The organism is Plantibacter sp. Mn2098, assembly GCF_049319745.1.
Classification (GTDB): Bacteria; Actinomycetota; Actinomycetes; order Actinomycetales; family Microbacteriaceae; genus Plantibacter.
Genome location: NZ_JBMOUH010000006.1, coordinates 229047 through 286717 on the forward strand (window position 1 = coordinate 229047; position 57671 = coordinate 286717).

Here is a 57671-nt window from a genome sequence, read left to right on the forward strand (position 1 = left end):
TCCACGCCTTCGCGCTCGGACTGAAATCGGTCACGTTGCTCATCGACCCGGCGGTCATCGTGCTCGCGGGCGGCGTCTCCCGAGCCGGTGCGAAGCTCCTCGACCCGCTCCGCGCCGAACTGAGCGAATCGCTCGTGTGGCGCGACGCCCCGGAGATCCGGCTCTCCGAGCTCGGAACCTCCGGCGGCCGCATCGGGGCAGCGGTCCTGGCGTTCCGCGCCGGCGGCTTCGGCCATGTGATCGACTCCTGGTCGATCACGGATGTCCTCTCGGACGCGCCGGAGGACCTCCGCACGATCTGAGCCGATGCCCCGCCCGGGCATCCTGCGACCGTAGGAGCACTCGGGCGGGGCATCCGTGCCGATGTCGAGCTGGCTCCCGGCGAATCCAACACTCGTCGAATCAAACTCATCACATCGTACGATACTTTAGATGGGCGCCTGCAGGTGTGCCGGCGTAGATCTGGAGATCCTTCCGATGGCCGATTTCACCATGAACCCTGACGCGGTGATCAACACTGCGGATGGGCTGTCCGCCACCGCCGATGTGCTGATCGACGGCGTCGAAGCCGCCCCCGGCGAGGGCTGCCGATCGAACAGCGTCCTCCAGGCAGCAACGGACGCCGCCGCGTGGTTCGGCATGTCGACCACGCGGACGCATGGCGATCTCACGCGATTGAGCGTCGCCGCCCGGTCTGCAGCGAACGCCCAGCGCGCCGCCGACGAGACGGTCGCCCGCGGGGCGACCCAGCGCGGGGCGTGGTTGCCGTGAGTCCCCCACGACGCCAGGCCGGGTCACGATGACGGGCAACTGGACCGAGGACGATCCCTCGGCCGGCGACCTCGACGGGCTCAGGACCATGTCGGAACGGATACGCACCCGCGGCCGGTCCGAGCTCGAGTACGCAGCAAACGTTCGCGGCACCACCACAGCGACGTTGACGGTGTGGTCCGGTGAGAGCGCTGATGCTTGGGCCGGCATGTCGGAGCGCACAGTGGCGCACATGGAGTCGTTCGGCACGGCGTGTGTGACAGGATCCGCGGCGATCGACGTCTACACCGGAGAGGTGGAGCAACTGCAGACCGTGTATCGCTCCAAGCGTCGGATGTTCGACGACGCGGTCGAGTATGCAGAACGTGTCGGACTGGTGTGCACGCCATATCCATTGGACGGCGAATTGCACACGATGGTGTGCGCGCTGGCGCCGCCGGACGCGAACGGGCGCCCGACCCTCGGCGACCTCGACATCGCGCAGAACGACATCGATACGGCCGCGAGAGGGCTCCAAGCGCTGGTCGAGCATCGCAGAACTCTTGATTCAACACTGGCGAACGCGTTGCAGGCGATGACTGGTGATTGGCCGGCTCAGTCAGCGGCGTTGCGCACGGCCGGAGTCGCCGATCCCGGTCTACTCGGGGTCGACGCGATGATCGAACGACTCAAGAAGCTGTCTGCGCAGGAGATCGCCGAGCTCTGGCCCCGTCTCCCGCGCGATGTCGTCGATCAACTCATCGCGGCAGACCCCACGCTGATCGGCAATCTCGAAGGCGCAGCGTACGCCGACCGCAGCACGGCGAACATCAACCGGTTGGAGGGTCTCCGGACGCAAGCGCGGCGCGAGGTCGAGGAGGCGACACAGCTGGACGGGCTCCCCGGGCCGAACTTCGCGCTGGAACTGGCTCAGCAGCGACTGCGTGCCGCCGAATTCCTCTACGAGAACTACGCCGACGGCAAAGGCCTCGACCGGCAGCCGCCGCAGTATCTGATCAGCCTCGATACGAGCGTCACCGGTGTCCCGCTGGCTGCGATCTCCGTCGGAAACCTCGACACGGCCACGAGTGCCAACTTCTTCGTTCCCGGTATGGGTAGCGACCTCAACCAGGCGAAGGATTACCTTCGCGGCACGAAACGATTGCAGTCGGCGGATCCTTCCGGCGCGGCAATCTTGTGGCTCGGGTACAGGAGCCCGGACGCCCTCGAGGTGCTTTCGACCGGACGGGCAGAGGCCGGTGGGAAGCGACTCGGCACTGCCCTCGACGGGTTCAACGCGATTCGCTCGGCAACCGGGGTCCAGTCGACGTTGAACATCGTCGCCCATTCCTACGGCACGACAACGACTGCGTTCGCTCTCAACGGTGGAGACTACGGCGTCGACACCTTCACGATGATCGGGTCTGCTGGGATCCCGTACGACATCCGGATCGACGACCTCAACATGTCGAAGAACGACGTGTACGTCACCCGTGCAGACCTGGACATGCTCGGCGACATCGGACAGAACGCGAGCTTCCGACACGATCCAGAGGAGTGGTGGTGGGGCGCCAACACCTTCGGGTCAGACGGCACCGACGCTCTCGACCCCGTTACAGAACACAACGCCGTCGGAAGCAACGAAGCCGACGATCGCTACAAGTACCTCGGCGACGGTACCGAGAGTCTGGCGAACATCAAACTCATCCTGCAAGGCAACGGTGATCAAATCACCGCCGGACGACGCCCGACTCTTCCCGACGGGACGCCGAACTTCGGTGATCGTGCCAAGAATCCGCTGCCCGAAGCTTCAGATTTCTCGGAGACGTTCGAGCGTCTCAAGGACGGCAATCATCTGCCACTCGCGCCTTCGCCGATCATTCCGCCCGTCAAAGAGAGGTAGACAGCCAGATGCGCACACGTCTTGTCAGAGCCGCCGGCGTCTGTCTCGCACTCCTCGCCGTCACGACCGGCTGTAGCGATCTGGATCAACTCATCGAACCGAAAACGACCGGAGCCACCGTCATGACCCCAGACGAAGCCAAACACGACCTCTGGGGCCGCCTCGACCTCGCCCAAGCCGCCATCGGCGGCACCTGGGCAGAAGAAGACAGCGAAGTCGCCGAACAATGCGACGGCGGCTTCTACTACTACGCCGTCCGACGCCGCAACGAACTCGCCACCGACCTCGACATCCCGACCAACGCCCTGAAAGCATTCTGGGAAGCAGACGACGACTACACCGTCAGAGCCAACAGCTTCCGCCCCACCCAACGACAACTCATCACCCGATCCACCAACGGCACCGCCCTCGCCTACTACGCCGAAGAAGGCAAGCTCTACATCACCGCAGAAGGCCCATGCATCCCCGGAGACTTCGCCGCGGTCAGCGACGAAGACGTCCGCCAATTACGACAACGACGCGCCACCGAGACGCCCGCACCATAGGCAGCCCCTTCTCGAGCGGCAACGCCCAACGGCAGCCATCGCAACGCACCGCGATATTCTCGACGTATGACGACGCGCGAAATCACCCAGGACAACCTCGAGCAGACGATCAACGGCGGCGGCACCGTCCTGCTGGACTTCTGGGCTGAATGGTGCGGGCCGTGCCGTGCGTTCGCGCCCGTGTTCGAGCAGGCGTCCGACACGCACACCGACATCGTGTTCGGGAAGATCGACACCGAGGCGCAGCAGCAGCTAGCCGCCGACTTCCAGATCACCTCCATCCCGACGCTGATGGCTTTCCGCGACGGAATCCTCGTGTTCGCGCAACCAGGCGCGCTCCCCGCACCGCAGCTGGAACAGCTCATCGGCGCCGTGAACGACCTCGACATGGACGAGGTCCGGGCTCAGGTCGAAGCGGAAGAGGCAGCAGGCGCTGACACGCTCTAACCGGACATTCACCCCTTGGCCTTGACCCTGCCACTGTGTCATGGTCGAGCGTGGTCGCTGTGATGTACACCATTGGAGAGTTCGCCGCCCTGGGGCGTGTGAGCGTGCGGATGCTGCGGCACTACGACGCGATCGGGCTCCTGCGTCCGGCGAGCGTCGACGCATCGAGCGGGTATCGGCACTACGAGGTGACGCAGTTGCGCACACTGTTGCGGATCGTCGAACTGCGTGATCTCGGATGCTCGCTCGACGACGCAGCGGATGTGCTCGCTGCGCCCAGGCGGTGGTCGACGACGGAGGAGAGCCGTTCGGCAGCTGCCGCGAGATCTACCTGGAGAGCGAGCCGCTCCCGCAGTCGGACTGGGTGACCGAGCTCGTGCAGCCGCTGCGCTGACCGGGCAGGTCGGGCAGGTCGGGCCGCTCGGTCCGGTCGCGGATGCCGCCGTGACTGCGCCCGCCGGAGGACCTCCGGCGGGCGTCGTCACTTATGCGCTGGTTCCACTTCGTCGGGCACCGAACCGACCGAAGCCGAGCATCGCGACACCCGCGACGAGCAGTCGAGCCAGTGCGAGCAGCGCACCCTCGGCGCCGAACCCGGTGTCGGGCAGTCGGGCGGCGGCGTTCGTCACGACTGCCGCCGGCACGATCGGTGCAGCCTGCACCTCGACCGAACCGATGTCGACCGAACCGCCTGAGACGCGGGGCGCGGAACGCTGGTCCAAGGTGATGCCGTCGAGCGTGGAGGCGTCGCCGGCGTTCACCGCTGGGCTGGTCGCAGCGGGCAGGTGGGTGAGGGTGTTCCCGCCGTTGTCCGCGAGCGGGCCGAGCTGGGCGTCGACGCCGAAGATCGATTCGGCCGACAGCGTCCACAGAGCCGGGTCGAACGCATCGCGCGACTGACCGATGAGCGAGTGGGAGACCGTGCCGGAGTCGGGAGCCACGGGCTCAGCGGCCGCAGCCTCGATCAGCGGGGCGATCGGTTCGCCGTCGGTATCCCCTTGGACCGGGACCTCGGCAGAGGTGTCGGCGGCCCGCAGCCCGATCTGCGACTGGCGCGAGAGATCGGGGACCGACGTCTCAGGTCCCGTGTTGCCGCTGACGATCGAGGAGTCGACCGTCAAGCCGTTCCCCACGACGGTGACCGCCGAACCCTCAGTGCCGTTGTCCACGTTGCCGGTGATGGTCGAATGCGCGATCGAGGCATCCGCGACGTCGGCGATGAACAGCGCGGCGCCGGTCTGTCCCGATTCATTCTGCGAGAACGTGGACTGCACGACTGCGAGCGACGGGGTGCTGATCACCGCCACTGCTCCGCCGAAGTCCGGCGCGGAGTTGTGGGAGAACGTCGATCCGCTGATGGTCGTCGCCTCGGTGTACAGCAGCAGGAGCGCGCCGGAGATCTGGCCGGACTGGTTGTTGTCGAAGGTGCTGTCTTCGATCGTGACCTGGCCGGCTCCGACGATCTGAGCCGCCCCTGCGGACCGCGACCCGATGGGGAAGTTCTTGATCGTCGAGTCCGACACGAGGACGCTCGCACGGTTGAGCCCAGCGTCCACGAGGAGGCCGGGCCGGTTCACCTCGGTCGTCGCTCCGTCGATGACGACGTCGACGATCTCGATTCCGGCGTCGCCCTCCTCTGGGAGATTGAAGAAGTTGCCGACGATCGACGCACCTCCACCGGTGAGCGTCAGTCCGCTGATCCGCGCGGTCCCGGCGACCGTCGGGGCGTACGTCAACCCTGGCTCGTCCAGATCGCCAAAGGGCGTCACGATGACGAGCCGATCGCTGCCCGGCCCTTGGACGTCGATACCGCCGTTCGTGATGGTGGGGAGCGGGGTGGCGAGTGCGATCGTGCCGGTGACGTCGATGCGGATCACGTCGTCGCCCGATGAGTTCTCTGCCGCTTCGAAGGCCGAACGGAGGGTTCCCGCATCCGAGGTGTCCGCGAGTGAGGTGACGACGATCGTGCCGCCGACCGGATCGGCGGCCGCCGGGGCGGCCATCGCGACTCCCCCGCAGACGAGCGCAGCGGCAGCGGTGAAGGCCGCGTAGCTGGCGACGGTGAGCGATGGTCTCGGCATTGATGTCCCGTTCAGTGTGCGCGGAGCACTGCTGTGTGTCCGCAACGAGGAGTGGATCGAGGCCCCGTGCGGCTCACACGTTCATCGTTCACCACGGTGTCGGCACGGCCGACCGATCGATGGGCTCCCGAGCCCACGTCGTGGATCTGCGCCCAGTTTGCCCGAGCTGGACCGAGTTGTCCACCAGTCGATGGACAAAGTTCCGCCATGTTGCCGACTGCGCTGGCATACTCGAACGATGCCCCGCTCCCAACGCCTCCGAGCAACGCTCGTGTGGGAGGCGACGGAGGACGGTGCGGCAGAGCTCTTCCTGCCGGCGGTGCGCATGCGGATGGCGGCGCTCGTCACCGCCATCGTGCTGATCGTGCTCGTCCTCGGGGCCACTGCGGTCGCCTTCCTGATCACGATGGATCTGTCCGGGGTGTCCGTCGGGAGAAGCCTCGTGATCCTCGTGGGCGGCTCTCTCGGCATCATCGCATCGATCTGCCTCCTCCTCGCCATGCGGGCCAGGCGACGGCTGTGGCGGATCCGGATCGACGCGCAGACGCTGTCGATCAGCTCTGACCAGTCGCGTTGGGAGTGGCCACTGTCCGAACTGCAACTGGTCCGGCTGCGGCGCCACACGGACTACGCGCGACTCGTCGTCGTGAGCCGGACGGACCGGGTGAGCCTCCTTGCGAGCATCGGACTCGCCGCAGACCCGCGCGACACGAAGGCGGCGTTCCTCCCCGAGTTCTCGCCGGACGTCCAGCAGCGATTGAGGGCCGCCGGCCTGGTGGAGCATCGCTCCCCCAGGTCGCCCGATCTCACGGATTGGCGGCGCTGAGCCGGCCCCACGACTCTGCAGGGCCGACTCCAGCTGCGCTATGCGCCCACGTTGCCCCGACGACGCGCTGCGACCCGCTGCAGGCCGAGCAGCACAACGCCGCCCAGCAGCAGTCCGCCGAGCGCGACGAGCGGCATCTCGACTCCGGCACCGGTGTCAGGCAGGCGAGCAGCCGCACCGTTCGGCGTGCTGACGGCCGGAGACGACCCAGCCGCCTGCACCTCGACCGATCCGATGTCGACCGAGTTGCCGACGACACGCGGCGCGAGGCGCTGATCCACAACCAGTCCGTCGAGCGTCGCGACATCGCCGGCGTCGATCGCCGGACTCGTCGTCGCCGGCAGGTGGGTGAGGGTGCGTCCGCCGTTGTCGGCAAGCGGACCGAGCTGCGCATCGGCCTCGAAGATCGAACCGGGTGAAAGCGTCCACAGGCTCGCGTCGAACGCGGATCGAGGCTGACCGATCAGGGAGGATGACACCGTGCCGAGGGTTTGTTCGACCGGTGCGGCTTCCTCCTGCTCGGCCGCGGCGATGAGCGGCGCGATCGACTTGCCGACGACGCTACCGTCCTCAGCCGCCACCTCCGGAAGCTCTGCGGCAAGACGTTCGGCGATCGCACGGTCCTGGAACACCGGGATCAACAGGTCAGGCACCGAGGTCGAAGCCCCAGCGTTGCCGCTGATGATCGACGAATCGACACTCACGGGCGCACTGGCAGCAACAACGGCAGAACCGTCGATCCCGTCATCGGTGTTGCCCGTGACGGTGGAGTGGTTCACCGAGAGCCTGTTGGACCCCGAGACGACGATGGCGGCACCGGTCTCCCCGGCATGGTTGCCGGAGAAGGTGGACTGCGTCACCGTGACCGCATCGGAGCCGATCGCGACAAGCCCGCCACCGACGCTGACCGCCGAGTTGTGGGAGAACGTCGAGCCGCTGATCTGCACGTCCGTGACGTCAACCAGCAGGACGCCGCCGCCGAACGAACCGGAGGTGTTACCGTCGACAGTCGAGTCGTCGATGGAGACGCTCTTCGCCTCCGCGATCTGCACCGCTCCGGCAGTTTCCCCACCCTGGGAGTAGCCCTGGATCCGCGAACCGGACACCAGGACGTCCGGACGGGTCGAGCCGCCGGCCACGAACAGCGCCGGTGCGGGGATGCCGTGGGCCGAACCGTCGAAGACGACGTCGTCGAGCGAGAACCGGCCCTGGGCATCGCTCTCACTCTCACCCTCACCGAAGTCCGCCACGACGGTCGCCGCGCCACCGGTGATGGTGAAGCCGCTGAAGGATGCGTCTCCGCCCGACTGCGGCACGAAGATGAACGCCGGGACGGTGTCAGGAGCCGGCGGGGTCGCGATGGTCAGCTGACCGCTGCCAGGACCCGTGATCGTGATGCCGCCGTTGGTGATGATCGGGAGCTGCTGGGTGATGTTGATCGTCCCGGTCACCTCGAAGGTGATGACGTCGTCGCCGGAGCTCTCCTCGGCCGCTTCGAGCGCCGAGCGCAGCGTCCCTGGGTCCGAGGTGTCGGCGAGGGAGGTGACGACGAATGCGCCGCCCACCGGTTCCGCCACGGCTGGCGAAGCCATCGCGACGCCTCCGCAGACGAGTGCTGCGACCGCGGTGAACGCGGCCGGGCGCGCGAGGGTGAGTGGTGTTCTCGACATGGACATCCGTTCGGGTTGTGCAGGCACGACTTCGTGTCCTGGGAGGGTCGGCCGATGATCCGTGCGATCGGCGCGGTCATCGTTCTCCGCGGTGTCGATTCGGTCGAGCTGTCCGGGGCGCCCCTCAGCCCCGTCGCGGATCTGCGATCATTCTGGCGGAATCAACACTTGTTGTCTATCGCGTGACGACGTACGACGACCGGGAACCCAGGGCTGACGATCCTCACAGCCCCAGCTGATCGAGACGGGTCTCGAACCGGACCTGCACGTCCTCCGGCTCGGCATCGGGGACCTCGGTCCAGATGGCGTCCAGCTCGCGCTGCACGGCCTCGGGCAGGGCATGGTACTTCGAGTCCCAATCGGCGATGGGCGTCCAGTAGCCCACGACCTTGAATCGGGTGGCCGGCAGCCCCAGCTCACGGCGCAGGTACTTGCGCACGTCGCGAAGCGCAACGGTCTCCCCCGCGACCCAGATGTAGCCGACATCCAACGGCAGACGATCGTCGACGATGCTCCGGACGATCTGGCCGAGAGTGCTCGGACCGTGCCCGTTGCCGCCCGTCACCCAGGTGACCTCGACGTTGTCGCCGATGTCCAGGGCGATCCGGTCGGCGTCCTCCGCGACTTCGAGGACCACTCGCACGCGAAAGGTCGACGGGATCGACGAGACGATCCGCGCAACGGCCGGCAGACCGGTGAGGTCGGCGACGAGCACCTGCCAGGTGGTGCCGGCCGGCGGGTCGTACAGCCCGGTGGGCGAGTTCAACCCGAGCACATGCCCCGGCTCCGCAGCCATCGCCCACGGCCCGGCGATACCCGAGCGGTGTGTCACGAAGTCGATATCGACCTCGCCAGCCTCCGGCCGGACACCACTGATCGTGTACGTGCGCATCGGCGCCTCAGGGGCGCCGTCCGGCGTGGACCACCAATCGTCGTCCGGGACCGGCAGCGAGACGTCGGTCGGGTCCTCGCCGTGTGGGAAGAACACCCGCACGTACTCGTCGCCGATCCCGGTGGTCAAGAAATCCGTCACCCCCGGTCCACCGAGCGTCACACGGATGAGCGACGGGCTGAGCTGGGCGGTGGCGCTGACGATGCCGCGATGGATCTTCACGGAGTCTCCGTCTCTGGGGTGTGGTGGTGAAGGGTAGAAGGCTGTGACGGAGAGGTGCGTGGGGCGCGGACCTGCGGCTGGTGGGCACGCGCCACATGCTGCGGACCACTCGTCTGCGCACGCCAGAACCGTTGGTACGGCCCGTCCTCCGCCACGAGCTGATGGTGGGTTCCGCGCTGCGCGACCTCTCCGTCGGCGAAGACGAGGATCTCATCGGCCGTGGCCGCCTGTTGCAGGCGGTGCGCGATGACGACCGCGGTGCGCCCGTGACGCAGCGCGGTGATCGCGGTCTCGACGGCGTCGCGATGCTGCAGCCCGACGTCCGCTGTCGCCTCGTCGAGGATGACGACCATCGGGTCGGCGAGGAGCGCGCGGGCGACGGCGAGCTGTTGGATGCGGCCCTCGTCCAGCGGCGACTCGCCTGGACGGTTGGCGATGCCGATGCCGGTGCTTTCGTGTTCAGCCGGCCCCGGCGTCACGAACGGCACGGCCCACTCGGCGCCGACGGCGTGCAGCACCCGGATGATCGCTTCATCGCTCGCATCCGGCGCGACGAGACGCATGCCGTCCGCGATGCTGCCGCGGAAGTGGTGCAGCTCCTGGGAGATGTAATAGGGCGTCGCCGCCGGATCGTCGAAGTCGAGACGGCCGGTGGTCGGCGGGTGATGACCGGCGATGACCCGGGCCAGCGTGCTCTTGCCCGACCCGGACGTCCCGACGAACGCAACCGTCCGGCCCGGTTCCACGCGCAGGTCGACGCCACTCACACCACGACCCGTCGTCGGATACCGGAAGCCGACATCGCGCAGGTCGATCCCGCTGGGCAACCGCCGCAGCGTCACCGCCGACGTGGCGTCACCGGGCGAAACGGCAGCGGGCGCCGGCGCGAGATCGATCACCCCGACCAGGCGCGAGAGCCCGATCGTCGCCCGCTGGATGTCGTCCAGTCCGAAGATCAGCTGACCGATCGGGTCGAACAGCCGGTGGAACACGAGCGCGGCGGCCGTGACCGTGCCCACGGTGACCGCCCCGTTCGCGTGCAGCACGAATCCGGTCGCGAGCACCGCCGCCAGCCCGAGCGCCTCTCCCCCGTTGATCCAGCGGAACAGGCGGTTGCGGAGCCGGACACCCTCGATCTGCACGGCGATCGATGCCTCGGCGCGCTGCCCGACGCGTTCGAGCGCGCGCGCCTGCTCGTTGAGGGCGGTCAGCGTCTCCATCCCGTCGACCGCTTCGAGCACCGCCTGGCTGCGCGCGGCCTCCCGTGCGCGCACCTCGCGGAACACGACCCTCGACCGGCGCAGGAACGCGCGCGAACCGATCACGTAGAGCGGAACGCAGACGATGCCGGCGAGCGCGAGCCACGGATCCAGCGCGGTGAGGGCGACGAGTGACACGGCGATGGCGAAGGCCGCGGACAGCAGCATCGGCACGACGTTGCCGCCGGCCTCCGCGACGGCGTCGACGTCTCCGGTCACCCGGGAGAGCAAGTCGGCGCTCTCGCCGTCGTCGACCGTGCTCACCGGCAGGCGCATCGCCGAGGCGAACGCGTCCTCGCGCAGGCTCGCAAGCGTGTCCTGGACGAGGGAGGTGAGCACACGCATCCCCCAGAGCGTCACGAGGACGGCGCCGATCGCTCCGGCGGCGACGACGCAGAGCCAGCCGGCGATGACCGGGAATCCGGCCCCGACGGACACGGCGTCGACGATGCGGCCGAGGCCGGCCGGCATCACGAGTCCGAGTGCGGAGGCGAGGAGGAACAGCGTCCCGACGACTGCCGTCCGCCACCGGTGTCGGCGCAACAGCGCGACGACGACGGTCCGTACCTCGGAGGCCGTGGCGATCGGCAGCGTCGTGCTGGTCGCGCTGGTACGGCTCGTTCCGCTGGTCGCCTGCTCAGCCACGTGCGCCCCCTGACTCCTGCAGGTCGCTCATCTGGTCTGCGATCGCACGTGGCTCGGCCTCGTCCGCGCGCAGATCGATGACGCGATCACACGCCGCGAGCAGCACCGGCGACGTCGTGATGACGACCGTCGTGCGGTCATACCGCGCAAGGGCCGCCGCGATGTGGGCCTCGGTGACCGCGTCGACGGCCGAGGTCGGCTCGTCGAGCACGATGACGTCCGCGTCGGTGTGCAACGCGCGGGCCAGGCCGATGCGCTGCCGCTGTCCGCCGGACAGTCGTCGTCCGGCCTCCCCCACCTCCGCCTCCCAGCCGCCGACCTGACCGATGGTGTCGTCGAGGGCGGCGATGTCGATGAGCTCCCGATTCGGAAGCCCGCCGCCGTGGTGCCCGCGGACCGCCTGACGCAGCGAGCCGGTGCCGATCGACTGCCGGTGCGGCATCGACACCACCCGTCGCCGGTAGTCCACGGGGTCGAGGTCGCGGATGTCGCGATGCACGCCGTCGATGAGGACCGACACCGCTCCCCGTTCCACCGGCGCCCGCCTCCCGAGGAGCCGCGCGACGCCTCGTGCGGCATCGCTGTCCGACGGTCGGAGGCCGAGGAGTTCACCGCGACGCACATCCACCGACCGGGCCGTCGGCGCCTCGCCGATGCGGAACGACAGCACAACACCGGCCGGTCGTTCGAGCGAGGCACCGGCGCCAGGCTCCGCGAGCAGGTCGTCGGCGTTGATGACGTCCGCGAGGCGCGAGGCCGACGCGAACTTGTGGATCCAGTTCGACGGGAACGAGCCGGCGTACGCGAGCGATCCGCTCACGAACTGGGCCAACCCCAGCACCGTGATGAGCTCGCCGATGCTGATCTGCCCCTCGGAGGCGAACCACGCCGACATCCCGGCGAGCACGGTCGTGACGATCGCGGCGAGCGTTGCGCTGACGGCTTCGTAGTCGGCGAGGGATCGCCCGGCGGCAGTCGCCGCAACACGCGAGGTGTCGCTCGCCGCCAGGTATCGTCGCACGGCTTCCCCACGAGCGCCCATCCCGACGAGCACCCGGAACCCGCTCATGAAGTCGGCTGCGACGGCTCCCGCCTCGGTTGCCGCCTCCTGTTCGGCGCGACCCCTGCGCTCCAGCGGACGGGAGACGGCCCGCATCACGAGCATCATCGCCACCGTCGCTCCGAAGACCACGATCGTCGCGATCGGTGAGATGACGAGCATCGCCAGAGCGGCCCCGGCGATGGCCGCGATCGTCGCGCACTGCTGCGCGACCGACCACGCGACTCCGGCCACCCGGTACGTGTCCGACGTCACGAACGTCAGCGCTTCACCCGGAGTGAGGGTGCGCCGGGACAGCCTCGGGCGGAGCAGCCGCGAGAGCGCGAGATGCCGCAGCGCCTGCTCGCCGTAGCCGTAGATCGTCACCATCAGTCGCGACGCGGACTGATAGCTGACCGTCAGTACGAGGAACACGCCGACGAGCGCGCCCAACCACACGGCGAGCGCGACGGGATCGGCCGGCAGCACCGCCCGGTCGATCGTGACGCCGATGATGACGGGGATCGCCGCCTCGGCGAGCGAGTGCACCATCAGCAGCACGGTCGCGCCGGCCAGCGCGAAGCCCCGGCCCTCGGTCGTCAGCGCGAGCTGGAACAGCCGGCGAGGGGTTGCGGCGGTCACGGTTTCCGTCGTCCGAGCGGGAGGACGAGCGGCGTGCCGGCGACCGGATCCGTGATGACCTTGCACGGCAAGTCATACACGGCCTCGACGAGTTCCGCCGTGATGATCTCCCGCGGATCGCCCTGCGCCACGATGACGCCCTCCCGCATCGCGACGAGGTGCGTCGCGTACCTGGCGGCGTGATTCAGGTCGTGGAGCACGGCGACGAGGGTCGTCCCACCGCGGTGCAGGTCCGCGAACAGTTCGAGCAGGTCGATCTGGTGCGCGATGTCGAGGAACGTCGTCGGCTCGTCCAACAGCAGGTGCCCTGTCTGCTGGGCGAGCGCCATCGCCACCCACACCCGTTGCCGCTGCCCGCCGGAGAGTTCGTCGACGAGGCGACGCGAGAGTTCCGTGGTCCCGGTGGCGGCCATCGCCGCTGCGACGGCCTGCTCGTTCTCTCGGCTCCAGGTGCGCATCGCGTTCTGGTGCGGGAACCGGCCCCGGCCGACGAGGTCGGCGACCGTGATCCCGTCGGGTGCGATCGAGGACTGCGGCAGCAGGCCCAGCCTGCGTGCAGCCTCCTTCGGCTTGAGGCTCCGCAGCTCGGCGCCGTCCAGCAGCACCGCGCCTGTGCTGGGCCGCAGCAGCCGCGCGAATCCGCGCAGGAGTGTCGACTTCCCGCAGGCGTTCGGTCCGATGATGATCGTGAACGAGTTGTCCGGGACCTCGAGGGACAGGTCGTGGATGATGCGGGTGTCGCCGTATCCCAGTGTGATGTCGCGGGCGAGCAGTGAAGCGGTCATACGTGTTCCTTCGTTGTGCGCACGGGGCGCGTGATGCTGCGCGGGAAGACCGGATGGATCGGACGGATAGCACGGACCGGACGGATCAGGCGGGTCCGGCTGGCTGCCAGCGTCATGCGCGCCGCGCGTACTGTGCGGCGAGCAGCCAGGCCAGATACAAGCCGCCGACGGAGACCGTGACGACGCCGACCGGCACCATCACGAACTGCGCGACCATGTCGGAGACGACCACGAGGGCCGCACCCGTCAACATGACCGGCACCGTCCCCATCGGCGTGTTCGACCGGATGAGCCGCTGGCAGATCTGCGGAGCGGCGAGCGCGATGAACGAGATCGGCCCGGCTGCCGCTGTGACGAGCGCCACGAGCGCGACGCCGAACACCATCGCCGCCAGTCTCGTGCGCCCCGGGCTGATGCCCAGGGCGGTCGCCGCGTCGTCGCCCATCTCCAGCACCGGGAGCGTGCGGTTCAACGGCAGCGCACCGAACATGACGATGGCGAACACGATCGTCGCCGGGATGAGCTGATCGAACCCGAGGGAGGCGAGCGAACCGGCGCCCCACGTGGCTGCCATCATCGCCTTCTCGACGCTGACGGTGATGAGGATCCACGACGTGAGCGAACCGAGTCCGGCGGAGACGCCGATGCCGACGATGATGAGGCGGAACGAGGACATGGTGTTCTTGTTCGCGAGCACGTAGACGAGCAACGCCGTGACGAGGCCGCCGATGAGCGCACCGGCCGCCTTGTACATGTAGGTGTTGAGTTCCAGCACGACCATCGTGAGCGTCACGCCGAACTGCGCCCCGATGCCGAACCCGATGATGTCCGGTGAGCCGAGCGGATTGCGGGTGAGCGACTGGAAGATGCCGCCGGCGAGTGCAAGTGCCGCGCCGCACAGCACCGCGAAGAGGACGCGCGGCAGCCGCCATTCGAACACGACCTGACGCAGATCCGGGTCGGAGGACGGGTCGACGATGGCCCGGAGGACCTCGGTGAAGCTCACCTCGTACGCGCCGAGCGTCATGGCGACGAGGCCGGCGACGACGATGACCACAACGAGCACGGCGCAGACGACGACGGATCTGACCGGGATGAGGGTGGCGATGCGCGCCGTGTCGATGCGGAGGAACCGCCGCCCGAAATCGACGGTCAGGTGCTCTGCCGCCGCGTGCGGCGCCGTGGGTCGTCCGGTGTCGTTCGTGGCGGAGCGCTTCGCCGCATCCGACCGTTCGTCGATGATCACAGTCCGCTCACCTGCTTCCGGCGTACGAGTGCGATCAGGACGGGGGCGCCGAGGAGTCCCGTGACGATGCCGACGCGGAGCTCGCTGTTCGGGAGGACGACGCGTCCGAGGATGTCGGCGAGCAGTAGGAAGATCGGCCCGATGACGATCGAGTAGCCGATCACCCAGCGTTGGTCGGGTCCCGTGAACCATCGGACCATGTGCGGGATCATGATGCCGACGAACGCGATGGGGCCCGCCGCCGCGACGCTTGTGCCGGCGAGGAGGGTGACGGCGACGATCACCACGACCCTCGTCACCCGGATGCGTGCGCCGAGGGACTGGGCGAGGTCGTCGCCGAGCGCGAGCGCGTTCAGCGAGCGGGCGCTCACCATGCCGAGCACCAGACCGGCCGCGATGAGCGGGAGCGCCCAAGCGAGCTGTTCGAGCGAGCGTCCGCCGATCGAGCCGACGCCCCAGAAGCGCATGATGTCGAGGGTGCTGTGGTTCTGCAACACGATCGCCGTGGTGAATCCAGTGAACGCCGCGCCGAGGGCGACCCCCGCGAGGGTGAGCTTCATCGGCGTCGCGCCCGATTGGCCGAAGGAGCCGAGGGCGTAGACGAGCACGGTCAGGACGAGCGCGCCGCCGAGCGCGAACGGGACGTACGAGCCAGGCGTAGTGAGCCCGAGGACCCCCACCGCGAAGGTCACCGCGAACGATGCGCCGGCATTGACGCCGAGGATCCCCGGGTCCGCGAGCGGGTTGCGGGTGAAAGCTTGGATGAGGGCGCCGCAGACGGCGAGCGCCGCCCCGACGGCGATGCCGAGGATCGTGCGGGGCAGTCGGAGCTGTTGCACCATGAGGTGGAGCGGGTTCGCGTCGTCGTAGGCCGTGAGCGCGTGCAGGACGGTCATCGGATCGATGGCGCGGTTCCCGATGGCGAGCGATGCGACGGCCACGAACACCAGGAGGATGCCAGCGACGATCAGCCCGGCCACCCGCGCTCCGGTGCGGCGCGGGGCGTCGCCGGAGATCCGACGACGCCCCGCACCGGCATCTGCTGCGCCGGTGTGCGGTGCACCGGTGTTCGAGGCGTCGGCGACGACACCGGTCACCGGCGTGGCCGGCGACGCGGTCCGTCCGGACACCTCGGGCGTCACTTGCCGGTGATGGTCGGCTTGCCCTGCAGCGCGGCTGCGAGGTCGTCGACGTACTTCGGGAGGATGTACTTGAGCGAGAGCACGGTCGGTGCGCTGATGGCTGAGGCTTCAGCATCGTCGCCGTAGATCACGTACGAGTTCGCGGCGATGGGCTCCCAGCGCGAGACGATCTTGTTCTCGACGGTGGAGGTGCCGTCCGCTGCGGTGCTGCCCCATGCCGCGAAGAGGTCCGCCTGCACGTCGTAGAGCTTCTCCAGGCTGACGCCGGTGTACCAGTTGTCGCCCTCTGCGGACTTCAGGAAGCCGTCCATCGCCGTGGTGGAGGTGAACCCGAGCGCCTCGGTGATGCGGACGCGTCCGTCGTATTTGAGGTAGACGCCGAGGTCGGTGCCGCCCTCGTCGAGGGTGAGGCCCCAGACGAACGACTTCCCCTTGAACTCGGGATGTGCTGCGGCGAGCGAGGAGACCATCCCCTCGGTCTCGCTGATGAGCTCCTCAGCCTTCTCGTCCTCCCACATCGCCTTGCCGATGGTGCGGGTCATGTTCTCCCAGGTGCTCGGGTTCCAGGGGCCCTCGATGTACGGAACGGTCGGTGCGATCTCGGTCAGGCGCTTGTACTCGATGTCCGTGATGCCGGAGTAGAGGCCGAGGATGAGGTCGGGCTTGAGCGCTTTGATGGCCTCGTAGTTCGGGCCTTCTTCCGCGTACGGGATGATCTCGGGGGTGTCGCCGTACTCCTTGGTCACGAAGTCCTTGAACCAGGGCTGGAAGCCGCTGTCATCCGCACCCCAGACCTTCTCGACGCCGACGGGGTTGACGCCGAGCGCTGCGACGACGTCAGGGGTCATCCAGCTGAGGGCGACGATGCGCTTGGGCTTGGCCGGGATGACGGTCTCACCGTGGGCGTGTTCGATGACCACGCCGTCGGTGGAGGTCTTGGCTGCGGTTTCGGCGCCGGTGGGGCTGCATCCGGTGATCGCGAGGACGGCGGCGAGGGCGACGGCGACGAGCGCTGAAACTCTGCCGGTCTGCTGGCGCGCATGGGCGTGCGGCATGGTGCTCCTTTGGAGGGTGGGGGAAGGTGCCGCAACCGTGCGGCGCAGAAGTTAGGTAAACCTCACCTAACAGAACGATGCTACGGGCGGACGTGCGTCGAAAGTGTCGCGGAATGGACGACTTGTGTCTCGATCCCGACACCGATCGGGTCGGTCAGCGCCAGTAGAGGTGATGCGCGGAGTCCGCCTGCACCCGCGCGACGTGCTGCCTGGGCGTGATGCCGAAGCGATCCTTGAACGCGGCGGAGAATGCGCTCGTCGTGGCGTATCCGCAGCGGTTCGCAGCGGCCCCGACCGGGGTGCCGTCGACGATGAGCCTCGCGGCGAGCGTCATCCGGACACCCGTCCGCCACTGGCCGAAGCTCATCCCGATGTCGCTGTTGAACACGCGCAGCACCGTGCGCTCGTGGAGACCGTGCGCGGCGAAGAGCTCACGCGCGGTCCGGGTGTCCCCCGGATCGGCGAGAACCGTCTGCACCAGGATGCGGACACGCTCGTCGGCCGGCAGCGGCACCTCTCCCCACCCCTCCAACGCCTCAGGCGCCGGTTGCTGGAGGAGTTCGATCAGGACCGATTGGATGCGGATGCGGAGGCCGTCCGGCATGTCGTTGATGCCGAGGTGCAGCAGCATCTCCTGTGCTGCGCGCGGCACGAGCACCCGGGTGATCTCCGACACCGCAGTGATCAACGCCTGGTCCGGGATGTAGGTGTAGCACCCGGTGGAGTCGCGTTCATGTCGTGTGGTGTGCGGGGTGCCCGCCGGGATCCAGACACCCTGTCCTGGCGCGAGGCGCCACATCGCGTCCTGCAGGTAGACCCACACGGTGCCCCGGTAACACCAGGCGAGCATCGCATCGGGATGGGTGTGCGGCGGCGAGAGCGGACGGGTGTGTCCGTCATCGCCGGTGACGACGCCCGTGCCCATCAGGTAGGGCGGTTTGACCGTCGAAGCGTACGCCTCACTGGCGTCCCAATCTGCCTGACGATACGAGTTCATGTCCGCTTCAGCCTATCCCCGGAGGACTCGGCGGCCGAGCGCCCGGCCGCCGAGGTCTCAGCTCAGCGCTGTGCGGCTGGTCCTGGCTCCGCGCTCCTTCGCGACGCTCCGGAAACCGCGCAGGCGCAGGCTGTTGCCGACGACGAAGACGCTGGAGACGGCCATCGCCGCACCGGCGAGCATGGGGTTGAGCAGACCGAGGGCCGCGATGGGGATCGCCGCGACGTTGTACGCGAAGGCCCAGAACAGGTTCGTCTTGATGGTGCCGAGCGTCGTGCGGGACAGGCGGATCGCATCGACGGCGCTCCGCAGGTCGCCTCGGACGAGCGTGATGTCGGACGCCTCGATCGCGACGTCGGCACCGGTCCCCATGGCGAGGCCCAGGTCGGCCTGAGCGAGCGCGGGGGCGTCGTTGACACCGTCGCCGACCATCGCGACGACCTTGCCGTCTCGCTGCAGGCGCTTGACGACATCCACCTTGTCCGTCGGCAGGACTTCCGCGATGACCTCGTCGATGCCCACCTCGGCGGCGATGCGACGAGCGACAGCCTCGTTGTCCCCCGTGAGGAGGATCGGCGTCAGACCGAGCGTCTTGAAGTGAGCGATCGCCTCTGCGCTCGTCGGTTTGACGGTGTCGGCGACGACGAGGATGCCGCGCGCTCGTCCGTCCCAGCCGACGGCGACGACGGTCTTGCCCTCGCCCTCCGCAGTGGCCTTCAGCGCGGACAGCTCTCGACTCAGTTGCAACGACCACTCCGCAAGCAAGGAGGCCCGCCCGACGAGGACGGCGTGGCCGTCGACGACGCCCTGCACACCCTTGCCCTCGATGTTCGCAAATCCGTCAACGGTCGGCAGCGCGCCCGTCTCCTGGGTCGCACCCTTCGCGATCGCCTGGGCGATCGGGTGCTCAGAGGCGTCTTCGAGCGCGCCCGCCAAACGGAGCAGTTCCGCGCGGTCGCCTTCCGCCTCGGGGATCACGTCGACGAGCGTCATCCTGCCGGTCGTGACGGTGCCGGTCTTGTCGAGCACAACGGTGTCGACCTTGCGCGTCGATTCGAGGACCTCGGGTCCCTTGATGAGCACACCCATCTGCGCGCCGCGGCCGGTGCCGACGAGCAGCGCCGTCGGCGTCGCGAGCCCCAGGGCACACGGGCACGCGATGACCAGGACGGCGACGGCAGCCGTGAACGCGGCGCTCACCGGGAATCCGGCGCCCAACCAGCCGCCGAGCGCCATGACCGCGATGACGATCACGATCGGGACGAAGACGCCGGAGATCCGGTCGGCGAGGCGCTGGACCTCGGCCTTGCCGGTCTGGGCGTCCTCCACGAGCTTCGCCATCTGCGCCAGCTGCGTGTCCGATCCAATGCGCGTGGCGCGGATCACCAGACGTCCGCCGGCATTCGTCGTGGCACCCGTGACGGCATCGCCGGCAGCGACCTCGACCGGCACGGCTTCACCGGTCAGCATCGACGCGTCGACGGCGGAGGTGCCGGAGACGACGACGCCGTCGGTGGCGATCTTCTCCCCCGGGCGCACGACGAACTCGTCCCCCACCCGCAGGTCCTCGACGGCGATCTTCGTCTCGACTCCCCCGCGCAGGACGGCGACGTCCTTCGCGCCGAGTTCGAGCAGCGCACGGAGTGCTGCCCCGGCCTGTTTCTTGGACCGTTTCTCGAAGTAGCGGCCGGCGAGGATGAACATCGTCACCCCTGCGCCGACTTCGAGGTAGATGTTGGACGCGCCGTCGGAGGGCGCGAGCGTGAATTCGAAGGGGTGGGTCATCCCCGGGACGCCGGCAGTGCCGAAGAACAGCGCGTACAACGACCAGAGGAAGGCGGCGGAGGTGCCGAGCGAGATGAGCGTGTCCATCGTGGCCGCGCCGTGCTTGAGGTTCGCCCACGCCGCCCGGTGGAACGGCCAGGCGCCCCACACGATGACCGGGGCCGCGAGCGCGAGCGACGCCCACTGCCAGTACGTGAACTGCAGGACCGGGATCATCGACATCAGGATCACGGGGACGGTCAGGACGATCGAACCGATCAGGCGGGTGCGCAGTGATTGCAGCTCCGGGTCCGTCGCAGACCCGTCGCCGGAAGCGTCGTCGCCGCGGGCCGTGCGCTTGGGCGACGGCAGCACGGCGGTGTAGCCGGTCTTCTCGACCTCGGCGATGAGCACGGCGGGGTCGTAGCCGTCCGGCACGGTGACCTTGGCCTTCTCGGTGGCGTAGTTGACGGTCGCCGTGACGCCGTCGAGCTTGTTGAGCTTCTTCTCGATCCGCATCGCGCAGGACGCGCAGGTCATCCCGCCGATCTCCAGTTCGACGCCGCTGTCGGCGTTCGCCGGGGCTGAGGTGCTCATCGGGTCCCTTCGCTTCCGTGGCCGTCCATCGATCCGTGGTCGGGGGCAGGCGTGTGGCCATCGGTCGTTGTGCTGTGCGTCCAGTCGGTGACGACGCTCTCGGGGACGACGACCCGCGCGATCCCGAATGCCGCGCCGAAGGCGACCACCAGGCCGAGTCCGTAGAGCACGAGGCGTGTGCTGGTCTTCATGGCCCTCTTTCCGCTCACCGGTACCCCTACCAGGTACCTGCACAACACAACGGTATACCCCTTGGGGGTATTCCGCGAACGTGACGGAGTTTCATCGAGTTGCGAGGCTCGCGCTCAGCCCGCATCGCCGGATCGCGCCGAGAACTCCTCCGCAAGGAGTTGGGCTGCTCCAGCGGGCTGAACTCGAGGACCGGTCGCTCTGCGACCCAGCCGACGCCCAACGCTCGAACGAGATTGCCAGTCGATGAGCTCCTCTGTCGTCGACAGCAGCAACTTAACGAACACCCGGTGACGAACACCCGGTGGTGGGACTGAATCTACGAGAAGTCGCCATGACACACCGTGCTCTTCGTGCACTGCGCCTGAAACTGCTTGTTCGCGGCCACGTTTCCCCACGGCACGCTCCCGGAAGTCCCGGCAGGGCCAGCATTTCCGATGCCGTACCACGCTGCCCATGTCCCAAACTCGCCTCCGTTGTAGCCTCGGTAGTAGCCGAGCCCGTTTCCGGCGGCGCGCTGGTCAAATCCCCAGGCCGTATTGAAGGAGTAGGTGGCACGGGCGCTGTCATCCCACCCGATGAACGAACCGCCCGTGAACGCGCGTGAAAAACCAGCGCTGGTCGAACTTCAGGCATACGAGCTGGTAGACGCCCCGAGTGGTTCCACGCCTCCGATCTCCTGCAGCGAACCGCTGTCCTCACCAGCGCGATGCTGAGCAATACGCTCCTGGAGTTCCTGCTCGGTCATACCCCCTGGCAAGCTCCCGTCCGCGTTCGCGATGACAACCAATGTCTCCGGAGCGATTGGCCCGGTGGGATAGAACATCCCACCTGCCCCAGGATCCGCATCCGACCCGTTCACGATGATGTAGCCGGCGTCATCCGCGGCACGAGCACCTTTCACTTCACTCCAACGAGTGATGCCCACATCGGACGACTCGGCGGAGGCCGCACCGCCCCCAAGACACACAACAACCCCTGCAGTGAAGGCAACGACACACAGTCCGATTACTCGACGCATCTCAATCTCCTTTGATCGGGCGTTCCCGAGCGGCAACGCTCAGCAACCGTCTGCGCTTTCACATTGTTTTAATCAATGATCAAAACTTCTGGAGTTTGAGTACCTCAAGCGGGTAACGTGAGCGGCCAGGAGGATGAGCATGGCAATCTATGCGGCACATCGATGGTGGTTATGGGGCGGGAGCGCCCTCGTCGCGTCGACCGTTCTCGAGTTCACCTTTCCCGCGTACTTGACCGATCGCGCGCTCCTGAGCGGCATTGTGTTGGGGCTCGGTCTCTTCTGCTTCAGCTTCGGCGGCGGCGTTGCGCAGAACGTCTTCGGTGGAGCGCTACCAGGCACGATCGCAACAGGACTCCTCGGCGGCTGGTCCATCGCGAATGGACTGCTCACGATGGGCGCGCCGGGATGGGTCACTGTGACGAATACTCCCGAGGCAGGAGTGATCACGGGCTTCGCCCGCATTGCGGTGCTGCTCGTCATCGTCCTGCAACTCGGACGCAACGAACGATTGAATCGAAGATGGCGGTGGACTCCGCTCTGGGCGGTCTGCATCGAAGCTGCTGGTTGGGTCGTCACGCAGGTCGTACTCGTGAACTCGTTCGGTACCACTGGCCCGGAGATCCTCGCCGTCACGGCTTGGGCCGGATTCATCAACGCGGCCGTTCCGATCTTCATCGGAGTCTTGGGAATCCTTGCGTCGCAGGTCGCCGCCCGGAACGAACACTGAGCAGACCCGACACGAGGCCGGACTCCTGCTGAGCGGTTCGTTCCAGCACCCCGGCGAGCGCCAGCGCCGCCACGAACATCCCCAACGCCATGACCGCACCGGCCAGCGAGATCCCCGTCACCAGGAGCACCAGCACGGCTCCGGCACCGGCGACCACCGCGAACGCGACTCGCACCCGCACTCGTGGGGACGTCCCGAGCGAGGACGGTGCGACCTTGCGCATCTCGAAACGTCCGAGGCAGGCAGCCACCGGGAGAACCGCGATTCCCACCGCGAGCAGCCAGATCGGTCGGGTCGCCCACCATCCTGCGCTCAGTGGTTCCGGAAGCGGCAGGTGCACAACGGCGTTCAGGACGAGCAGACCGGCAGCGAGCACGATGATGACCGGCATGTGCCACAGGTACACGGTCATAGAGCGGGCGCCCAGCGCATCGACGACGGCACCGATTCGCGGCCGTTCGGCAGCGAGCCGCAACCGGTCGCGCAGGAGTGTGAACAGCATCAGCTGAGCCGCTCCGAGCACGATGAGACAGATCGTCGGCGGATTGAGGTTGTTGAGCATATCGACGGAGTACGGCCCCAGCATCGTGAGCAACAGCAGCCCAAGCAACGAGCCGGCCATGATCGACACTCTGGACCGCATCGACAGTGCGTCGAAGCGCCCGTCTGCGAGCCAGAAACCGAGCTGCTGCACGGCAAGCCACACGAACACGAGGTTGAGGAATCCGATCCCCTCGATCCCGGTGCCGAAACGCAGGACGTCGACGGCGACGGCCGCAGCGATCAGCGAAGCGAGCGTCAGCACCGGCCGCTTGCCATGTGCAGCCACGAGCACCGGCACGAAGGCCGAACACAGCACGTACACACCCAGGAACCAGAGCGGTTGGCTGATGCGGAATCCCGCAACGGCGATGAGATCGGCAGGGACCCCGAGTGCGGTCATCGCAGCAAGCCCGATCGCCACTGCGACGATCACCACAACCGCCGGCACGAGCAGGCGATGCAACCGCGAGACCACGTAGTCGCTCGCGCTGTGCCCGCGCTCGCGCATCCGGGTCCACTGTGTGTGACTGGAGAATCCGCCGACGAGGAAGAACAGCGGCATCACCTGGAGCACCCAGGTGACGGGCGCGAACCAGTCCTGATGTTCGAGGGCGTTGCCGAGCGCGAATCCGCTCGGTCCGACGCTGATGCCGACCATCATCGAGTGCAGGCCCACCACAATGACGAGCAGAACCGCTCGCACGAGATCGATGCTGCGATCGCGATGCGGCGATGTCGCCCCGGCGCTGAACGTCATGATGGCCCTTCCGCACCGCGGCGCTTCCGGGGTGCGGAGGGAGCTTATGAACGCGGTTACGACCAGGGCACCACCCCCGAGAGCCATTCCGCGCTCCCTCCCCGGTAGGGGTCAGGACTGCAGGAGTCGGCGATAAGAAGGGCAGCCGAGCACCAGCAACGCAGCGGCAGCAGAGCAGCACAGCAGCACAGCAGCACAGCAGCACAGCCGCAGTTCAGCGAGCGGGCTCGACCAGCCCAGTGTCGTACGCGAGCACCACGGCCTGCACCCGGTCGCGGAGGTTCAGCTTGGTGAAGATCTTGCTCACGTGGGTCTTGACGGTCTGCTCGGCGATGAACAGCTCTCCCGCGATCTCGGAGTTCGACAGGCCACGGCCGATCAGGACGAGGACCTCCCGTTCTCGTTCGGTGAGCCCGTTGAGTTCGCTTGCGCGTCGGGCTGGCGCCTGCCGCGCGGTGGAGGCGGTGAAGGTCTCGATGAGCCGCTTCATCACACGAGGAGCGATCAGCGCGTCGCCGGACGCGACCACCCGCACCGCATGGATGAGGTCCTCCGGTGGCGCGTCCTTCAGGAGGAACCCGCTCGCGCCGGCCCGGAGGGCGTCGTGCACGTATTCGTCGATGTCGAACGTCGTCAGCACGAGGACGAGCGGCGTGTACGGGTCGCCCTTCGACGGTGTGGTGAGCTCGCGGGTGGCGTCGATGCCATTCATCACGGGCATCCGTACGTCCATCAGCACAACGTCGGGCCGCAGCGATCGGCCGAGTGCGACCGCCTCGGCCCCGTCGGAGGCCTGTCCGATGACGCGGAGGCCGTCCTGGGAGTCGAGGATCGCTGCGAAGCCGGCCCGCACCATCGCCTGATCGTCGACGATGAGGATGGTGGTGTCGCTCATGGAGCCTCCGATGTTGCGGGGACGGGCAGGTGCGCGGACACCAGAAAACCGCCGGCTTCCGTCGGTCCGTGTTCCAGTCTGCCGTTCACGAGCAGCACGCGCTCCCGCATCCCGACGAGTCCGTGCCCGCCGACACGCGCGGCAGCCTCCGTCGGCTTGGTCTGATCCCGCGACGCGTCGTTCTCGACGACGATGTCGACGGCCGCGGCGCTCCTCGTCACCACAACGAGCGCCGGAGCCCCTGGAGCATGGCGGACCGCGTTGCTCAGTGATTCCTGCACGATGCGATACGCCGCGAGCCCGACCGACGCCGGCGGCGGCGCGTCTCCATCGCTCACCGACCACTGCAACGACACGGAGACGCCAGAGGACGCCATCGATTCGACGAGGGCCGGGATGTCCGCCAACCCGGGTTGCGGTCCGAGGCCGGGGCTCGCGTCCTCGTTGCGCAGCACACCGAGCAGCTGACGCATCTCGGACAGCGCACCACGCGCGGTCGCTCCGATCCCGTCGAATTCGGCCGCGGCGGCCGCATCGAGCTCTGGCATCCGGTATTTCGCCGACGATGCCTGCACCTGGATGACGGAGAGCCCGTGGGCGACGACGTCGTGGAGTTCACGTGCGATGCGGTTGCGTTCCTCCATCAGCTCGCGACGGACCTGTTCCGCCGCGGTGACCCGTCGCTCGCGTTCCAGCTGGGCTCTGATGCGGGTCCGCTGCGCGAGCAGGAGCGCGATCGAGAGCAGTCCGGCCGAGATAGCGGTGAACGGGACGGCCGATGCGAGCGATTCCTCGAAGCGGCCGAACCGCTCCGGGGTGAAGCCGACGACGGCGATGACGCTCGCGACGGACAGGAACCAGGCACCGGTCGCGACCCGCCAGGTGGAGAAGAACGCGAGGACCACGATGACGGCGATCTGGCCGAGGATCGAGGTCACCGCGACGGGCCACGGTGCGCCGGTCACGCCGATGCTCAACACCGGGAGCGAGACGAATGACACCAGCGACGTCGCCACCGCGAGCTTCGGCCGCACTGCAGCCAGCGGGATCGATGCGGCTTGCAGGAGCCCGAAGACGAACGCGATGACGACGGGGACCCCGTAGATGACTGAATTGACCGGGATCGAAACCGATGCGAGGATCACGGCGAGCGCGGCGAGGACCGCCCATACGCGCACCGTCGGGCGGCGGTCGCTGGGTTCGGTCCGGGTGGATTCGCGCATGGTGTCCTCCCACTCTGGCACGGTCGTCGACGAAGCGTATGCCACCCCGAGCCCTCCGCACATCACTCCGCGGAGCTGTCCGCCCCCTACCGTGGAAGGACCCCATCGCCGGCAGCGTCTCCGAGGTCCCCGCCGCGGCCAGGTGACGACGGGCGCCGGATCAGCCCGCGCTACGCACGCGTCCCGCTTCCGCCGACCGGGTAGTGGCTCTGGATCGCGATGCGGTTCCAGGCGTTCATCAGGATCGCCAACCAGGTCAGCGCCGAGCGTTGCTCCGCGTTCAACACGGCACCGTACAACTCCTCCTGCGTACGCCGAGGCAATCCGGTGACGTCCTCGGCCAGGGCGAGACCGGCCTGTTCCTCCGGCGTGAAGTACTGCGACTCCCACCAGGCGGCCACAACAGCGAGCCGGTCCGTGCTCTCACCGAGGGCGAGCGCGTCCCGCGTGTGCATCCTGAGGCAGAACGCGCATCCGTTCAGCTGCGAGACGCGGATCTTCACGAGTTCCACGAGTTTCGCCTCCAGTCCGGCCGTCGTCACCGCCTCGTTCACGGCGGTGTCGAAATCGGTGATCTTCCGGTAGACGGCGGGGTGCTGCTTGCCGAGGTTGACGTGGGTCATGTGTGCTCCTTTGTGCGTTGAAGAATGGCCTTCACTGTGTAGACGACGGAGCGACTGCCGGTGTCAGGTCGGCATCGGAACTCGTTCTGCAGGGCGATCAAGACGGCATCGGAAATCAGCCATCATGGAACTCATGACGAATGGGACGCCGGTTGCAGGTCTGGATCGAGATCGTCTTGTGGGGCTGGCGTATCGGATGCTCGGCACCGTCGCGGATGCCGAGGACGCCGTGCAGGAGGCATTCGTGCGCTGGTACCGGCTCGACGAGGGATCGCGCGCGGCCATCGGCAATCCCATCGGATGGTTCGCGAAGACGACCAGCCGAATCTGCCTCGACGTGCTCAAGAGCGCGCCACGGCGTCACGGCCAGTACGTCGGCCCGTGGCTCCCCGAGCCCGTCCCGGATGCTCGATTTCGCGCCGGTTCCGCACTGGATGCGCAGGATCCGGCCGAGCGGGCGATCGTCTCCGAGTCGGTGAGCATGGCTCTCCTGGCGGTGATGGAGGTCATGACGCCGGCGGAGCGTGTGGCGTTTGTGCTGCGCGACGTGTTCGACTATTCAGCCGCTGACATCGCGGAGGTGCTCGATCGATCACCTGGCGCCGTCCGCCAGCTCGCGACCTCTGCTCGTGCCAGGATCGCGGATCGGGATCCTGTTCCGGGACCGGGGAACGCGCGGCTGTCGGCCGCCTTCCAGCGAGCGGCGACCTCCGGCGACGTGGCAGCGTTGGTGCAGCTCCTGCACCCGGAGGTCACACTCCGCTCCGATGGCGGAGGTGTCGTTCGTGCTGCGTTGAACACGATCTCCGGTGCGGCGAAGGTCGCCCGATTCATCGTCGGCGTCCTGGAGCGTCAGCCCAGCACCACACTCGTGGTGCGGCAAGCGGAAGCAGGAACGGTGCTGACCTTCAACCGGGACGGCCTCGTCAGCGGTGTTCTGGAATTGGTCGATGACGCCGATGAGGTGACGGAGGTCCTCATCCAGTGGAACCCGCACAAACTGCGGCTGTGGAACGAGGCGATCTGACCGTCCGCGCAACCGGTGTCGGATTCGCCTGGACTTTGTTGGATCAGCTCTCCAAATCGGTCCCCGAGCGCCACCAGAGCCTCTGAATCACGGCAGAATCCGAATTTCGCGGACTCGCGTCGGCGTGTGAAGCCGCTGTGAAGCTTGTGTTACGGCTCCGTTTCCCGGGCCGTCTCGACCCGTCGCGGGCGTGTTCTTTCACATAGTGTCGATATTGAGGAAGTTCACAGCTTTCTGCTTCCAACCCTGTCATCACCCGTGAGTGCGGCTTTTCCCGACCGACCGCGCTCGCGATTTCCCCTGCCATTTTCCAGCTAGGAGAACTATGCCCAAGCGCATATCGACAGCACGACGCATTGCGATTTCGGTCGCATTCTGCCTGACCCCCGCCATTTCCCTCGGGGTCGCGCCCGCAGCATTCGCGATCCCGATCCAAGCCGCGCCGGCTGCGGTCGCATCCGGCGACGACTGGTCCGTCGAGGAGGCGCCTGGCGGGTACCTCGTCACCCTGCGGCTCGACGAGCCGCTGCCGATGGTGAGCGATGCCCCGACGCTCATCGTGGACGGGAAGCCCATCGGCCTCGCCACGGAATCGGACGATCTGCTCTCCCTGTCGGTCGTCACCGCCGACTCGTCCGTGGTCAATGCGACCAGCGTCGAGAAGGGCTGGGCGAGCGGCGACACCGAGAAGGCGCAGGAAATCGATTCCGTCCCCGCGACTCCGGCAGAGCCTGAGAACACGACCCTGCAGAAGCAGATGCGGCTCCTCGCTCCTGCTGCGGCGGACGCACCGGACCCCGCTGATCTCGGACCGTTCAGTGTGACCGAGGCCGAGTACGACTTCGGCGATCAAGCGGTTCCATTGGCCGCGATCGGCGGGATCCGCGGTGAGGTCACCGGCAAGATGTACCTGAGCAGCGCAACCGGCACGAGGCCGGTCGTGGTGCTCCTGCACGGTCGACACACCTCCTGTTCCGGCGCGGGTGCGAACCCGCTGCGTTGGCCGTGTGGTCCGACGCAGATGAACATCCGCAGCTATCTCGGGTACGAGGGAACCGCGCGGGCGCTCGCCACCAACGGTTACAACGTGCTGTCGATCGCCGCGAACTCGGTCAACTCCAACGACAACCAGCTCGCCCTCGACTACGGCGCACAGGCGCGTGGTCAGCTCATCCTGGACACCCTGACGATGCTGCAGCAGGCGAACGCCGGCACTCCGGTCAGCTTTGATGACATCACCACCGCAACCGCGACGGTCCCGAGCACAACGACCACTCGCACGCTCGATGAAGCCCTCGTCCGCGCCACGACCCGCACGGATCAGCCCGCCGCCGCTTCAGGCGTGACGGCTGCATCGCTCGTCGGCCGGTTCGACGTCTCGCACGTCGGCATCATGGGCCACTCGCGTGGAGGTGAAGGCGTTGTGTCCGCTGCGACGCTGAACCAGGCGCTCGACAAGCCGTTCGGCATCGAAGCGGTGCTGCCGCTCGCGCCGGTCGACTTCGGTCGGATGACCCTGCCAGACGTTCCGACGTCGGTGTTCCTCCCCTACTGCGATGGCGACGTGTCGAACCAGCAGGGCCAGCACTTCATCGACGACTCGCGCAACGCCTTCGACGATGACGCCCTCCGTTCGGCTGTCTGGGTGATGGGCGCCAACCACAACTTCTTCAACACCGTGTGGACGCCTGGCATGTACCCGGCGGCGACCGGTGACGACTGGAGCGCGTCAGACCGCACCTCGACCTGTTCGACGTCCAACCCGACCAGGCTCACGGCGGCCCAGCAGTATCAGGTCGGTGTGTCGTACATGACCGGGTTCTTCCGCCTCACGATGGGTGGCGAGACGCAGTTCCAGTCGCTGTTCGACGGATCGGTCAAGCCGACGACCCCGCTCTCGACGTTCGCCGATGTCCGGGTCATGGCGTCGCAGCCGCAGAGCTCGACGTCGCTGATCGCGGACTTCACGAGCCAGAACTCACTCATCCGCACCTTCGGCGCAGCAACGGCGACGGTCTGCACGAACCTCACCGGCCGCACCGTGCCGCAGTCCCTCCCGTTCTGCGCGACGACCAAGGGGTCGGCGCAGGTGCCGCACTGGACGCCAGGCTCGTTCGCGCCGAACGTCCCCGAGTTCCCTGTGACCAGGCTGGTCTGGACCGGTGCGTCGACCACCAACCCGGCGACACCGAGCACCGGCGAACTGCGCGTCGGCCTGCCCACGAAGCAGCGCGATGTCTCCCGCTACTCCCAGCTCACGGTCAAGGCGGCGCCCGACGAGTCGGTTCCGACCGGGACTGACTTCACGATCACCGTCACCGACGGCGCCGGCGCCACCTCGTCCGTGCTCGCCTCCGCGGTCAATCCGCTCGCGGTCAACCGCATGCCCGGTGGGACGCACACGACGCTCAACAAGATCGTGCTGCAGCAGCTCACCATCCCCACAGCGAACCTGAGCGGAATCGACCTCACGGACGTCCGTGAGGTCTCGTTCAAGGCGGCGAACGGCGCCGATGGAACGGGGACCGGGGGCATCTACCTGTCCGATCTCGCCTTCGACTCCCCCGCAGTCGGAACCGCCGTCAACACCACCCGCACAACGGTCAACGTCGGTGCGACCTCGGTCGAGGAGGGCGATGGCCCCGGAACCGCCGACATCCCCGTCTTCCTCAGCCGCGCGGACAAGAATACCGTCACGGCGTACGTGAGTGTGCTCGGGTCGGCGACGGGCCGGGCCGGCATCGCGATGGAGAAGGTCGTCTTCGCACCGGGTGAGACGTGCAAGGCGGTGACCGTGCCGACGCTCGGCAACACGGTCGCATCGAACACGGCCAGCACGGCGTTCAAGGTCAGTGCGACGAACACGCAGCACGCCGTGATGGGTGCCGGCGCGTTCGCCAACCTCACCGTCCGTGAGGACGATGGGGTGACCGGCTCAGCGGTCGAGCTCCCGCCCGTCGGGGCACAGGGCGACGCGTGTACGGAACTCGCAGAGTCGCTCACCCCGCAGGAGCTGGCGACGACGGCGACCGATGTCGCCCCGTCCGCGTCGTTCACCGTCACGGCGAGCGGCTACCGCGCAGGCGAGTCCGTCGCGTTCGCGTTCGGCGGCGTCGACCAGGGCAGTGTCATCGCCGACAAGGACGGTGCAGCTGCGAAGGAGATCACCGTCGCGGAGGACGCAGCGCTCGGCACAACGGCTGCGACCGCGAAGGGTGCGGCAGCCGGTCGTCTCTCGACGGTCGACATCGCCGTGCTTGCACCGACCTCGACCACGGTGACGTTCTCGCCGGAGAAGCCAACGGCGGACGAGCCGGTGACCTTCGTCGCGACCGTGACCGGTACTGCCACCGGTACGATCACGTTCCTCGATGCGGCCGCTCCCCCGGCGTCCTCGGCGCGCGACGCCAAGGCTGCAGGTGACCCGATCGAGCTCGGCACGGCGGACCTCGTCGACGGGTCGGCGACGTTCTCGATCACGCTGCCGGCCGGATCGCACTCGGTCACGGCACGATTCGAGCGTTCCGAGACCGCCGGCTCATCGCTGTCGGATGCGTTGCTCTTCGATGTGACCGGTGACACCTCGACCGGTGGTCCAGGCACGCCGACCCCGACGGCGACCGCACCGGCCACGGCAGGCGGCACTACCTCCGGTGGCCCGCTCGCGAACACCGGTTTCGAGATCGCCGGCTGGATCATCGGCGCACTCGGTGTGCTCGCGATCGGCTCCGGACTCGTCTGGGGCGTTCGCCGCCGACGCGACGCCTAGCAGCACCATCCGCAATCCCCGCAGGGGTCGGTTCGCACATGCGAGCCGGCCCCTGCGGTCTGCGGCTGCCGGGCGAGCCGGACGCGAAGCACAGCCCTCAGCCCGGCGACGTCTGCGACAGCACCGCGCCCAACTCACGCCGCGAGCTGAGCCCGAGCTTGGCAAGCACCTTCCGCATGTGGAAGGCGACGGTCGGCGTTGCCAGGTAGAGCGACTCGGCGATCTCGGCGTTCGTCCGCCCAAGCGCAGCCAATTGGGCCACCTCGCGCTCCCGGGTGCTGAGGGCCTCGATCCCCGCGATCGTCGCCGGGTCGACGTCCTCGATGAGCGCCAGGGTGCGTCGCAACGCGGGCAGCGCACCGAGGTCGCTGAAGAGCTCGGCTGCCTGGCGGAGCAGACGTGTCCCTGCCGCGGTCTCCCCGAGGAGGATGTGGAGCCGTCCGGCGTCGTGGAGCGCCTGCGCCCTGGGCACGGGCGCGCCTTCCCGTGCGGCCAGACGATAGGCGCGCAACGCTCGGTCGTGGAGGCCGTACGCCTCCGCCACGCGTCCTTCGAGCCAGTTGAGGGAACCGTAGATGGGCGACCAGTCGCGCCCAGCGCGCTCGTGCAGCTCCGACAGCGACCGATCGGCCTCTTCCGCCCGGCCGAGCGCCGCCAGCGCTTCGACGCGGTAGGTGAAGATCCCGGCACCCGCCAGCCAACGCCCGCCGAGCGCGTCGGGCGAGAGCGCTTCGAGCACCTCGTCGGGCCGGTTCCGAGCACGCGCGCGCTGCACAACGGCGAGCAGTTCGAGTTCAGCGCCGAAGGTGTCGTAGTCGGTGACCGTCACCTCCCGGGCGATCCGCTGGTTCTCCGCGTAGGAATCCTCATCGCCGGCTTCAGCGGCCAGGACCGCGCGCAACAGGTAGACGAGCGGGCGAGACGCGACGTCGATGCTGTCGAGCGCCGCGACCACCGCGTCCTCGAGCATCGCTCTCGCATCCGCGACCCTGCCTTTCAGCCACCAGCAGTAGGCCAACAGCACACGAGCATGTCCGAGACTCCACCCCACCGTGCCGTCCGCGGCGAGCGCGAGCGATCGTTCGAGGTCGGCGGTTGCGGCCTCGATCGCGCCTGCGCCCGCCAAGACTCCGCCTCGACAGGTCAGCGCATCGCTCAGCGCCGGTGAAGCCCCTGCCGTATGGATCAGTCGCGACAGCGATTCCACTTCGGCGAGCATCCGTGGGGTTTCCGCGGTGCGGGCGGAGGCGACGACCGCCAAGCCGGTTGCACGGAGCAGGATCTCTTCGGCGGACGGCAGCGGCGCAAGTCGCTCGTCGTGCACCCCGGTGGCTCCCGCCTGCACCCCACGAGCGATCTCGCGTGCAGCATCGAGCAGGTCGAGCACCGGTGCGTAGTCGTCGGTCGTCAGCTGGATCATCACGGCCATCATCGTGACGTGCATCCGAAGCACCGCTGCGTCGGGGTGGTCGGTTTCTGTCGCGAGCAGCTCGCCCACGAATGCGAGTGCCCACTCGATGTCCCCGGTGATCTGCCGCGTCTGGAGCAGGGCGAGATCGCGCACGGGGTTCCGCGGGAGCGCTTCGAGTTCGGGGAGCAGGTCGAGGACGACGGGGCTGACGAATGCCGCACCCGCCAGCACGCACGCTTCCACGAGCAGCTCCCCGCGCAAGGCGGGATCAGCGAGGTCTGCGGCGCGACGGAGGTAGCCGATGGCACGTTCCGCATTGCCTGTGGCCCGTGCGGACTCGGCCGCTTCCCGCACGCGCAACAGCAGCTCCGGATCGAGTTCCGTCGCTGCGTCGAGCCGGCACAGCAACGCGCGGTGCGGGTTCGATACCGATTCGGCCGCTGCGGCCAGAATCGCCGACTTCCGTTCCGGCTGCAGGCGCTCGCGCAGATCGGTGGCGAACAGGTCGTGGAACGGACGCACCGTGCCAGGCGCAGCCCGAATCAGGAGCCCCTCGGCGATGGCCGCCTCGACGTCGACCACGTCTCCGAGCAGGGTCGCGATCTGCTCCACTTCGCGCGCGCTCACGGCGTCGCGCAGCATCGACACGATCTCCACCGCGCATGTCACCTCGGGGCGGGTGTCGTAACCCTGCCGTGTGATCGGACTCTCCGGTCGCAACGGCAGCCGCACGTCCTCGTCCCAGTGTGCGCGTGCGGCACCCGGCGGCGGTTCCATGGCGGCCACGACCGCATCGATCAGCAGGGGAAGTCCGCCGGATAGTTCGCGGATCCGTTCGGCGAGGCGCAACGAGACTTCGATCCCGTGCACCTGGGAGATGTAGGCGCGGACCCCTGCGACGTCGAGCGGTTCGAGATGAACGGTGCGGACGTCGGACCAGGCGCCCGGCTCGGCGTGGACGATCCCTGTCGCGATGTCGTCGGTGTGCGGCGAGAGGCCACTGAAGACCGCGCACGCGCCCGAGAACGCGATCCGCCCGAGCACAAAACGCAGCGCCTGCAACGACGCTTCGTCGATCCAGTGCGCGTTGTCGATGATGAGGAGCAGGCGTCGTGCTGTCGAGGTGTTGCGGGAGAGCGTGGTGAGCAGCGATCGGATGACACTCGCCAGGTCAGGCGTGGTGCCCTCCTCGAAGACGCCGTTCGGGTGCCCGGCGGCCCGCACGACTTTATCTGCGAGTGCGAACGGGAAGCTCGCCTCGAACGAGTCCGCGCTGACCGAGACGACCCGGAAACGGCCGGCGTCATCTGCGAGCCGCCGCACCCAGATGGTTTTGCCGATGCCGCGTAGACCGGACAGCGAAATCAGCATGCTCTTGGCTGCTCGCGCCTGCTCCAGCACGGCCGTCGGTTGATCGTCCCGCGGCGCGGACGGGTAGTGGTTCGTGAGCATCGTTCGCCGATGATATCAACGCGGGCGGGCTATCCACGGCGGATAGTTTTCAACGCCGGCCGGGTTCGGGGCCTCACCGTCGGCATTGACTGGTGCCATTCATGTCTGCACGAAGGAGCTCTCACATGCATGCAGTTCGACCGCATTCGCGACGTCGTCTTCCCTTCACCGCGGCGGTTGCACTCGCGGCGGTCGCGCTTACAGCGGCCGGCCTGTCCAGCGTCGACGCTGCATTCGCCGATGAGACCGTCCAGGACCAACCGATCGGATCGACGTCGGGTTCCTCGTGGACCGTGCCAACCGGCGTCTCGTCGATCACGGTGCGCATCGCTGGTGCGGTCGGGGGCGGAGGCGGTCCGATCAACATCCCAGGCACGACGTGGCAGTTGACGTCCGACGGCGCCGGTGGTGCGGGCGGACTCGTCGAAGCGACGATCGCGGTGCAGCCGGGCGAGACCCTCGTCTTCTACACGGGGACGACGGGCGGGCCGACCGGCACACGACACAGTCCGGGGCAGGGCGGAGCCGGCTACTTCGTCGGCGGCGCAGGGAACACGGGTTCGCTCGTTGGGCACGCTGGTGGTGGTGGCGGGGGTGCGAGCGCAGTGGTGCTGCGCTCCCCCGGCGGTGACTCCCCACTGATCATCGCCGGCGGTGGCGGCGGAGGAGGAGGTTCAGGTGCGGCCTTCGTCGGGTACGAGGGTGGTCAGGGTGGCGCCTCCGGCTTGCGGGGTGGCAACGGGACGGGTGCGAACCACGGCAACGGCGGTGCGATCTCCCCGCTGGGCTCCGGTGGAGGCAGGAAGGGCGGAGGCGCCGCCGACAGCAGCTCCGCGGGTGGCGGAGGCGGCGGTGGAGGAGGCTGGCCGGCCGGAGACGGCGGAGGAGGCGGGCAGCCGGGAGGCGGCGGAGGCGGAGGCGGCGCCGGTGGCAGCACCTGGGTCGACGCATCGCGTGTCGTCGTGAACGTGCAGAGCTACTGGGGTGGCAACGGCACTGCGACGCTCTCGTACACACGCGCGCAGACGACGAGCATCGCCGTGGCGTCGACCGACGCGGATTCCGTGTACGGATTCCCAGCAGATCTCACCGCGACCGTCTCGAACACCGAGGCGAGCGACATGCCGACCGGCTCCGTCGTCGTCACCGACGGCGACGTCGAGCTGGGTTCGGCTCCCGTGCAGCCGGACGGCACGGCATCATTCCCCGGTCTCGTCACCGACGTGGGTGTGCATGAGCTCACGTTCACCTATGAACCAGGCTCTGAACCGTTCGCGACGGCGAGCACCGGGTTCGAACAGACCGTCCGGACCGCGCCGTCAGAGATCACCGATCTGAACGTCGCGCCGCCGACGCGCACGGGCGATCCATCGGTGGTCACCGGCGTTGTGCAGCCGGTGTCCCCACCCGGCGAGGGATACGCGCTGCCCGCGGGCTCCGTGGAGTTCTCGACCGGCGGAGCATCGCTCGCTTCGGTGCCGGTCGGTGCTGACGGGGCGTTCTCGTTCACGCCGGAATGGTCGCCGGCCGAGGTCCCGTTGACGATCGCCTATGCCGGGGACGACCACTACGCGGCTGCCGCTTCCGTGGATGCCGATCTCCCGTTCGCGCTGGCGCCGACGCGGACCTCGGTGGCACTGAATGTCTCGTCGGTCCAGTCGGACGGCAACGTGACAGCGACGTTGCAGACGACTCCGACCGGGCCTGCGGCGATCGCACCGACCGGTACTTTGCAACTCACGATCGACGGCAAGCCGGTCGGCGCTCCGATCGTGCTCGGGTCGGCGGGCGCCGGTGCCGGTGCAGGTGCCGATCTCGGCCCGGTTGCAAGCGCCTCCGCGAACGGCGTCTCAGCGGCGCCGTCGCCCGCGCCATCGCCGTCGCCGTCGCCCGCCGACGCTGCCAACGCTGCGAGCCAGGTGCAGCTCCCCCAGTTGAAGCCGGGCGCCTACAACGTGCAGGCACAGTATCTGGGTGACGCTGCGTTCGCCGCCTCCACGAGCCAGCAGGTCACGCTCACCGTCACGCCTCCGCCGGCCAAGGCGTCGGCCCAAGCAGCGGGGCTGGCACGAACCGGCGCGGACGCGCTTCTGCCAGGGGCGTTGGCGGCGATGCTGCTGACCGCCGGCGCAGCGCTCGTCCTTGCTCGCGCGCGTCGAGCAGCCCGCATCCCCGCTGCAACGGGCAACCAGGTGAGGAAGTAGCGACCACAACGCCAAGTTGAACGAGCGGGGCAGCGAAACGATCCGCCGTCCCGCTCGTTTCACCGTCGACGGGGTCCACCTCCGTGAATGCGAGTCACGATGGATAGTGGGTACGCTCAATGAGGCGCGTTCCAGTTCACGCGCCGCTCGGCGGGCACTGTCCCATCGCGCTCTGCTCGAATGAGAAGGAACCACCGTGTCTGATCACGCAAGAATCAAAGGCCACACCGTGACCCGCACCGTGCACATCGAGGCCGCGCGCACGACGGTTTGGGACGCGCTGACCGACCCCGATGTGATGGTCAAGTGGTTCGGCGACGGTGTGGGGTTCACTGCGCTCGAGCCCGGCGCGACTGGCAGCATCGACTGGGATGACTACGGCAGCTTCCCTATCGAAATCACCGAGGTGGCCCCCGAGAGCTCATTCGGCTTCCGTTGGTCGGGAATCCCCGCCGACCAGCTCGACGAGTACTCGACGCATGTGCGCTTCACCATCGCCGATGCTGGCACCGGGACGGATGTCACGGTGGTGGAGTCTGGCTTCGACACGCTCCCCGGCGGCACCCGCTACCGTCGCGACCGTCTTGAGCAGAACCGAGAGGGCTGGGACGTCGAACTCGACGAGCTCGCGATCCTCCTTGAGGGCGACGCCCAGTAGCTCACATTTGCGGGAGGCCCAGGCCTCCCGCGGATGCTACTTCCCGGTCGCGAGCTCCTCGCGAAGGAGCTCGGCACCAGCGCTGAGCGCACGCAGCTTTCCGCGCGCGACGTCACGAGGCAGCGGCGCCAGTCCGCAGTTCGTGCTCGGGACGAGCTTGTCCGCGTCGACGAAGGCGAGCGCCTTGCGCAGGGTGTCCGCGACTTCCTCAGGAGTCTCGATCGTCTCGCTGGCGACGTCGATGGCTCCGAGCATGACCTTCTTGCCCCGGATGAGCTCGACGAGATCCAGCGGCACGTGGGAGTGGTGGCTCTCGAGCGAGATGGTGTCGATGCTTGATTGCTGCAGCAGCGGGAACGATGTCTCGTACTGCCGCCACTCCGCCCCGAGCGTCGCCTTCCAGTCGGTGTTCGCCTTGATGCCGTAGCCGTAGCAGATGTGCACCACGGTCTCCGCGCGCAGCCCCTCTGCCGCTCGCTCGAGCGCGGCAACGCCCCAGTCCTTCACGTCGTCGAAGAACACATTGAATGCCGGCTCGTCGAACTGGATGATGTCGACTCCCGCCGCCTCGAGTTCCCTGGCCTCCTGGTTGAGGATGGTCGCGAACTCCCAGGCCAGCTTCTCGCGACTCTTGTAGTGGCGATCGTAGAGCGTGTCGATCATCGTCATCGGGCCGGGCAGGGCCCACTTGATCGGCCGATCGGTCTGCTGGCGGAGGAATTTCGCATCCTCGACGAACACGGGCTTTTCACGGCTAACAGCACCGACGACCGTCGGAACGCTGGCGTCGTACCGGTCGCGGATCCGGACGGTCTCCCGCTCATCGAAGTCGACGCCGGACAAATGCTCGATGAACGTCGTGACGAAGTGCTGGCGGCTCTGCTCGCCGTCGCTGATGATGTCGAGGCCTGCGTGGAGCTGCTCCTGGACGGTGAGGCGCAGCGCATCCTGCTTGCCCTCGATCAGGGCGTCGCCCTCCAGCTTCCACGGAGACCAGAGGGTCTCGGGCTGGGCGAGCCATGACGGCTTCGGCAGGCTGCCGACGATCGACGTGGGAAGAAGTGTGTTCATGTTCGAGGGTTCTCCGAGGGTCATTCGACAGGGGCGGTGTAGGTGGCGGCCCACTGTTCGAGGAGGTCGCCGTGCGGCTGCATGAGGTGCTCGTCCGCATACTTCCCCTGCTCGGTCGCGAGCCGGCTTCGCTCTTCGCGGTCGTAGGCGATCTTCGGCACCGAGTAGTCCTGCTGGTCGAGGCTCGGCTGGTAGATGCTCGCGGCGGCCGAGTTCGCGTTGTAGATCTCCGGTCGGTAGATCTTCTGGAACGTCTCCATCGTGCTGATCGTGCCGATGAGTTGCAGGTTCGTGTAGTCGCCGAGCAGATCGCCGCGGAAGTAGAACGCCAGCGGTGCGACACTGCCGCGCGGCATGAAGTATCGGACCGACAGCCCCATCTTGCCGAAGTAATCGTCGGTGAACGAGGAGTCCTTCTGCTCGTACTCGACGCCGAGGATCGGGTGGTGGTTGTCAGTGCGACGGTAGGTCCTGCTCGTCGAGACGCTGATGCAGATCACCGGGGACACCGGGAAACGCTCCCGGTAGGTCTCCGAGTCGAGGAAGTGCTGGAAGAGCTTGCCGTGCAGATCACCGAAGTCGGCTGGAATGGTGAACTTGCCAGCGGCTTCGCTGGCCGCCGGCAGCCGCACGCTGAAGTCGAAGTCTCGGATGTAGGACGAGAAGTTGTTGCCAACGATCCCCGGGGTGCGCTTTCCGGTCAGGCGGTCGAGGACCTGGATGTTCAGGACCTCGAGCAGGGGGAAGTCCTGGTCCTCTCCTGCTGCGGCGAACTGCACCGCGACGGAGACGATCTCGAGTTCGACGGTGTAGCGGTCGCCGGTCGGGTTGTCCCATCGCGCCAGATCATTGAACCGACGGTCGATCATCGTCAGGGCGTTGCGGAGGTTCTGCTGACGGTCTTCACCCCGGGCCAGGTTGGCGAAATTCGTGGTGATGCGGGAGTCGTTTGATGGCGAGTAGTCCTCGTCGAAGCGAGTCGTGGTGATGCGGAACGTGAATTCGTGTGCCATGGGGGCCAATCGGTGAGCTGATCGGCCGGGCTCGGCCTCGCGAAAAGGTGTGTCTCAATGGTGCGCTACGAACTCCCCCATCGAGTAATGCACCGCGACTATGCCATGGCATAGTCTGAGGCTATGTCCAAGCGTTCGAGCGGCATCACGCTGCAGCAACTCACCTACTACATCGAGGTCGCCGCCGAGGGTTCGATCAGCGCAGCAGCCGACCTGCTCTATGTCGCCCAGCCCACCATGTCCGCGGCGATGAAGGATCTGGAGAGCAGAGTGGGGCGTGTCCTGCTCCTCCGCTCCGCCCGCGGCGTGACGCTGACCACCGACGGCGTTGAGTTCCTCGGATACGCCAGGCAGGTCGTGGAGCAGGTGGCCTTGCTCGAACAGCACTATCTCGGTCGTCCGCCGTCACGGCGCCTGCTCGGGGTGTCGACGCAGCATTACTCGTTCGCGGTCGATGCGATGGTGCGGATGGTGAAGGCGAGCGATGCGGCCGAGTACGAGTTCTCGCTGCGGGAGACGCGCACGTGGGACATCATCGAAGACGTCCGCACGTTCCGCAGCGAACTGGGGATCCTCTACCGGAATGACTTCAACCGGAACGTCATCGACAAGCTGCTCCGAGACTCCGGGCTCGCGTTCCGCCCGCTCTTCGTGGCCAAGCCGCACATCTTCATCTCCCGCAAGAACCCGCTCGCTGCTCGCGAGCGCGTGACCCTCGACGACCTCGCCGACGTACCACGGCTCACGTTCGACCAAGGCGCGAACAACTCCTTCTACTTCGCCGAGGAGATCCTCTCCACCCTCTCGAGTCCGCGGGAGATCCGGGTCTCCGATCGCGCGACCATCTTCAACCTCATGATCGGGCTCGACGGCTACACCATCTCGACAGGCATCATCAGCGACGACCTCGACCCCGAGATCGTCGCCATCCCACTCGACGTCGACGAGCGCATCGAGATCGGCTGGATCGGCCACTCCGCCATCCCGCTCACCGAGCAGGCGCAGCGGTATCTCGCTGAGCTGCGGGCCGTTGTTTCGAGTTTCGGTGTGACCTTGCTCGGGTGATCATGTGAGCGGCCAGCAAGACGTCCGCTTCACGGAGCCACTGAATTCGCAAGATGAATGGAGGCGTTGTCCGAGCGCTCGTGCAATGAGAAGAGCCCGTCCGAGCGACGAATCGTCGCCCAGGCGAGCTCTTCTCACGTGATCAGTAGCGATCAAGCAACCGTGGGCAGCGATGGCTCGGCCTTGTCGAGCATCCTCTCCAATCGCGGTAAAGAATGTCGCGATCCATGCTGGGCCACGTACTTGAGGACAACGTCTCGGTCGTAGCTGTCGCTCTCCACTAGATGTTTCAGCCGAACAGCAGTTATGGTAGCGGCGATGTCGTCGTTCCAGCTGTTGTAGCCTTCCTACACGACGCCTTCGAGCGCTTTCAGTCCTGCATCCGTCAGTCCCGGGTTCATGACCTGCTGCGTCACCACGTTGTAGGCACCGATCAGCTTCGCCCAGGCTGCGTGGTTCTCGGACGGCCACTCGAACAAGATCACCACGCTCTTCTTGAGATGATGCACGTTTTCCATCACCTCACGGCTCGGGCACCAGGCGATCACAACGCCACCGTCGACCACGCCTCCGGAGCACTCGGTGACGTTTGGGAGCTTGACGAACTCGGGGTGAGAGCTGGTGCTCTGCTTCGTTGCGCAAGCAATTGTCAGACCTGTCTTGCGCTGCCGGACTACATACAGGCCGAGTGCTTTGCCTGCGACGACGATGCCCTTACTTTCGACCCAAGGCATATGGAGGTACTGGTGCTTGACATATTCGGGGTCATTCTCGGTCATCAGAGTCCCCCGGTCCAGTCGAGCGGTTTGGGCTTCATCTCGATATGGGTGCCGTCGCTGGTCAACTGCGCCCAGTCGGACAGTTCAGGGTCGGTGATGTTGCCGCCATCTTTCGCGAAGAGACTCTGGAGGGCGGGCTTGATCTCTTCGACCGGGCGATCGGTGTACTGCCGGCGAAGCTGATCGAGCTCCTGAGTCTGCTGCTGCGCGAAGTCGTCGCGGCCTGCGCCTCAGTCTCCATGAGGCGCTTGAACTCGCGATCGTTGAATTGAAATGAACTTGCCATTGCGGTCACTACTCTCTCGCCAGCGATCGTGACGATTCGCCTGCAGAGCAGTGCCAATCGAGCGAAGAAGTCGTGGTTGGGAGGGCTAGCGACGACAAGGGCTCCGGACCTCCGCGCGCTCAGCACTTGACGAGCGTCGAGCCAGCCTTCAACGTGGCCGTCTTGCTCTACGACTCGGATGCGGGCGCCTGCCCCGCCTTCGAAAGTATGGCATTCGCGGGCTTGGACGACCGAGACGACTTCACCGTCGGTACTCCTCTTACACTTGAAGAAGAGGCAGAAACACCCGAGAAGCAGCTTGCTACCTCGCGTAAAGGCTATGGAGCTCTTAGAGTCCCAAAGTCTGTCCAGCGACGACTTGGCCCCGATCTGCGGCATAGGAGCCCCGCTCGGCCCAGGCCGGTCAGGGCCCTGTTTGTAGCACTCCTCACGACCACCGACACGTGCTCGCCTCACGCGTTGAGTGGTTGGTTCTACGGCAGAAACTCACTCCGGTGTCGCCAGCCCCTCACAGTGGCACTCAGCGGCGATGACGAACTTTTCCTGGTCGGACCCACCTGCGCCGGACTACGGTGATGTAATTTGTTTCTTGGAGTCCCCGAGTCCGATCGTCGACTAGATGATGGAGGGATGGCGCCGAGTCGCGGTCGTGCGGGTCAAGGCGCGCACGGATCACGCGCGGGTCCGTCGGCGAGGTGGTTCTAGCATGAATATTGTTTGGTCAGCCTGAGCAAAGCGTTCGCGGGCGCTGGCGACAGAAGCCAAAGGGTTAGTGCGAGACGACACCGGCAATACACGAGGACAACACGTCAGGACAAGGTGATTGCCGCCAGGCAGCGATCTATCGAGATCTCGCGCAAGGTCAGGTGATCCGCGTCGAACAGGTCGGCAGTGGGCACTAGCTTGTTTGACCCCCAAGGCATCTACCGCATCAACTCCGGAATCCACTACGACGTGCTGCGAGATCGGCTCGAAGGCCATTCTTCGATATCTCCCGCGTCGAGGCGTGCGACCTCCCTGGTCCTGGTATGGATAGTTCGGAGCAGGCGAAGTGCCTCGGCACTCTGGTTCGCCGGGCTGAAGAATTCTTCAAGGATCTGCTTGTCCGACCCAGAGCGAAGAAGCAAGTGGCGGCAGGCATACAACAAACCGATCCCGCTCGGCAAATCGTGCAAGACTCTAGGCTCTTCATACGCTGCGGATTCTCCCTTGTACTTGGGCTCAGCTATCCAAGCCGATGCGAACTTTGCGATCCACGTGTCAGCCCCCTCGATGGCCTGCAGGAAGGCTCTGATGGACTTGAATCCCAGACGAAGCAGGTCTGAGCTCCGATCGGCCGCGTAGTATTCCTGGATCGGAGTCAGATGGACACCAAGAGCCTTGGCAATCTCGTTGTCGAGGTTAATTGATGTCGGGTCCTCCACGACAAGCGCGATAACCGAGTCTCTGTTAACATCGGCATCCTCCCCAGCGGACATAGCTTTGGTCACTGCCTTCTCATAGGTCTTGAGTTCTTCGCGGATGCTTACGAACTCTGCATCGGCCAATTCAAGCAACCCTGCGAGGCGTGAGAACCGCCTGCGCACATCCCTCGGGATGGAGCTCGCGGCTTTGTAACCGAGATCATGCTCAATCTCGGCCCACGAGTGCTGAAGTATCGATCGGATCTGAATCTCAAACACCATCTCTCGATATGCAGCCCACTCGGGAAGCGATGACCGCGAGGGCCCAATCGACACAACATAGTGGGAAGACAGATAACCAAAACGGTCTGGGTCTAGCAGTGCGCGCTTGTCAACAGAGTTCTTAAGAACTATCAGGAACTCACGCTCGATTAGTGACGCAATCTCGTCGACCTGATCGGGAAAGTAGGTGATGATTCGAAGGCCAAGAATGTCTGTGAGAGGGGCAATCGACGCCGACTTCAGTTTGTCCCGAGCCTTGGTCTGCGCGCTCTCACGTGTCTTTACCCGATGCGACACGTTGTGAACTTCGAGCTGATCCGTGTGCAGCAGTTCCCGCACGAGCAGCTCTACTTTCGAGCCCAGTGCAACGAATTCGGGAGCCAGATTCTGATAGTCGTCGTTGATAGTGAACCTCCAGGTCAGATTGGAAGGTTGACCGGCCATCTCAGCCGAAAAAGTCACGAAAATACTTCACACCGATCAAAGCGCTAGGAGCATATTAGCGGAACCTGTTCGCTCGCAAGGCAGGTCCGAGGACTACATGGTAGTAACCATTTGCAGTCGCGCTGCATCGCTCTCTTGCAGTCTCGTTACCGCCCGAAAACAAGAAATCGCTCCTGATTCTCGTCGGGAGCGCTTTTTATTTAGCAGTTTCACAAACGGTCCATCCGTGGGCTGTTCGCGAAACCCCGCAAGGCGCGGATCGCAGGTCTCCACCTGACGCGTTTTTCCTCGACACCGAATACCTCTTTCTCCTACATCGGTCGAAGCTCTACTCACTCCGCAGGGAACGTTGGCAAACCTGCACGGGTTGGAGTCAGACAAGCCAACGAGGCCCCGCCGACTGATACTTACGAGTATCGGATCCAGTTGCCGTCCACACTGAATACAGTTGGATCCCGTCCAACATCCCGCAAGTCCAGGGAATCTGACACGCTCCGGCAACAAGGCGCTGATGCTCGCGAAGAGGAACAGCCGGCGTTCGCTGACACAACGTTTTGCTCTGGTCTCATTTCTAGACTCAGGGAAGCGCTGGAGACTTCGGCACCAGCATGGCTTTTCAAGAGAATCGGAGGCTCGATTTGTCACTCAACACGTCTATAACCGATAGCTTATTGCGCAGCCGCCGCAGCCGCGGCTGACTCTCACGACGGACGGAAACTTGTGCAGAACCTGGACATCGATCTGACACTTACCAAAGCCCTATTCGTCTCGGTGCAGGATGATCCCTACGTCATAATCGAGATTTCCGACGAGGCCGCGCTTGAATTAAGACGGATATTGCCTACTCCTTTCCGTCAGTTGTATGTCAGTGACGATGAATTGGATCGGGTCCATCTGTCCAGTCAGATCCCGAAGAATGAATTGGTAAGGCTCAAGCTCCCAGATCCTGGCTCGACCATGTCAGGAGACTTTGGCGAAATGCTGACGGCCGTGATGCAAGGGGCGCTGGCGCACCCACTCGAAGTCATCGATCCGAAGAAATGGCGATACAAGCAGGACCGCATCGCACCGGCTCCCAAGTCCGACGTCGTGCAGTTCATATTGCCGGCCTGGCCAGATTCGTCCGATCAAGACAGGCTTATTTGTTCGGAGGTAAAGGCTAAGGCGCTCAAGGGAACCTCAAATCCCGTCACGTCTGCGATCGAGCATTCGAAGAAAGACCAGGACGGTCGGCTCGCACTAACGTTGTCGTGGCTCCGAGAGAGGGCAATCTTCCATGAGGAAAACGAGATGGCTCTGCAGCTGAGTAGATTCATCAAGGCCGATTCCCATCCAGAAGCCGCCTACGAGTACCGCGCCGTGGCTGTGATCAGCGCCGATTTGGTTCCCGACGAGACATCTGCGATTACGAAGGAAATCATTGGCGACGCAGTTCTGATAGTCGTTTCCGTCCCGAACATGAAGAAGACCTACTCTGAGGTCTTCGACGCCATCGCCGAGACCGTTGCGCCAGTGAGCGGGGACACCTTAGAAAAGAGCGTCGTATGAGGCGCACGCTCCGCGATTGGATTGTTGAGGCACAGACTCAGCAGAGTGCCGAGGATTTTCAGCTGCAATCGTCATTGAATCAGCTCGACTTCTCCGATCGGCGCAAAATGGACCTCTACTTTGCGTTAGTCGGTGAAGTATTCGAACTGATCAGATCTCCCACGAGCGCACCGCGTGACTACGCAACAGTAGCGAATGCTCTCGAAATCGAGGCACGTCGCCTTCAGGGCAGCGCTCAAAATGACGCTCACTTCTTTTCGTCCGTAGCTTTTTTCATGGGCGGTTACTCGGCATCCGCATACCTAGCCATGCGGCAGGTGCGCCGCAATGAGTTGACCGCACCCCGATCCGCTGCATGCTTCGACCTTATGACGCGGTCAGCCTTAATCGCTGATGAGAGGGTTAACGCCATAGTCAGTTCAATCCGGTCGGGGACATCTGGAATCGTGACCGCGTTTGCCGAGGAGGAGCAGGAGTTTGCGAACAACGCAATCAATGAGGGGCCCGAGGCCTGGATCAGCCGCTACCTATTCAGCAAGCTTCTCAGCCGATTCGCGGTCACAAACTTGAGGGCAGTGCTCCCCCAAGGCGATTCGCCAGTGTGGACACCTCTCGTCGCTTCGTTCCTCGATCGCCGCCCGCCCGTGTGGGATTTCTTCCCATCACAAATACAAGCGATTGAGGCTGGGCTGTTATCGAGCCCGGACACCTTCTCATTGCAGATGCCGACAGGCGCCGGGAAAACAGCGCTCATGGAAACTTTGATCTTCGGCCATCTCGTTCATAAACCAGAAGACCTTGTCATTCTTCTGGTTCCTTTCCGCGCGTTGGCAAGAGAACTTCGGACGACCTTGGCGGGTCGACTCAGACAGGTCGGTTTGAACACGAGGACGATCTACGGCGGCGCGGTTCCCACGGATGAGGAGCGAACCAATCTCGACTCCTTGAGCGTGATCATCGCGACGCCTGAGTCATTCATCGGCCTACTCGGTGCTCAACCCGAATTGCTCAGACGCGTGACGTTGGTTGTGTGTGACGAAGGTCATCTTCTGGATGCCGACTCGCGTGGCATCGCATTGGAACTACTTCTGGCACGTGTGAGTCGGGCATCGTCATCTCCACGCATCGTGTTTTTGTCCGCCATCGTTCCCAATATCGAAGAGATCAACTCTTGGCTCGGCGGTTCCCCGGGTACCGTCGTGCGGAGCACATCTCGCCCATCGGAGATCGAGTACGCCGTGCTTCGTGGCAGCGGCATCGGCGCGAAAGCGACCGTGGCACTGGAACTCGCGGAACTCGACACGGCCTTGTCCGTTCACACACTTGAGTATTTTCTGGAGCCGCAAGACTTTAGATTTGTGAACCCGGCGACAGGCAAGACCAATACGCACAAATATCAGAGCGTGAAGGCCCGTGCCATCGCCGCTGCACGCAAGGCTCTAACTCTCGGTGCTGTCGCCGTCTTTACAACGACCAAGAGCGGAAACCAAGGGGTGGTCGCCCTTGCTGAAGAGCTACTGCTGCAGTTGCAACTTGGACTGGCTCTTCCCGAACCGATTGCTCATGCGAAAGACCTCGAAGCGTTGCATGACGCTCGTGATTATCTGCAGCGAGAGTTCGGCGCAAACTGGATCGGCACAGAAATGGTGAAGCACGCTGCCGTAATGCACCACGGCGACATTCCCCAAGAGACACGTGAGGTTCTTGAAGACCTTCTTGTCGCTGGTCGATCGCCGATGGTCGTTTGCACGTCAACCCTCGCCGAGGGCGTAAACCTTCCGCTGAGAACCATCGTTCTGAACTCCGTCTTGCGGCGTACGAAGGACGAGGAATTTCCGATGCTAGCAAGAGACATCAAGAATCTCGTTGGACGCGTGGGCCGTCCTGGAAGTTCGACACGTGGACTAGTAATCTGTGCCAACCCAAAGCAGTGGGACCAAATCCGTCCTGTAGCCACAGGTCAAGCAGGTGAGCCAGTTGCCGGTGCGCTGATTCGGATCGTGCGGGAACTCGGTACGTACCTGAGGACGAACGACACCAATTTGGAGAACGCGCTTCTGGAGGGAAGCCCCAACTTCTTCCCTCTCGTGGATGGACTCGACCAAACGTTGATCGAACTGATGACCGAGGAGATAGGTCAAAGCGAATTCGAAGAGGCGGTCGGCCTTCTAGCCGCGTCGACGTACGCGGCAACGCAGGCGCCTGCCGACGAGAGCGAACTTCTAGTGCGGGTCTTTCGGCTTCGTGGTAGTCGGATGCAGGAACATCGCGATTCCGGTCGTCTGGCGTGGTTTCGCGAAACAGGCGCTAGTCCGCGTCTGTTTGACAGCGTTGCGGGCGGTCTCAGGCCGCAAGTTGAAGACTGGTCCTCATTCACATCACCGAACGACGACCGTCTATTGTCGGCTTTCCTCAGCTGGGCTTTCACGAGACCTGAGTACACGCAGGCCGTCGACTTCGCTTTTCGCACGACTGAAGACCCACATGCCACTGAGGTCTCCGCGATTGTCGGTGCGTGGCTGCGAGGAGACACCTACGAAGGAATGGCAGCGGCCGCAGATTTGGACATAAATGCTTGCCTGAGAGTACATGCGGGCGTCGTGCTCCACACTCTGGTGACGCTTGCCGAGCAGGCGATGGTCCTCTTGGAGCGTTTACTCGAAGCGGAGTCCTCCGTGTTGGGGACTCCCGCGAGGATGTTCAGTCAGCATCTTCTGCGTGGAGTGAAGGCATCGGATGCGTTGGAATTGATGAACGCAGGCGTCCGACACCGACGAGCGGCGATCCAGCTAGGCGCCGAACCGCCGAGTGCGGACGCCTTCCAGACCTTGGACGTGACCGCGCGCGCTCGAGCCTCGCTTGAAGGGTCAACTCATTGGCTAGATGACCTCGGCCCCCTCGTCCTGTCGCAAACGCGTCGCGATCTAGGCATGCCGTACATGCAGCCTTAGGAAGCAACTCGAGTTGCTGCGGGGCGCCATTGGAAGCAGCGCCCGCATCAATTTGGACTCGCCCTGTCCAGGGAGGCAGCCGACTACTGCGGCCTGCGTTAATTGCTTTTAGGCAGAATCGACCAGCCACATTTCCAGCGCAAGAACGATGGCGGGGGACTGCTGTCGATCCAGTTGACTTGTATGGCTTGAACCTACTACGTCGCGTTCGTGATCGCCCGCCCGAGAGGGCGACACTCCAGGCGCACCGAAGACATTGGTGCGCCTGGAAGTTGCTAACGAACGTCGGAATCCCGTGGCGAGAGTGCCGGGACGCCGAGTTTGCGCCCCGTCGTCCATGAACAGGCTCGAGAAACAAGAAATCGCCCCGGATTCTCATCCGGAGCGGATGTTTGTGGGCAGTTCTGCGAAGAGTTTCGAGAACGGCCCAGCTGTCGGGCTGAAGGACCTGAACCTTCGACCCCCTTCACCCCAAGGTGTCCAAACGGCTCAATTCCCGCCCAAATCGCGTGATTCCGAGACTCAAATCGTGCAATGCGAGTCATTCATTGCATGGTTTTCATCATTGTGGCCCCTCTTGGTCCCTCTGCTCCAACCACCTGAGAAGGGCGCCCAGAGGAGCACTCCGCCCGCTGCGACGGAGCGTTCAAGAGTTCACTCGCGGCTGTGACCGCCACAGACAGTGTTCTTCTACGCCGCGAATGCTGTTCCGCAAACCAAGCAATGAACGCGGTCAGTCGCATCCTCGGGCACCTTCAGCGGTTCATTCGCGTGGCACGGCGGCTCAACCATCACCATGTCATCCGGTTCGACCAGCGAGTCGGGCGTCTCGATATCCAAGCTGAATGATGAATTCGGCCTGTAGGTGAAGCCTTTCACGCCCTTGAATATATCCGACATTGCATCCTTGACGACCTGATCTAGGGCTCCTCGCGCGCTGCCGTAGCCGTACTCAACTTGCGCCGGCGTCCACCACGAGTCGAGGCCAGACGGCTGACCACAAAGTGGGCAGAAGTACTGCGTTACTGGCTCTGCATTGGGATCACCCTCGTTGTGACTAAACCACTTGAACTCTCGCTCACAGCTTGGGCACTCACGGCGAAGGAAGCCGTCGCTGTCGAGCGGCAGGCTCACGGGAACTCGAATCTCTTCGTCCATTGTCCTATCCATTCAGATCGAGGAACACGTCCTGGTTGATCTGGTCGCCGGTATCGGTGCGAGCGGCGATCGTGACGTCGAAGGTGTCGTCTTTGCCACCATTACCCGCGAAACGGCGGTAGCTCATCACATCGATGGTGACTGACTTGCCGCCACCAGGGATCTTCGGGATCACGGGGTTGCCGTTGGAGAGAATGTCCAGGGACGCGTTCTCCGGCACAGCAAGCGTGACCTCATAAGCCGTCTCGGTACCCCGGTTGATCACCTGAAGCTTGTCGATCCGGTTGCCACCCTTGTTGAAGTATTTGAGATCGAAGTCAAGAGCCTTACGCACCGGAGCGCTGCTTGGCAGCCGTCGCCCCAGCATCAGGCCGTCTCCGGGCGGAGGTGGCGCGGTGAAGTTTCCTGTGGTGTGCCAGTCCGTACCGGTCAGGTCAACGTCGCAGCCGGCAGTTCTGAGCCGAGCCGCGAGCGCCTGGCGGCTGGCTGTCGAGTTGGTAAGGCGGATTGCATGCCGGCCCGCGACGTCGCTGAATGGGCGTACCTCACCGATCTCGACGAGCACGGTGCGTTTGGCGTCACGCCCGAGCGCCATGCCTGCTTCGAACAGCACGTTCGGGCGCGCCTGGGGCGCAGGCAACGTCTCAATGTCACCCTCACCATGACCGTAGCGAGGCTGGAGATAGGCGACCTCGTCAGGTGTCATAAGCACGATGATCGCCGTGGCATGTTCGAAGGCTGCGTCGAGTACCTGGCCAATATATGGGGAGCCTTCGCTGGTCAGCTCGACGGCGGCCGTCCACTCCATCGGCGACAGGTTGATGCTTCGTAGAAAGTCAAACATTGCCTTGCGGAGCGCTTCATTGCGTCCGTGCACGACAAAAACTGAGCGGGTATCACTCGTACTGGTATTCAATGCGGCGCTCCTGACTCGATCACAACGACAAGGTGATCACCGCGTGTGAAGCAGTTGATCCCGCTATCTACGCTACGGCTAACCTCCGACATCGGAAGTCCAGCCACGCATTGTCTCGACACCACGACCAGCAGCACACGCTGCTGGTAAGTCAATGAAGCACAACGACAGGTGCAAACAGGAAGCTGTGTCGCCGTGTCTCGGCGCCGCGCAGCTGTTCGAAACCGTCGGAGGCGGGAGCCAATACCGGCACGGCCAGCTCTCATTGCGTCCATACACGCGCTGCGTTGGTTTCGGTGACGACGAAAAGAGTCGCACTCTCAGCAGTCGGGAGATGTCCGTGCTTTCCGACAACATAGGAACGTGACCCAACTCCCCGCACGCCGTGATCTCAACGATGACCCGCTGGCAGGCAATGATGACGCCGCCGACCACCTCGGACGGCACCCCTTCGTGTCTTCGGCCGTTTCGATCCTGAATGCGGTGACCGCATCCGGAGCGTCTTCGGTTGTTGCGCTCGTCGGCGCGTGGGGATCTGGGAAGAGCAGCGCTCTCAACATGATCAATTCTTCGCTGAGGGGCAAGAACGAGGACGCACAACCGGACTGGATCATCGCCGACTTCAACCCCTGGTTTTTCCAGGACCTCGACACACTTCAAGCTGGTTTCTTCCGTGAGCTGAGTGCGGCCCTCCCGTCACGGGGGAGCAAGGTGGATGCGGTTCGCCAGTCCTTAGTGACCTTCGGCAAGGCTGTCGCTCCGCTCACGTCGATTGCGACCCTTTTCGGTGGAATCGATGCTTCCAAGTCGTTGCAAGCGCTCAGCGGCTTCATCTCGCCGGATCAGAGCCTCGCAAAGACTCGAACCAAGCTCGAGGACGCGCTACGTGACCTCGACCAGCCAGTCCTAATGGTTCTCGATGATCTTGATCGCCTCTCACCCGACGAGCTCCTTCTGACGCTCAAGCTCATCCGGTTAGTGGAACGACTGCCGCGCATCTACTATCTCGTCGCCTACGACGAGGACACGCTGCTCGACAGCCTCAACAGGACCGGCCTGGTCGGCGCCGATGCCCGACGCGGCGTCGACTACCTGAAGAAGATGATCCAAGTACGGTTGGACCTATCGCTAGTCCGGCAAGGGCAGCTCGACAGGTGGATCGATCAGGAACTTCCCGACCTTCAGCGGCGGCTGGACTTTGCCTTGGCCAGCGCGGCCCGAAGGCGGCTCGCATTTACCTTCCTCGGACACGTACGGGACCGCCTCGCCACGCCACGAGCGGTGCAGCGATACTTCAGCCAGGTGGATGCGTTCGTTGGTAGCGTCCACACCGAAGTTGACGTAGTTGACTTCCTCGTGCTGACTTGGTTCCGCACCGCGGAGCCACTCGTGTGCGACCTGCTCACAAGAGATCGGTCGGCGCTGCTGGGCGAAGTCTGGAACATTGAGACAGCGGACTTGTTCGGCAAGCCCGACAAGGAGGAGTCTCGCGAGTACTGGCGAATCCGGCTAGAGAGACCACGAGTCTCCCCCATCCACATGGAAGGCGTTGCGGACATGGTCGGACTTCTGTTCCCCCGATTCAAGGCTCGCTGGACCCGGGCTGATCTCGAGCAGTCGAGACGGGATCCGACGGCCGGACGGGTTCATCATCCCGACTACTTCGATCGTTACTTCGCCTTCGGCGTCCCTCCAGAGGATGTATCCGACGCCGACGCGGCTACCGCATATCCACAGTTGCGCGCAGGCGAACACGGCACAGAGCTGGCGCTAATCGAGGGCAAGATCACCGACGATGTCAGCAACCTGAATCTCGCGCTCTGCAAGATGTTCCACGCCTTCGAAAACAAGCGGACCGGCGGCGTCGAGCTCTTGCGCTGGATCGCGAAGCACCGCAACGAACTCCCGGACGACGACGAGGTGCTGACGCCGAACATCGAGTCACGATGGATCGCGCAACAGATCTATCTGCTCCTACCGGCCGATGAGCCGGCTGCTGCAATGGAGGCTCTCGCCCACGCTGAGAGCGGCTTTTCTCTCGGGTCCTGTCTCATCTCGCACACTAACCACGAAACGGAGAGACGCCCATCGTGGGACCGGCGGACAGTATTCGAGAATGCCAAACACCAATTCGGCTCCGCGGTGCAAGCTGCGCTCAGCCAGCACGACGACGATGACGTCTTCGACGTGCCGGACGAGCTCTGGCCACTGATCTGGGACTGGCAGATCATCGATCTTGACGGAGCAAAGTCGTGGTTGCGGGCACGCATCGACCCGGCCAGATGGCCACGCCTCGATGTGGTCGCCAGATTCGTGTCCCGACAGGGAATTATGGGCGTGTCTGGCGCGCCCTGGACTCTCGGCAATCTGAATCTGAATCTGCAGATCGTCGATCGACTGTTCGGCGTCGATGCAGTCTTGCATGTCCTCGGAGGCATGTGCCCAAGCCGGCTGCTTAAAGAAGCGGACCGCAGGAGACTCGAACACAACCCTGAGAATCGACGAGCTGTCGCCTTGTCGTCCCTGACTCATCTGCAGCTCGACCGAGACGCCTCGACGACGAAACATGGTGACGAGTAATGTCCGAGGTCGGGTTGAAACTCTCACGTCCAGCCGTCTACCTCGATCAGTGGGTATGGATTCGACTCGCTCGCGCGAACGTCGGACGCCCCCAGCACAACGAGGATCAGCGAGTACTGGAAGCGGTACGCGCCGCCGCCGCGAAGGGGGTCCTCTTTCCGCTATCAGCGACTCACTATGCGGAGACCGGGCGCATCTTGGACTGGCGACAGCGCAAGGACCTCACCGATGTAGTCGCACCGATCTCGCTCATGCAAACGATCCGAGCGCAGCCCGTGCTCATGCGACATCAGTTCCTGGTTGCGCTTCACGAGACACTCGGACGCCCCGCATTCCGCCCGCCGCGACACGCGGTCCTCGGCGTTGGCGTCCATTGGGCGTTTAGCGGTGTGCAGGCCTTCTTCAAAGTCGTGAACAATGAAGGGCAGGTGATCGATGTCGACAGGACGCGGCTACGACATCTCAACGAGTACGCCGAGGCTGCAGTCTTCACCGGGCCTGTGCCCGACGATCTACTGGGTCTCATTGATCTCGGATACGTCCCCCCTCGTGACCTCGAGAATCGTCCCGGTAGTCGCGTCGAGTACGAGCGGTGGCTCTCAGAGCAGCTCGGTGACCGCAGTCCCGACGCAGACGATCTGCGCGCCCTCGTGATGGCGCGCGAGATCCATCACGAGTACACCGACCTGCTCAACGGCATCTTCGCCGAGTATCGGCTTACGCTGTCGATGATCACGGGCGGCAGCACCGGCATGGCGAGCCGAGCGAAAGCTGTCGCGTTCATGGAACGTGTTCCTACAGCTCGGATCTCCGCGGACATGAAAGCGTTGCTTTTCCGGAACAAGAGACGGAGCTGGTCCTGGAACATGCTTCGAGATATCGACGCGCTCAGCCTTGCCATTCCCTACTGTCATGTAGTCGTCACTGATAGGGACGCAGCCGACCTTCTACGCCGCACTGGCGCTGGCATACGGCATGACACGAACGTTGTCGCAAAGCTCCACAGCCTGCCTGAGCTCCTTGATGACCTCACGTCGAGTATGGGCAATGTCGGGAGCAAGACAGGCTGGGACGAGATCGGCCCCAGTGACGGCGAATATCACCTCCAGACACCTGAGCCGCTGCCATACGACGACCGAATAGCTGGCGCCTCGATGCGATTGGTCGATGCTTCAGGGCGTGCCCTCGTCATGCCGAACTCCGGCGCCAAGTCTGTGCGTCAGAGGCATTACTAGGGTTATCGGCCAGAAAGAGTGGATGGGATTCTGATCTGAGCCGGTGATCCCGCAGCCAGACGAGGACCAGTATGGTTCGTGAGGCTTAGTCGTGGTCCTTCCCTCAAACTCGACGACCTGTCTGGTGTGCGGTTCACGGCTCGTGAAGAACGGCCGACACCCCTCGGCAACACAACGATGGCGATGCCCGTCCTGCGGATCATCAAGCGTGCGCCGTCGCCCCGACGTTAGCAGACGTGAGGACCTCCGAGCGTTCGCGTCCTGGCTCGTCGGCACACACACCAAGCCGAGATCGATGGCACGACCACCGGTCGCTCATTCCGACGCCGCACCGGATGGTGTTGGGACATCACGCCAACCCTCAGACCCGCCGAAACGATCAACCACGCGATCTTCGTTGACGGCATCTGGATCGGCACCTAGTGCCTGCTCATCGCACTCAACGACACCGGACACGTCCTGGCCTGGCAATGGTGCGCTAGAGAATCAACCGCAGCCTGGACAGCGCTCCTGAACCAAGTCCCAGCACCAGGTGTCATCGTATCCGACGGCGGCTCAGGACTCCCCTCCGCACTGAAGGCATGCTGGCCAGAGACCAAGCACCAGCACTGCCTCTTCCACCTCCACCTCCAAATGAACATCTCCCGCCACCTCACCAGAAATACCAGAACCGATGCCGGCAAGGCACTGCGCGGCCTGGTCATGCAGCTCAGCGACATCACCGATGAAGACGCCGCGATCGCCTGGCGAATCCATCTCGATCAGTGGTGGCAGGCATTCGGCCGCCTGACCAAAGAACGAACCCCGTTCCGCAGCGGCCAATTCGGCTACACCCACGACCGCCTCCGGAAAGCCTGGTCCCTGATCAACACCGTCACCCGCTGCGAGGCCTTGTTCATCTGCATCGCCTACGGCAACCCCCGCACAACCTCACCCCTCGAAGGCGGCATCAACGCACCCATCCGCGATCTCCTGCGCCGCCACCGAGGCATGACCGAAGAACACCGCAAACAAGCCGCCGAGTGGTTCCTCACCCTCCACGAATTCCCGCTCGAACACGCCCTCACCCTCGCAACACGAGAACGACCATCAGCACCCACACCGGATGGGCAAGACGGGGATGACACACCCGAACCCATCCACTCTTTCTGGCCGATAACCCTAACCCTTTGATGGCGTAGTCAAATCTCTTAACCAAAAAGTCTCGGAAACCCGCGAGTTTCCGAGACATTTTTGTCGGGCTGACAGGATTTGAACCTGCGACCCCTTGACCCCCAGTCAAGTGCGCTACCAAGCTGCGCCACAGCCCGAAGCCAACACCGCACGCGGCGAAGACAACTCGAACAGTCTAGCGCGTTCCAGACCTCGCTACGAACACACGCACCACCCCGGGCGCGCCGACGCCGAGCACCCGTCCGAGACCCACCACAGATTTCCCTACAGCATCAGGCAAAACCGCTCAAACACCGCCGGCAGAAACCCCAGAACCGTCCGCAGAACCAACACCGGAACCAGACGAAGACGGAGACAACGACGAAACCAACTCCCCCTCCGAAACCCCCGCCAACGCCCCTAGGTTCCGAATGAACACGATCAACCACGTGAAGATCAGCCCCGCCGCGATCAGCTCCAGCGCCGTCAGGTTGTAATACCCCACCGGCCACCACAGCACCACGGCGAGCGCCACCCCGATCAGCAGCGCATCCGAGAACACGAACACGGCGCGCGGCAGCCCATCGAGCACCCATCGCAGCGACACGAGCAGCGCGACGAACACCACCGCCATCCCGGTCGCGAAGGTGTTGTGGAAGAACAGGCTCACGTTCACCGGCACCAGTCCGACGCCGGCGAGCCCCAACCCGATCACCACGAACGCGACCTGCACGGCCCGCACGTTCCGCGTCGGACTCGGCCTCGCGGTCCGCTCCCACCGTCGCAGGTCGGCCGCGATGTACAGGCCGAGCGTCGACATCACGAACCCGGCCACGATCAACGTCACGTTGAAGCTGTACCGGGAAATCCCGGTCCCGGCGCCCAGCTCACTGAAGTGCAGCTTCCACCACTCCGGGTCCTGCGACGTCACCATGCTCACCATCACTCCGACGAGCACAAACACCGCCAGCAGCCCCGACAACCGTTGCGCATTCAGGTGCACGGCCGACAGGTACATCGCATACGCCGCCACTGCCGACACGACCGCAGTGATCATCAACCCCGTGAACGCATCGACCTCGAGGTCACGGAACGCCTGCTGCAACGAGAAGAACACCGCGAGCATCACCATCACGAGGATCGTCACCTGCAACAGCGTGATCGTCACCGTGTCCGCGATGCGCTGCACCACGTGCAGCTCACTCCGCCATCGCCCGCCCTCCGTCTTGCCGGACGCCAGGTAGCCGACGACGCCACTCGCCGCACCGCACACCGCACCGACGGCCGTTGCGACCGTCCCCACCGAGAACGTCCCCCACAACGGCACCGACCGCCCGAAGAACACGATGAGCCCCACCACCGCGGCGAGCGCGAACGCTCCAGCCGCAAGATACGTGCCACGGGACTCGACCGATGCCGACGCCTCGTCCCGCTTCGACCCCTCCGGGTACAGCGCATCGACCAGATCCGCGAAGAACCGCTGTACCGATGGCGTCAGCACCTCCCGGGAGAGCTCCGCCGCCGCGCTGCCACCACCAGCCGAAGCGTGACGCCCGTGTTCGACGCCCGCTCCCCCGTCGCCCGCAGATTCCGCACCGGCTTCAACTCGCTCACTCACCCTCCGACGTTAGCGCCACCCCACACCCGTCGCCTCGTCAGCCACGCGGCACGATGTCGCTCCGCGCCCTAGGGTGGACCGGTGAGCCTCAGCGACGACACTCCTCCGCAGTCCGCCCGCGAAGCAGTCCTGGCCCACTTCAGGTGGATCGAAGGGGACGCCGACGTCTGGTCGATGCTCCGCGATGCTTCTGCCCTGAAGCAGATCGTGCACACGCTGGCCGATCCGTTCCGCTCCATGGACATCGATGTGGTCGTCGGCATCGAATCCCGCGGGTTCATCCTCGCGCCGGCAGTCGCACTCGAACTCGGTGCAGGATTCGCCGCGATCCGAAAAGGCGCTGCGCTCTTCCCTGGCACGAGGATCACCGGACTGACCGCACCTGACTACCGCGGCAACATTCACCAGCTCACTGCCCTGAGCGCTCAGTTCGCGCCGGACGACCGTGTGCTCCTCGTCGATGACTGGATCGAGACCGGCAGCCAAGCCACCGCAGCGCAGTCATTGATCGAACGATGCGGAGCGACACTCGTCGGCATCTCGGTCGTCATCGACGAGGCCGCCCCGTCGGCACGCTCAGCCCTGCCGCCGATCAGCACGATCGTCGCCGCCGCGGAACTCCCCTGAGCCGCCCACACGCACCAACGGGTTCGCCCCGAGAGACCTACTTCTTCGCCGCCGCCACCAACTCGTCGCGCACCTGCCGTCGCAACACCTTGCCGATGAGCGACTTCGGCAGATCGTCCACCTGGACGACCTTCTTCGGCACCTTGTACGCCGTCAGCCTCGTCCGGCAGAAGTCCCGCAAGGCACCGGCGTCGAACGCGGCTCCTGGACGCAACACGACCGCGGCAGCGACGTCCTCACCGCCGGAGGACCTCGGCAATCCGACGACCGCAGCCGACTCCACATCGGGATGCGACGTCAGCGTCTCCTCGACCTCGGACGGACTCACGTTGAACCCGCCCGTGATGATGAGCTCCTTCACCCGGTCGATGACCGTCACGAACCCGTCCTCCGACACCGTCACGATGTCCCCGGTCCGCAGCCAGCCACCGTCCAGGAGCGTCTCGGCCGTGTCATCCGGGCGTCCCCAGTAGCCCTGGAACACCTGCGGTCCGCGCAGCAGCATCTCGCCTGCCTCGCCAGCCGGCAGGTCACGCG

Annotated in this window: 46 protein-coding genes and 1 tRNA gene (2 of these 47 cut by a window edge); 21 read left to right on the plus strand and 26 right to left on the minus strand. The window is 65.3% G+C overall.

What is annotated here, in order from left to right; all coding sequences use genetic code 11:
* The 6 genes from ACL9RL_RS11220 to ACL9RL_RS11245 all read left to right on the plus strand — a co-directional run.
* On the plus strand, positions 1–302 hold the end of the coding sequence (locus tag ACL9RL_RS11220) for a copper homeostasis protein CutC (protein WP_422780338.1). The gene continues 1498 nt to the left of window position 1, outside the view; 302 of the gene's 1800 nt are visible here — the last part of the coding sequence; its start codon lies off the left edge, out of view; it ends in the stop codon at positions 300–302.
* Positions 303–477: 175 nt separating this feature from the next.
* Positions 478–771: a hypothetical protein gene (locus ACL9RL_RS11225; protein ID WP_422780339.1), complete on the plus strand. Its 294-nt coding sequence runs from the start codon at positions 478–480 to the stop codon at positions 769–771.
* Between the two features lie 28 nt (positions 772–799).
* Positions 800–2653, plus strand: coding sequence for an alpha/beta hydrolase (locus ACL9RL_RS11230; protein WP_422780340.1), 1854 nt, complete (start codon positions 800–802; stop codon positions 2651–2653).
* 8 nt (positions 2654–2661) lie between these two features.
* The gene (locus ACL9RL_RS11235) at positions 2662–3198 is read left to right on the plus strand and encodes a hypothetical protein (protein ID WP_422780341.1); all 537 of its coding nucleotides are present in this window, start codon (positions 2662–2664) and stop codon (positions 3196–3198) included.
* A gap of 66 nt (positions 3199–3264) precedes the next feature.
* A complete protein-coding gene (gene trxA / locus ACL9RL_RS11240) occupies positions 3265–3645 on the plus strand; it encodes a thioredoxin (protein WP_422780342.1) in 381 nt (126 codons plus the stop codon).
* A 62-nt stretch (positions 3646–3707) separates the two neighbouring features.
* Entirely contained in the window at positions 3708–4013 is a 306-nt protein-coding gene (locus ACL9RL_RS11245) for a MerR family transcriptional regulator (RefSeq protein WP_422780405.1), read from the plus strand.
* Positions 4014–4130: 117 nt separating this feature from the next.
* Here ACL9RL_RS11245 and ACL9RL_RS11250 read toward each other — a convergent pair whose 3' ends face one another.
* On the minus strand, positions 4131–5726 hold the full coding sequence (locus tag ACL9RL_RS11250) for a choice-of-anchor Q domain-containing protein (RefSeq protein ID WP_422780343.1): 1596 nt from the start codon (positions 5724–5726) through the stop codon (positions 4131–4133).
* Between the two features lie 238 nt (positions 5727–5964).
* Here ACL9RL_RS11250 and ACL9RL_RS11255 point away from each other — a divergent pair, with 238 nt between their 5' ends.
* The gene (locus tag ACL9RL_RS11255; protein WP_422780344.1) at positions 5965–6552 is read left to right on the plus strand and encodes a hypothetical protein; all 588 of its coding nucleotides are present in this window, start codon (positions 5965–5967) and stop codon (positions 6550–6552) included.
* 38 nt (positions 6553–6590) lie between these two features.
* On the opposite strand, the gene ACL9RL_RS11260 is transcribed toward ACL9RL_RS11255, so the two are convergent.
* The 11 genes from ACL9RL_RS11260 to ACL9RL_RS11310 form a co-directional block, all read right to left on the minus strand.
* On the minus strand, positions 6591–8222 hold the full coding sequence (locus ACL9RL_RS11260; protein WP_422780345.1) for a choice-of-anchor Q domain-containing protein: 1632 nt from the start codon (positions 8220–8222) through the stop codon (positions 6591–6593).
* 223 nt (positions 8223–8445) lie between these two features.
* On the minus strand, positions 8446–9336 hold the full coding sequence (locus tag ACL9RL_RS11265) for a siderophore-interacting protein (RefSeq protein ID WP_422780346.1): 891 nt from the start codon (positions 9334–9336) through the stop codon (positions 8446–8448).
* Complete coding sequence (locus ACL9RL_RS11270; RefSeq protein WP_422780347.1) at positions 9333–11240, minus strand: ABC transporter ATP-binding protein; 1908 nt, start codon at positions 11238–11240, stop codon at positions 9333–9335. Before ACL9RL_RS11270 ends, ACL9RL_RS11265 begins: the two co-directional genes overlap by 4 nt.
* The gene (locus ACL9RL_RS11275) at positions 11233–12921 is read right to left on the minus strand and encodes an ABC transporter transmembrane domain-containing protein (RefSeq protein ID WP_422780348.1); all 1689 of its coding nucleotides are present in this window, start codon (positions 12919–12921) and stop codon (positions 11233–11235) included. The genes ACL9RL_RS11270 and ACL9RL_RS11275 overlap by 8 nt, the downstream gene beginning before the upstream one ends.
* On the minus strand, positions 12918–13706 hold the full coding sequence (locus ACL9RL_RS11280) for an ABC transporter ATP-binding protein (RefSeq protein WP_422780349.1): 789 nt from the start codon (positions 13704–13706) through the stop codon (positions 12918–12920). Before ACL9RL_RS11280 ends, ACL9RL_RS11275 begins: the two co-directional genes overlap by 4 nt.
* A 112-nt stretch (positions 13707–13818) precedes the next feature.
* Complete coding sequence (locus ACL9RL_RS11285; RefSeq protein ID WP_422780350.1) at positions 13819–14952, minus strand: FecCD family ABC transporter permease; 1134 nt, start codon at positions 14950–14952, stop codon at positions 13819–13821.
* Complete coding sequence (locus ACL9RL_RS11290) at positions 14949–16094, minus strand: FecCD family ABC transporter permease (RefSeq protein ID WP_422780351.1); 1146 nt, start codon at positions 16092–16094, stop codon at positions 14949–14951. Before ACL9RL_RS11290 ends, ACL9RL_RS11285 begins: the two co-directional genes overlap by 4 nt.
* The gene (locus tag ACL9RL_RS11295) at positions 16091–17149 is read right to left on the minus strand and encodes an ABC transporter substrate-binding protein (RefSeq protein WP_422780352.1); all 1059 of its coding nucleotides are present in this window, start codon (positions 17147–17149) and stop codon (positions 16091–16093) included. The genes ACL9RL_RS11290 and ACL9RL_RS11295 overlap by 4 nt, the downstream gene beginning before the upstream one ends.
* A gap of 154 nt (positions 17150–17303) precedes the next feature.
* Positions 17304–18146 (minus strand): AraC family transcriptional regulator, encoded by an 843-nt coding sequence (locus ACL9RL_RS11300; RefSeq protein WP_422780353.1) that lies wholly within the window; start codon positions 18144–18146, stop codon positions 17304–17306.
* Between the two features lie 57 nt (positions 18147–18203).
* Positions 18204–20507: a heavy metal translocating P-type ATPase gene (locus tag ACL9RL_RS11305; protein WP_422780354.1), complete on the minus strand. Its 2304-nt coding sequence runs from the start codon at positions 20505–20507 to the stop codon at positions 18204–18206.
* On the minus strand, positions 20504–20698 hold the full coding sequence (locus ACL9RL_RS11310; RefSeq protein ID WP_422780355.1) for a hypothetical protein: 195 nt from the start codon (positions 20696–20698) through the stop codon (positions 20504–20506). Before ACL9RL_RS11310 ends, ACL9RL_RS11305 begins: the two co-directional genes overlap by 4 nt.
* Positions 20699–21856: 1158 nt before the next feature.
* On the opposite strand from ACL9RL_RS11310, the gene ACL9RL_RS11315 reads away from it, so the two are divergent.
* A complete protein-coding gene (locus ACL9RL_RS11315) occupies positions 21857–22444 on the plus strand; it encodes a hypothetical protein (protein ID WP_422780356.1) in 588 nt (195 codons plus the stop codon).
* On the opposite strand, the gene ACL9RL_RS11320 is transcribed toward ACL9RL_RS11315, so the two are convergent.
* The 4 genes from ACL9RL_RS11320 to ACL9RL_RS11335 form a co-directional block, all read right to left on the minus strand.
* The gene (locus ACL9RL_RS11320; RefSeq protein ID WP_422780357.1) at positions 22389–23744 is read right to left on the minus strand and encodes an acyltransferase family protein; all 1356 of its coding nucleotides are present in this window, start codon (positions 23742–23744) and stop codon (positions 22389–22391) included. The genes ACL9RL_RS11315 and ACL9RL_RS11320 overlap by 56 nt on opposite strands.
* A gap of 214 nt (positions 23745–23958) precedes the next feature.
* Entirely contained in the window at positions 23959–24639 is a 681-nt protein-coding gene (locus ACL9RL_RS11325) for a response regulator (RefSeq protein ID WP_422780358.1), read from the minus strand.
* Entirely contained in the window at positions 24636–25862 is a 1227-nt protein-coding gene (locus ACL9RL_RS11330) for a sensor histidine kinase (RefSeq protein WP_422780359.1), read from the minus strand. The genes ACL9RL_RS11325 and ACL9RL_RS11330 overlap by 4 nt, the downstream gene beginning before the upstream one ends.
* A 170-nt stretch (positions 25863–26032) precedes the next feature.
* Positions 26033–26485: a carboxymuconolactone decarboxylase family protein gene (locus ACL9RL_RS11335; RefSeq protein WP_422780360.1), complete on the minus strand. Its 453-nt coding sequence runs from the start codon at positions 26483–26485 to the stop codon at positions 26033–26035.
* 133 nt (positions 26486–26618) lie between these two features.
* On the opposite strand from ACL9RL_RS11335, the gene ACL9RL_RS11340 reads away from it, so the two are divergent.
* Together ACL9RL_RS11340 and ACL9RL_RS11345 are read left to right on the plus strand one after the other, a co-directional pair.
* Positions 26619–27512 (plus strand): sigma-70 family RNA polymerase sigma factor, encoded by an 894-nt coding sequence (locus tag ACL9RL_RS11340; RefSeq protein WP_422780361.1) that lies wholly within the window; start codon positions 26619–26621, stop codon positions 27510–27512.
* Between the two features lie 325 nt (positions 27513–27837).
* A complete protein-coding gene (locus ACL9RL_RS11345; RefSeq protein ID WP_422780362.1) occupies positions 27838–31281 on the plus strand; it encodes an Ig-like domain repeat protein in 3444 nt (1147 codons plus the stop codon).
* Positions 31282–31378: 97 nt separating this feature from the next.
* Here ACL9RL_RS11345 and ACL9RL_RS11350 read toward each other — a convergent pair whose 3' ends face one another.
* Positions 31379–34144: a LuxR C-terminal-related transcriptional regulator gene (locus ACL9RL_RS11350; RefSeq protein WP_422780363.1), complete on the minus strand. Its 2766-nt coding sequence runs from the start codon at positions 34142–34144 to the stop codon at positions 31379–31381.
* A gap of 125 nt (positions 34145–34269) precedes the next feature.
* Between ACL9RL_RS11350 and ACL9RL_RS11355 the strand changes: the two genes are divergently transcribed.
* Positions 34270–36348 (plus strand): Ig-like domain-containing protein, encoded by a 2079-nt coding sequence (locus ACL9RL_RS11355; protein ID WP_422780364.1) that lies wholly within the window; start codon positions 34270–34272, stop codon positions 36346–36348.
* A 196-nt stretch (positions 36349–36544) separates the two neighbouring features.
* The gene (locus ACL9RL_RS11360; protein WP_422780365.1) at positions 36545–37006 is read left to right on the plus strand and encodes an SRPBCC domain-containing protein; all 462 of its coding nucleotides are present in this window, start codon (positions 36545–36547) and stop codon (positions 37004–37006) included.
* Positions 37007–37042: 36 nt separating this feature from the next.
* Here the strand turns inward: ACL9RL_RS11360 and ACL9RL_RS11365 are convergent, their stop codons facing one another.
* The gene (locus ACL9RL_RS11365) at positions 37043–38077 is read right to left on the minus strand and encodes a methionine synthase (RefSeq protein WP_422780366.1); all 1035 of its coding nucleotides are present in this window, start codon (positions 38075–38077) and stop codon (positions 37043–37045) included.
* A gap of 20 nt (positions 38078–38097) precedes the next feature.
* Positions 38098–39090: a putative oxygenase MesX gene (locus ACL9RL_RS11370; protein WP_422780367.1), complete on the minus strand. Its 993-nt coding sequence runs from the start codon at positions 39088–39090 to the stop codon at positions 38098–38100.
* A gap of 123 nt (positions 39091–39213) precedes the next feature.
* Here ACL9RL_RS11370 and ACL9RL_RS11375 point away from each other — a divergent pair, with 123 nt between their 5' ends.
* Positions 39214–40155 carry a LysR family transcriptional regulator gene (locus ACL9RL_RS11375; protein WP_422780368.1) on the plus strand — a complete coding sequence of 314 codons (942 nt, stop codon included), beginning with the start codon at positions 39214–39216 and terminating at the stop codon, positions 40153–40155.
* A gap of 347 nt (positions 40156–40502) precedes the next feature.
* Here the strand turns inward: ACL9RL_RS11375 and ACL9RL_RS11380 are convergent, their stop codons facing one another.
* Positions 40503–40934: a hypothetical protein gene (locus tag ACL9RL_RS11380; protein WP_422780369.1), complete on the minus strand. Its 432-nt coding sequence runs from the start codon at positions 40932–40934 to the stop codon at positions 40503–40505.
* A 44-nt stretch (positions 40935–40978) separates the two neighbouring features.
* On the opposite strand from ACL9RL_RS11380, the gene ACL9RL_RS11385 reads away from it, so the two are divergent.
* Positions 40979–41206, plus strand: a complete 228-nt coding sequence (locus ACL9RL_RS11385) for a hypothetical protein (protein WP_422780370.1) — start codon at positions 40979–40981, stop codon at positions 41204–41206.
* Positions 41207–42167: 961 nt separating this feature from the next.
* On the opposite strand, the gene ACL9RL_RS11390 is transcribed toward ACL9RL_RS11385, so the two are convergent.
* Entirely contained in the window at positions 42168–43367 is a 1200-nt protein-coding gene (locus ACL9RL_RS11390; protein ID WP_422780371.1) for a GTP pyrophosphokinase, read from the minus strand.
* A gap of 702 nt (positions 43368–44069) precedes the next feature.
* Between ACL9RL_RS11390 and ACL9RL_RS11395 the strand changes: the two genes are divergently transcribed.
* Positions 44070–44897: a Hachiman antiphage defense system protein HamA gene (locus ACL9RL_RS11395; protein ID WP_422780372.1), complete on the plus strand. Its 828-nt coding sequence runs from the start codon at positions 44070–44072 to the stop codon at positions 44895–44897.
* On the plus strand, positions 44894–47848 hold the full coding sequence (locus tag ACL9RL_RS11400; RefSeq protein WP_422780373.1) for a DEAD/DEAH box helicase: 2955 nt from the start codon (positions 44894–44896) through the stop codon (positions 47846–47848). Before ACL9RL_RS11395 ends, ACL9RL_RS11400 begins: the two co-directional genes overlap by 4 nt.
* A 690-nt stretch (positions 47849–48538) precedes the next feature.
* On the opposite strand, the gene ACL9RL_RS11405 is transcribed toward ACL9RL_RS11400, so the two are convergent.
* Entirely contained in the window at positions 48539–49006 is a 468-nt protein-coding gene (locus ACL9RL_RS11405; protein ID WP_422780374.1) for a hypothetical protein, read from the minus strand.
* A 4-nt stretch (positions 49007–49010) separates the two neighbouring features.
* A complete protein-coding gene (locus tag ACL9RL_RS11410; RefSeq protein ID WP_422780375.1) occupies positions 49011–49922 on the minus strand; it encodes a TIR domain-containing protein in 912 nt (303 codons plus the stop codon).
* 363 nt (positions 49923–50285) lie between these two features.
* Here ACL9RL_RS11410 and ACL9RL_RS11415 point away from each other — a divergent pair, with 363 nt between their 5' ends.
* The 4 genes from ACL9RL_RS11415 to ACL9RL_RS11430 all read left to right on the plus strand — a co-directional run bounded on the left by ACL9RL_RS11415 (position 50286) and on the right by ACL9RL_RS11430 (position 54910).
* On the plus strand, positions 50286–52502 hold the full coding sequence (locus ACL9RL_RS11415; protein ID WP_422780376.1) for a KAP family P-loop NTPase fold protein: 2217 nt from the start codon (positions 50286–50288) through the stop codon (positions 52500–52502).
* Complete coding sequence (locus tag ACL9RL_RS11420) at positions 52502–53737, plus strand: hypothetical protein (RefSeq protein WP_422780377.1); 1236 nt, start codon at positions 52502–52504, stop codon at positions 53735–53737. Before ACL9RL_RS11415 ends, ACL9RL_RS11420 begins: the two co-directional genes overlap by 1 nt.
* A 124-nt stretch (positions 53738–53861) precedes the next feature.
* The gene (locus ACL9RL_RS11425; RefSeq protein WP_422780406.1) at positions 53862–54251 is read left to right on the plus strand and encodes an IS1/IS1595 family N-terminal zinc-binding domain-containing protein; all 390 of its coding nucleotides are present in this window, start codon (positions 53862–53864) and stop codon (positions 54249–54251) included.
* Positions 54197–54910: a transposase gene (locus ACL9RL_RS11430; RefSeq protein WP_422780407.1), complete on the plus strand. Its 714-nt coding sequence runs from the start codon at positions 54197–54199 to the stop codon at positions 54908–54910. The genes ACL9RL_RS11425 and ACL9RL_RS11430 overlap by 55 nt, the downstream gene beginning before the upstream one ends.
* Before the next feature lie 63 nt (positions 54911–54973).
* On the opposite strand, the gene ACL9RL_RS11435 is transcribed toward ACL9RL_RS11430, so the two are convergent.
* Positions 54974–55047: transfer RNA gene (locus tag ACL9RL_RS11435), tRNA-Pro, on the minus strand.
* A 149-nt stretch (positions 55048–55196) separates the two neighbouring features.
* Positions 55197–56507 carry a hypothetical protein gene (locus ACL9RL_RS11440; RefSeq protein WP_422780378.1) on the minus strand — a complete coding sequence of 437 codons (1311 nt, stop codon included), beginning with the start codon at positions 56505–56507 and terminating at the stop codon, positions 55197–55199.
* 81 nt (positions 56508–56588) lie between these two features.
* Between ACL9RL_RS11440 and ACL9RL_RS11445 the strand changes: the two genes are divergently transcribed.
* The gene (locus ACL9RL_RS11445) at positions 56589–57134 is read left to right on the plus strand and encodes a phosphoribosyltransferase family protein (RefSeq protein WP_422780379.1); all 546 of its coding nucleotides are present in this window, start codon (positions 56589–56591) and stop codon (positions 57132–57134) included.
* Between the two features lie 37 nt (positions 57135–57171).
* Here ACL9RL_RS11445 and ACL9RL_RS11450 read toward each other — a convergent pair whose 3' ends face one another.
* A protein-coding gene (locus tag ACL9RL_RS11450; protein ID WP_422780380.1) for a long-chain-fatty-acid--CoA ligase crosses the window boundary here: on the minus strand, positions 57172–57671 show its final stretch. Its footprint extends 1201 nt past the window's final position; the window shows 500 of its 1701 coding nt (coding positions 1202–1701); the start codon falls outside the window, past its right edge; it ends in the stop codon at positions 57172–57174.

Bases quoted from the DNA above. Each gene is read 5' to 3' on its own strand.
- ACL9RL_RS11370 (WP_422780367.1), bottom strand. From the start codon at position 39,090: ATGGCACACGAATTCACGTTCCGCATCACCACGACTCGCTTCGACGAG.
- ACL9RL_RS11235 (WP_422780341.1), top strand. From the start codon at position 2,662: ATGCGCACACGTCTTGTCAGAGCCGCCGGCGTCTGTCTCGCACTCCTC.
- ACL9RL_RS11380 (WP_422780369.1), bottom strand. From the start codon at position 40,934: ATGACCGAGAATGACCCCGAATATGTCAAGCACCAGTACCTCCATATG.
- ACL9RL_RS11310 (WP_422780355.1), bottom strand. From the start codon at position 20,698: ATGAAGACCAGCACACGCCTCGTGCTCTACGGACTCGGCCTGGTGGTC.
- ACL9RL_RS11420 (WP_422780377.1), top strand. From the start codon at position 52,502: ATGTCCGAGGTCGGGTTGAAACTCTCACGTCCAGCCGTCTACCTCGAT.
- ACL9RL_RS11280 (WP_422780349.1), bottom strand. From the start codon at position 13,706: ATGACCGCTTCACTGCTCGCCCGCGACATCACACTGGGATACGGCGAC.
- trxA (WP_422780342.1), top strand. From the start codon at position 3,265: ATGACGACGCGCGAAATCACCCAGGACAACCTCGAGCAGACGATCAAC.
- ACL9RL_RS11350 (WP_422780363.1), bottom strand. From the start codon at position 34,144: ATGCTCACGAACCACTACCCGTCCGCGCCGCGGGACGATCAACCGACG.
- ACL9RL_RS11365 (WP_422780366.1), bottom strand. From the start codon at position 38,077: ATGAACACACTTCTTCCCACGTCGATCGTCGGCAGCCTGCCGAAGCCG.
- ACL9RL_RS11400 (WP_422780373.1), top strand. From the start codon at position 44,894: ATGAGGCGCACGCTCCGCGATTGGATTGTTGAGGCACAGACTCAGCAG.
- ACL9RL_RS11355 (WP_422780364.1), top strand. From the start codon at position 34,270: ATGCATGCAGTTCGACCGCATTCGCGACGTCGTCTTCCCTTCACCGCG.
- ACL9RL_RS11320 (WP_422780357.1), bottom strand. From the start codon at position 23,744: ATGACGTTCAGCGCCGGGGCGACATCGCCGCATCGCGATCGCAGCATC.
- ACL9RL_RS11375 (WP_422780368.1), top strand. From the start codon at position 39,214: ATGTCCAAGCGTTCGAGCGGCATCACGCTGCAGCAACTCACCTACTAC.
- ACL9RL_RS11405 (WP_422780374.1), bottom strand. From the start codon at position 49,006: ATGGACGAAGAGATTCGAGTTCCCGTGAGCCTGCCGCTCGACAGCGAC.
- ACL9RL_RS11325 (WP_422780358.1), bottom strand. From the start codon at position 24,639: ATGAGCGACACCACCATCCTCATCGTCGACGATCAGGCGATGGTGCGG.
- ACL9RL_RS11295 (WP_422780352.1), bottom strand. From the start codon at position 17,149: ATGCCGCACGCCCATGCGCGCCAGCAGACCGGCAGAGTTTCAGCGCTC.
- ACL9RL_RS11330 (WP_422780359.1), bottom strand. From the start codon at position 25,862: ATGCGCGAATCCACCCGGACCGAACCCAGCGACCGCCGCCCGACGGTG.
- ACL9RL_RS11260 (WP_422780345.1), bottom strand. From the start codon at position 8,222: ATGTCGAGAACACCACTCACCCTCGCGCGCCCGGCCGCGTTCACCGCG.
- ACL9RL_RS11385 (WP_422780370.1), top strand. From the start codon at position 40,979: ATGGGTGCCGTCGCTGGTCAACTGCGCCCAGTCGGACAGTTCAGGGTC.
- ACL9RL_RS11340 (WP_422780361.1), top strand. From the start codon at position 26,619: ATGACGAATGGGACGCCGGTTGCAGGTCTGGATCGAGATCGTCTTGTG.
- ACL9RL_RS11225 (WP_422780339.1), top strand. From the start codon at position 478: ATGGCCGATTTCACCATGAACCCTGACGCGGTGATCAACACTGCGGAT.
- ACL9RL_RS11345 (WP_422780362.1), top strand. From the start codon at position 27,838: ATGCCCAAGCGCATATCGACAGCACGACGCATTGCGATTTCGGTCGCA.
- ACL9RL_RS11250 (WP_422780343.1), bottom strand. From the start codon at position 5,726: ATGCCGAGACCATCGCTCACCGTCGCCAGCTACGCGGCCTTCACCGCT.
- ACL9RL_RS11300 (WP_422780353.1), bottom strand. From the start codon at position 18,146: ATGAACTCGTATCGTCAGGCAGATTGGGACGCCAGTGAGGCGTACGCT.
- ACL9RL_RS11335 (WP_422780360.1), bottom strand. From the start codon at position 26,485: ATGACCCACGTCAACCTCGGCAAGCAGCACCCCGCCGTCTACCGGAAG.
- ACL9RL_RS11255 (WP_422780344.1), top strand. From the start codon at position 5,965: ATGCCCCGCTCCCAACGCCTCCGAGCAACGCTCGTGTGGGAGGCGACG.
- ACL9RL_RS11315 (WP_422780356.1), top strand. From the start codon at position 21,857: ATGGCAATCTATGCGGCACATCGATGGTGGTTATGGGGCGGGAGCGCC.
- ACL9RL_RS11230 (WP_422780340.1), top strand. From the start codon at position 800: ATGACGGGCAACTGGACCGAGGACGATCCCTCGGCCGGCGACCTCGAC.
- ACL9RL_RS11305 (WP_422780354.1), bottom strand. From the start codon at position 20,507: ATGAGCACCTCAGCCCCGGCGAACGCCGACAGCGGCGTCGAACTGGAG.
- ACL9RL_RS11245 (WP_422780405.1), top strand. From the start codon at position 3,708: ATGTACACCATTGGAGAGTTCGCCGCCCTGGGGCGTGTGAGCGTGCGG.